Consider the following 53,983-nt stretch of genomic DNA (forward strand, 5'->3'; position numbering starts at 1 on the left):
CGGATACATGGCCGCACCAACCAGCAAAGGCAAAGCTCAAAGAATCCCTTGCCAACGGAGAGCCGTCCATACACGGCGCCTAGCTGAAATCCGGTTCGTGCGCCGCGTGATCTGTCGGGATGAGCCGTGACGTGACGTCAAATCACCTAACATTTCGCAATTACAATCCTCGCTCGCTTTCCGGCCCCCTGTGGAACGCGGGTATTGCCACAACAATCCCGTTTGGACCGGCAGTCCTTTCCCTCATTCTCCGAAACGCGGCGGGCATCCAAATGGAGATGAGCAGATGCATGGCAATCTTGGTCCTATACGCCGCGCGCGGATCATTCGCCGCGACGACACCTGGACTTTTGCGGAAACCGAAATTCTGCGGAGGCATTGGCCGGATATCGCATTGCTAAGAAAGGTGCTGCCTCATCGAACGGCAGGCGCGATGCGTTTCATGGCCAAGAAATGCGGCCTCGTTCCCGACAAGATACAAAACGTTTGGACTGGCGCCCAAGACAAGAAGCTCCGCCAGATGGCCGCAGCCGGTGACACTCGGAAGCAGATTGCGGCCGAGCTTGGTCTCACCGTCGCTCAGATCGACAACCGGCTATTGTATCGAAAGATCAACATCGCGAAGCGCCCGCCCAAGGAAAGTGGCAATCCCCTCTTTGATGAGGTTCGCCGAAGGGCCTTCAACTTGAACATGACTGGAGCGGACCTCGATCGGTCCCTTGGAAACCAACGCATCTTTCGAAGTCATGGGAAGGGCCAAAGGGTCAGCACAGATGCCATTCACCGTGCTGTCAAGGCGCTCGGGGGCGTTCTCAAAATCGAGTGGATCGACGAATGAGTGCGTTCTTTCGAAGGCGCATCGAGTCCACGATAGAGCACCTGATCGGCGTTCTGAACGAACTGGACGGCGACGCTGACCTGGAGCCAGAGACGGTCGAAGAGCAACACGATCTACCTGTCGCGGATCGAGCTTCCGTCAATTTTGTGCTGGCTGAAGCAGCGCGACAATATCGTGCGGTTAAGCGCTGAGTGTTGAAGCGAAGGGTGAGAAGTAGGCAGACGACCGGACAACCGAGCGGGGGGCGTTGAAGCGGCCCGGTCGTCTGTTTCACCAGAGAGGGTGCACGACCACGCTATGCCTATTGCTGGCACTCACAACGGCATTGCCGGCGCATGGTGAATGAGCGGTTACAATCCACAGGATGGTTCATATCAGAAATGTGGTGCGAAGGGGCCAAAGGGAGCTACTGTTTGAACCGGTTCCGGTCGGTAGGTTCCGCCACACAAACGGCACAGAACGGGCACAGAAATGCCGCCCTATGGATCCCAACAAAACGACGCTCGAACGCGCTTTCGAATTAGCCCGATCAGGCAAGTGCAACAATTTGCCCAGTCTTCGTCAGTTGCTAAAATCGGAGGGCTATGACCTTCGGCAATTAGAAGGCAAAGCGCTCTTGAACCAGTTGCAGGCGCTCATTACAGCTGCTGCGCCGCCAGCGTAAGCTGGCTCAGACCTCAGGGAGATTCCAGGCACTCCGCGCTTCTCCATGCCGCTTAGTGTTGATGTTGACGCCGCGCTTCGCAATTGAGCGACGGCCTTTTATCTTTCATTTACTATATTAGGCCACGCTTAAAAGCGGACATGGTAGGTGTTGCGTCCATGGCTAGGCCCCGGGAACCGACCCAGTTCCGGGGCTTTTCCTTTGCGGCTATGCCTGGCTATCGTCCGGCGCACGGGTGACCTGGCTAACCGTCAGTTTCGAAAATCTGTCGACCGCAAGCTGTTGAATGAACCATTGGGCATGTTCGCCCCATTCGGCAGGCGAGACATTGTTTTCGCGGACAGACTGCATGAACGCCTCGCGAAGCGCGTCGAGATCGAAGATGGAAATGTCCCTACCAACCATATACGGAATATGACGGCCAAAGTCGGGGCTTCAAGGGAGCGATTGCAAAAGCAGTTAATGCCGGGGCGACGCCGTTCATTCGATGGAACTGGATAGGCCCGGTGAAGGGCTTATGTCCGGGTGATCGTATGCAATCCTAGCCGTATCCGCTGGCCTTCAGCATACGACAGGGCGTATTTTTCCAGTTCAAATGCTCGGGTAAGTTCTTGGTCGTGTTCCGTGACGCGGACTAACCATTCGCCACAAGCTTCCGCCAACTCGACACGGGCCACAACATTGCGGAACGGAACCACGTTATCCATCGCATGCCTCCCCAGAGAGCAAGGGTAACGTCCGTTTTTATAAGGCCACCGAAATCACCAGATCAAGTGAGAATCAGAGTCCGATTTCGTACCAATCGGGAGTGCCGGCTTATCAGGACCAGCCGGCCGGGTCTGGGCCGCAGTTGGTGTTCACGTCCGGCCCGCGAAGCCCGAGCGGGCGCTTGTGCTCGATGATCCACGGATCGGGGGTGGCCTCGCGTTACACACGAAACGCATCTTACACCTGTTTGAGGCGCACGCCTCGACCTTCGGTCGATGACTGGCCGTCCTCAAGAAGCTCTACCCCGGCGACTTTGAACGCTTCCCGTATCGCCTCCATAGTATCGAGCCGGCCGCGAACGATTTCTTTTCCCCATCCCTCGAAATTTCGGATCGTGTTTATCCCGACGCCAGCGGCATCGGCCAAGCCCTTTTGATCCATTCCGGCCAGCGCGCGAGCTGCCTTTATTTGGTTTCCTGTGACTGGCATGTGGGTTCCTCATCTGTCTAGATGTGTTTTATAACCAAATATGTGTTGACGGCAAGGGGTAAGCGCGCCTATGGTTAAATTACCCTGCAAATAGGGTATTAGAACCAACTAGGAGCAAATGCAATGCCGAACACCTCTGTTCGGGCAGCCGCCGAAGGTTTGCCCACACTTAACCGCCGCCGTCTGCTGCTCGGCCTCGCCGCTGCATCGACCGCCGCTGCCGCTGTCACGGTAGCGCCTCATGCACATTCGGCCGCTATCCAAGAAAACCCGGAACTGGTCCGGCTCGGGAATGCCTTCCCGGCGATTGCCGAAGAGTACCGGGTCGCGAAGAATGCCCGCTCGAAAATCGTCAAGAAGTGGTCGAAGCTCTGGCCTTCTGCGCCGGATGAAATCCTCACCGGTCGCTCGCACGGTCGCGTCACTGAGCGCGATATCACGGGGCACGGCATCTACCGCAATGACAAGCTTGTCGGCATCGACTCCTGTGATGATCTGGATTGGTATATCGACCAGGCCGAGCGTATTTTGAAGGGCAAGTCGATCGACAAGCGCAAGATCCACGGGCGGGACCGGGAGGGGTGGGAAGCGCACCTTGACGAGCTAGTTGCGGAGTACACCGTCGCCGCCAAGTACGAAGCGGAACAGGCGCGCATCCTGAAAGCGTCTGGCTATAAGGCGGCGGATGAACGCAAGAGCATGGCGACAAAAGCCCTGGTCGCGGCTATCGACGCTATCATGGCGCTGCCCGAAACCACGATGGCCGGGGTCATGATAAAGGCGCAAGCGCTGCAAGCCTGGGGCCACGCAGACCGCTGGGAGCGTCTTCTTACGCCCGAGGCGGCGGCATGGGCGCCAAGCCTCGCCGCTACCGTGTTGCGGCTGGCAGGGGAGGCGCAATCGTGAGCCGCCTCATCACTCAAGGCGATGTGTCCGCCCGCCGGAGAAGCATCGATGGAATGCTTGATGATCTGCCTCCCGAGGCGGCTGACCGCCTTCTGACGCAGATCAAGCAGCGTTTGGACCATGTTTTGTCGATGCGAAGCGAGGGCGCGACCTCGGACGAGATCAGGGATTGGCTCGCCAGAACGCGGGAAGCTTGGATCGCCGGAGAGGACGTGATGTCATGAATGCGCGCGCGAACCCTTCCGATTTCCTGCCGCTGTCCCCAGCTCGGCGCCAGCGCATCGAGCGCACGGTTGAAATGCTGATTGCTATGCTGGACGCCCTGGATGGTGACCCGGATCTGGAGTCGACCGGGGACGAGGAGGCATACCTCACCGGCTGGTCAGGAACCAATGATGATCGGGAAGGGGATGACGAGCGCGAACCGCAACCGGATGGTGAAACGGTCTGCTGGTCGAACGATACCGATATCCCGCAAGAAGGGCCTGCATGGCACCGCAACGGCTGGTGAAAAGTCAAACGCGTTTGACAAATAGCCCGCTACCTCACGGTGGCGGGCCTCTCAGCCTTTGTCGTATTGCTTCAGAAGCTCCTCAAGCTCCACCTTTTGACGCTTATTCTCGGCAAGAAATGACTGGGTCATCTCGACCTCTGGTCCGTCATGGTGCCTCGAATAATACCGGGCCTTTTTTTCTTCGATAATCCGAATTTGGTCTGTCAGGCTAGCTACCTGCCTCTTCATCCAGGCAATGTGGTTTTCCAGCATTGTTCCCATATTAGCCCCTCGTGTGCCCAAGTCTACTCGACCGTCGCACACCCCCGTAGGATTTGCCAGATGATCCCGGAGGGGAAGGATTTCCCAATTTGATGGACATATCTGCCGTTAGGGCAGAGAGGGGAACAATAGACGAACAGCTTGCTACGCTTTTTGCAACGCAATGCAACGGCATCCAACGGTACGGCGCGGTACAATGGAGGCTGACGTACTGGCAAAGCCTTGACGGGCAAGGCCTTCAAGGGACGAACCGGGACGCTCAACAACGCCAGCGAGCGAATTTCAAGACCGGTGCCTTAAACCGCTCGGCCATCCCTCCAGTGACTGTGCATCACAGGCGACTGCTCTAGTGTGCCTGACAAAGACCTGTCAACCGGCTTCCATGACGCGCGCGCCGTGTGGCTGGCGAAGTGGCGGCAAGCAGCGTCACAATCTTGCCCGCTTCCGGCCACAATCGGTTAATATCGTGATAAACAATTCCTGCGCACAAAGGATCGGGGTTCTAGTCGCCTTTGGTATTGTCGAGTGAGTGCTTTGGCTCCTCTGATGTCAAACGACGGCGTCTTTGATTGAGACTGTAGGGGATTTCAGGAAAATGCAGGCTGCGACGCGCCCGCGTCTTCGTCGTGCTTCCACGATTGCGCTGTTTGCCGTGTCGGCTGCCTTGCTGGCGGCCTGTGCGTCGCCGCAGCCGAAGGCGATGGTCAATCCCGAGCATCGATCCAAGGAATATTTCGCCGAAACCGAATATGGCGTGAAAGCCAGCCCGCGCGTTGCCTTCATGCGGCGTGGCGGCGGCCGTGATCAGCTCGGCAAGCCCTACCAGGTTCGCGGCAAGTGGTACTATCCGAAGGAAGAAAAGCGCTACGCCAAGGTCGGTCTGGCCTCCTGGTATGGCGATGCCTTCCACGGCCGGCTGACCGCCAACGGCGAAGTCTACGACATGGCGCACCTGACGGCGGCGCACCCGACCATGCCGCTGCCGAGCTATGCCCGCGTCACCAATCTCAAGACCGGCAGCTCGGTCATCGTGCGCGTCAATGATCGCGGACCTTACCACGAAGGCCGCATCATCGACGTGTCGCAGCGTGCCGCGGAGATGCTCGACTATGCCAATATCGGCACCGCCGAGGTGAAGGTGGAATATGTCGGGCGCGCGCCGCTCGACGGCGATGACGATCAGTACCTGATGGCCTCCTACCACCCCGGCAACAGGCGCCCGGACCCGTCGGACGGCCTGCCGAGTGGCGTCATGGTCGCCATGAACGGACCGTCGCCGAGTCTGCCGGTGGGTGCTGCCGCCGCGCCGTTCCCGGGCCAGATGACGGATGCCGGCCCGGCCTTCGCTCAGCCGGCTGCCCTGTCGGCGCAGGCGCCGGCTTTCGGCGACGTGGCACTGCCCGATTTCGGTCCGATCGTGCCAGAGCGCCCGGACATCCGCCTGCCGCCGCAATCGCCATTCGCCGTGGCCTCGCTGTCCTATGCGGATGAACGCGTGCGGCGTGCAGATGTTTTTGCCGCATTGGACGACAGCGGCATGTCACCGGCCGACATCTTGCGGTCGTGGAAGAAATCCAATCCGAAGGCGTCAGCGTCCACCTCCGACTATGTCGCCGCCGGTACCTTCGACAATGCCGCTGAAGCCAAGCGCGTGGCCGCCGCACTCGAACCCTTTGGCAGAATAGAGATCCAGCGCTCCGATCTCGACGGCAATGACTGGTATGCGGTCAATCTTTATCCGGATGGCCATGGCGGGGTGGACGAATTGCTGCAGGCGGCGTGGACGCATGGCGCGCCCGATGCACTGGTTGTGCGCGACTGATAAGCGACACGGATTTCCGCTGAACAGTTGATCCCTCCTGGAAAAAGCCCGATAGTTTCGCTGGCTTGCCGGAGGGACCGGCCAACGGGTCGAATTTCATGCAGTTTCGCTTGCTTCAGTCTTTTGCCGGGGTTCTTCTTCTCGGTCTCCTGCTTTCTCTGACCCCAGCCCGCGCACAGCTTTTCGAGACCAAGGCCGCACAGGCCTTCATGATCGATGCCGATACCGGCACGGTGCTGTTCTCAAAAGATGCCGACAAGCCGATCCCGCCGGCCTCGATGGCCAAGCTGATGACCATGGAAGTGGTTTTCAACGCCCTCAAGTCCGGGCGCCTCAAGCTCGACGATACGTTCGTGGTAAGTGAAAACGCCTGGCGCAAGGGCGGCGCGCCGTCGGGAACGTCGACGATGTTTGCCAAGCTCAAATCGGCGATCCGCCTCGAGGACCTGATCCTGGGCGTGACCGTGCAGGCTGCCAATGATGGCTGCATCGTCATCGCCGAAGGCATGGCCGGATCCGAGGACAATTTTGCCGCGCAGATGACCGAACGCGCCCGCCAGATCGGCCTCAAGACATCGACTTTCGTCAATTCGACCGGTCTGCCGGCGGACGGCCAGCAGACGACCGTGCGCGAACTGGCGCAGCTTGCCCTGCATTTGTGGCGCGATTACCCGGATTATTATCGCTACTATGGGCTGAAGGATTTCACCTGGAACAAGATCACCCAGAAAAACCGTAACCCGCTGCTGGTCATGGACATCGGCGCCGATGGCCTGGTTGTCGGTGCCAGCGAGGCGGCCGGCTTCGGTATCGTCGCTTCGGCCAGCCACAACGGCAGCCGGGTGATCGCGGTGATGAGCGGGCTGGCCAGTGACAAGGAACGCGCCGAAGAGGCGCGCAAGCTGCTCGACTGGGGCGCCCGGTCCTTCGAGAAAACCGAGATTTTCGCCAGCGATGAGGTGATCGGCGAGGCCCAGGTTTTCGGCGGCGCGAAATCCGGCGTGACGCTGAAGGCAAAAGGGCCGATCGACATCTTCCTGCCGATCACCAACCGCGACAAGCTGACGGCCCGGATCGTCTACACCGGCCCGGTCGCTGCTCCCGTGGAGGCAGGGCAGCCGGTAGGCGCGCTGCGCGTCTGGATCGGTGATACGCTGAGCCAGGAGACGCCACTCTTCGCCGCCGAGTCGATCAGTGTCGGCACCTTGCCGCAACGCGCACTCGATGCCGTCAAGGAATTGGCGATCGGCTGGCTGCGATAGCACCGACGGCATGGACGTTTCCCCGAACGCGGACTATCTAGAGCGCAACAATCCACTCCAACATGGATAAGGCCTTTCGATTGGCGCGCGGATTTTTCATCACCTTCGAAGGCGGCGAGGGCGCAGGCAAGTCGACGCAGATCGAGCGGCTGGCGAGAAAGATGCGCGCCAAGAAGTATGATGTCCTGCTCACGCGCGAACCGGGTGGCTCGCTAGGCGCCGAAGCGGTCAGGCATGTGCTGCTTTCAGGCGCCGCCGAGCCATTCGGGCCGAAGATGGAAGCGCTGCTCTTTGCCGCCGCGCGCTCCGACCATGTCGAGCAGGTCATCCGACCCGCGGTCGAGCGCGGCACCATCGTGTTGTGCGACCGCTTCCTGGATTCCTCGCGCGTCTATCAGGGTGTCACCGGTGGGATCGACCCGGCGTTCATGGAAGCGCTGGAGCAGGTCGCCATCAACGGCATGATGCCGGACATGACGCTGATCTTCGATATCGATCCGGCCGAGGGTCTCAGGCGCGCGACGCTGCGGCGCGGCAGTGACGCGGGCGCCGACCGCTTCGAAAAGGAGACGCTCGCCATCCATCAGACCCGGCGCGATGCCTTCCTGGCCATCGCCGCGGCCGAGCCGGAACGATGCATCGTCGTCGACGCGTCGGCCGATCCTAACACGGTGGAGGACGTCGTCACCGCGGCCGTGTTCGCGGCGCTGGAGGCAAGGGCACCAGCGCGCAACAGGCAGGCCGCACCGGTATGATCTTCGAACGCATCGCGCCGGAACAGCACGATACGCTGGACGGCGTGCCCGAGCCTGCCGAAACCCCCCGTCTCGTCGGACACGGGCAGGCGGCCGGCATGCTCGCCGCCGCCTATCGGTCGGGAAAGCTGCCGCATGCGCTGATCTTCGCCGGACCGGTCGGCATCGGCAAGGCGACGCTGGCCTTCCATCTTGCGCATCATCTGTTGAAATACCCGGCCTTCGATCAGGCTCCGGAAAGGCTTGCCGTGCCCGATCCGGCGTCGCCGCTGTTTCGCCAGATCGCAACCGGCGCACATCCCGGCGTGCTGCATTTGACCCGTCCGCTGAACGACAAGACCAAGAGCTTCAAGACCGTCGTCACCGTGGATGAGATACGCAAGGTCAGCCGCTTCCTGTCGCTGACCTCGCATGACGGCAGCTACAGGGTGGTGATCGTCGATCCCGCTGACGACATGAATGCCAATGCCGCCAACGCCTTGCTGAAAAACCTCGAGGAGCCGCCGGCAAGAACGCTGTTCATTCTCATCGTCCATGCGCCGGGCAGCCTGCTGCCGACGATCCGCTCGCGCTGCCAGGTGGTGCGCCTGACGCCGCTCGACGCCGACGACTTGCTGGCGGTGCTGAAGACCGCCGAACCGCCGCCTCCGGACGATCCCGCAGCACAGGCGGCACTGGTCGAACGGGCAGGGGGCAGCGTCCGCAACGCCATCCTGCTGACGCAGTATGGCGGGCTGGAGATCGCCCAGACGCTCGATGCCCTTGTGGCGACGAGAAAGAGCGACGTCGGTGCAAACTACCGCCTTGCCGAGGCCGTCGCTGGACGCGATCAGGCGATCCAGTTCGACATCTTCAATCGCCGTGCGCTCGATCTTTTATCGGACGCGGCAAGCCGGGCTGCCCTGGACGGGGACCTTGCGCGTGCCAAAGCGCTGTCGGACACTTGGCACGAGGCGCTGGACGCTATATCTGAAACCGACACCTACAATCTCGACAAGAAGCAGCACGCTCTTACCATGATCGACCGCCTGAATTCTGCGATGCGAATGTGACGGCCTTATTGATGCATGCCGTTGGTCCAAACCCGGGGCCACTTTTGGCGGCATGCATTGGTCTCGGGATGGCAATCGCCATTCCGATGCGATATCCACCGCCACGGCTCCCATTCAGACATTCATGACGGTTCATTCATGTCACGCGACACATTCTACATCACGACCGCGATCTCCTATCCGAACGGCAAGCCGCATATCGGCCATGCCTACGAGCTGATCGCCACCGACGCGCTCGCCCGTTTCCAGCGGCTCGACGGTAAGCAAGTCTTCTTCCTGACGGGCACCGACGAGCACGGCATCAAGATGCTGCAGACGGCGAAGCGCGAAGGCATTTCGGCACGCGAACTGGCCGATCGCAATTCAGCCGATTTCAAGCGCATGGCGGCCGCGCTCAACGCCTCCAACGACGATTTCATCCGCACCACGGAAGAACGGCATTACGCGTCTTCGCAGGCGATCTGGAAGGCGATGGACGCCAATGGCGATATCTACAAGGGCGGCTATGCCGGCTGGTACTCAGTGCGTGACGAAGCCTATTACGGCGAGGAGGAGACGGAGGTCCATCCCGACGATGTCCGCTATGGACCACAGGGAACGCCTGTCGAATGGGTGGAGGAGGAGAGCTATTTCTTCCGCCTCTCGGCCTACCAGGACAAGCTCATTGCCCTCTATGAAGGCCAGCCCGACTTCGTCGGCCCGGCCGAGCGTCGCAATGAGGTGATGAGCTTCGTCAAATCGGGGCTGAAGGACCTGTCGATCTCGCGCACGACCTTTGATTGGGGCGTGCCGGTGCCTGGTGACGACAAGCACGTGATGTATGTGTGGGTCGATGCGTTGACCAATTACATTACCGGTGTCGGCTATCCAGATGAAAAGGCTGAGAATTGGCGTTTCTGGCCGGCCGATGCACATATCATCGGCAAGGATATTGTGCGCTTCCATGCGGTCTATTGGCCAGCCTTCCTGATGTCGGCCGGCATCCCGCTGCCGAAGCGCGTTTTCGGCCACGGCTTCCTGTTCAACCGCGGCGAGAAGATGTCGAAATCGGTCGGCAACGTCATCGACCCGTTCACCATGATCGAGCATTACGGTCTCGACCAGGTACGCTATTTCTTCCTGCGCGAAGTGCCGTTCGGCCAGGACGGCAGCTACAGCCATGAAGCGATCGTCAACCGCACCAACGCCGATCTCGCCAACGGCCTCGGCAATCTGGCGCAGCGCTCGCTGTCGATGATCGCCAAGAATTGCGGCGGCGTCGTGCCGAAGCGCGGCGACCTGACGGATGCCGACAGCGCGATCCTGGATCAGGCGGTGGCCGCTCTCGCCGCCGCGCGCAAGGCGATGGCCGAACAGGGCATTCATCTGGCGCTGGCGGCGATCTTCGGCGTCGTGGCGGAAGCCGATCGGTACTTCGCCGGGCAGGAGCCATGGGCGCTGAGAAAGACCAGCCCGGAGCGCATGGAAACGGTGCTGTGGACGACAGCCGAAGTGGTCCGGCGCGTGGCGGTGCTTTGCCAGCCCTACATTCCGGGATCGGCCTCGAAGTTGCTCGACCTGCTGGCTGTGCCGGCGGACAGGCGCGACTTCGTGCACGTCCACGCCGACCATGCGCTTGTTCCGGGTTCCGCCTTGCCCGTGCCGGAAGGTGTGTTTCCGCGTTACGTCGACCAGCCGGACGCGAACGCCTGATGCTCGTCGACAGCCACTGCCATCTGGATTTTCCAGATTTCGCCGAGGAGCGGGCGGCCATTGTCGCCCGCGCCGTGGCGGCCGGCATCGGCCGCATGGTGACGATATCGACCCGTGTGAAGCGATTTCAGCAAATTCTTGAAATCGCGCAGACTTTCGACGAGGTGTATTGCTCGGTCGGCACCCATCCGCACAATGCCGCAGAAGAGCTCGACGTCACTGCCGCCGACCTTGTCCGTCTATCGGCTCACTCCAAGGTGGTGGCGATCGGCGAGGCCGGGCTTGATTATTTCTACGACAAGGCGCCGCGTGATGCGCAAGCGCGGGGCTTTCGCGCGCACATCGCCGCCGCTCGCGAAACCGGACTGCCTCTGGTCATCCATTCGCGCGACGCCGATGAGGATATGGCCGATATTCTCGAGGAGGAAACGGGGAAGGGTGCCTTTCCTTTCATCCTGCACTGTTTCTCTTCGGGTCGCCGGCTGGCCGAGGTGGGCGTTTCGCTTGGCGGCTATGTGTCGTTCTCAGGCATACTGACATTCAAGAATTCTGCCGAATTGCGCGCCATCGCCGCCGATGTGCCGCATGACCGGCTGCTCGTCGAGACCGACGCGCCATACCTGGCGCCAGTACCATTCCGCGGCAAGCGGAACGAGCCGGCCTATGTCGCGCAAACCGCCAAGGTGCTGGCCGAGACGATTGGCGTCAGTGAGGCTGAAATCGCTGCGTTGACGACGAACAACTTCTTTCGGCTGTTTGGAAAAATGCCGCGCCCGGATCAGCGGGCGTCCAACGCATGAGCGACAGCCTGCGCGTCACCATTCTCGGCTGCGGCTCGTCGCCAGGTACGCCACGCATCACCGGCGACTGGGGCAAATGCGACCCGGACAATCCAAGGAACCGGCGCATGCGCACGGCAGCGCTGGTCGAGCGGATCGCCGCGAACGGCAATCGCACGACCGTCGTCATCGACACCGGACCGGATTTCCGCCAGCAGATGTTGATGGCCTCTGTCAGGCGCATTGACGCGGCCGTCTACACCCATCCGCACGCGGACCACATCCACGGCATCGACGATCTACGCGGCTTCGTCCTCGATCAGCGCCAGCGGATCGATATCCACGCCGACCAGCCAACGATGCTGCGGCTGCGCCAGGCGTTCGGCTATTGCTTCGAGACGCCAGCAGGCAGTTCCTATCCGCCGATCGTCGAAGCCCATATCATCGACCACGCCAGGCCGGTGGTGATCGAGGGAGAGGGGGGTGCCCTCACCCTCGAGCCTTTGCCACAGGTTCACGGCGACATCATATCGCTCGGCTTTCGCGTCGGGACGCTGGCCTACTGCCCTGATGTCAGCGACTTTCCCGATGCCACCGTCGAAAGGTTGCGCGACCTTGAAGTTCTGATCATCGACGCATTGCAATACAGGACGCATCCGAGCCACCTGTCGCTTGGCCAGGCGCTTGAATGGATCGAAAAGCTGGCCCCGAAACACGCCGTGCTGACGCACATGCACGTGCCGCTCGACTATGCCACGGTCAAGGGCGAAGTGCCGGCCAATGTCACCCCGGCCCATGACGGCATGGTGATCGAAATTCCTTATGAAACAACGTGATACGAACGACGTCTTATGAGGATGTTCGGCTCCTTGGGCCAAATATCAGCAGCGTTCCAATCCGCTCATAGCCCATGCCGGGATAAAGCAGCGCTCCGGCGTGCGTCGCCATGAGCACCGAGCACCGCGACCCTGGTCGTCGTGCAGCATTTTAGCCATCAGCGCCTGGCCGATGCCGCGACGCCGTTGCGAAGGCTCGACATACATGTCCGCGCACCAGCTTGCGCCGACAGCGTCCACGCTGCGCACGCGTCCAAACCCATGAAAATCAGCGGCAATTCCCAACCGTAGGCTAATCTTTAAGTTCCATAATCTATCTTATGCGACTTTCGGACGTGGCTGTGGAGGAGCGGCAGCGGGTGATCTTGCGCCGGCCGGCGCCTTGCGCCCTGAACGGCTTGGCGTAGGATTTCGGCGGCATCCCGGAAGCAGCATTGATTGCCCTGCCCGGCGTCAGCCATTTCGCTCCGCTGCAACGACCCATACAGTTCAACGGAGTGCTGTTGGCCTTCCTCGAACGGGTTGTGATCCCGTTGGTAGCCGACAGGGGTTCGAATCCCCTGGGTCTCGCAATAGCAGGAGTAGCGCCCTGCCCGACAACGTCACTTCGACAGCTTCGGATGCGGGATAAAGCGGGCGAGCAAGCCGGTCCGTGATCGCGGAAGTTGCAGTTTCGGGTTTTCGGACTATTGTTCGCGCCGGGATGGGGCGATGAGTTACCAAGATCCGGCAATCCACAGATATGGACAGGTCATCGGCCTGACGATTGCAGCCTTTGTTGCTGCGGACCTTCTATGGCTGCCGTTCAGCAACATCACGGTCGACAGTTCCAATGGCGTTGCAGTCATCATCGCCGGCCTGATTGCCGGGGGATATTGGCTTGCGGGCGCAGTCTGCTCCCGGATGGCTCGGCGCTCTCGGCTTTCCAAGGTGTGGGGCGCAATCGCGGCCGCCTTCGAAAACATCGCCATCTTCTTGCTGGCTTTCATCCCGATGTCGGTCGCAAGCTGCCTGTTCATGTACCTGGCGTCGTCGACGGCAAGGCCGCGTCTGGATGCCTATCTGGTCGACGCAGACAAGGCGCTCGGCTTCGACTGGCCCAGCGCGCTCGCCTATGCGAATTCGTTCCCGATGGCAGCCGCAGTCCTCGTGTTCTGCTATGCCGCCCTGACCTGGCAGATCCCAATCGTGGTGCTTTGGCACGCCTGCGTGAACGGAAGGCGCAGGCTGCTCGAATTCTGCGCCGTGCTGTTCGCCTCGTCGGTTCTCACCGCAATCACCATGGCAGCGGTGCCTGTGGATGGTCCCTATCTGTACTTCAAGCCGGCAGCGTCGCTTTACGACCACTTCACGAACGCCGGGCTCTCTCATGCCACGACGGTCGAGGCGCTGCGCTCCGGGCCGTTCATTTTCCTGATCTCCAAGACGGTCGGGATCACTTGTTTCCCGTCGTTCCACACCACACTCGGGATCGTCATCACATATGCGCTGCGTCGCACGCCGTTCTTTTTCCCGGTGGCCATCGTCAATGCACTGATGATCGTCTCGACCGTGCCCGAAGGCGGGCACTATCTGGTTGACGTTATCGCTGGCGGGCTCGTGGCAGTCGCCGCCATCGTCGGTGTCAGGAGGTTGGCCGACCACGGCAGACGGATTAGAACGGCGCTGCTGCCATCAGAGTAGCGTTGGGCGAGGCGCTGGAGAACGTCGAGGTCAGCGATTGACCGCCGGCAGATTCCTTGGAGCCGTGAATGCCCCGCTGGCCACCGGCCGAGACCGAGAAATTATAGTCTTCGGTCACGTTCGATATCGATCCGGCGGCATTCTGGATGTTGCAGCAGACAACGAGAGCCATGCCGGCAGCGCCGATCGTGACTGAGGCGCTGGTCGTTCCGGTCCCCGTTGTTCCGGCCGTGCTTGAATAGCCGTCGCCACGATAGACTGCCGTCGTCATTCTGACATCGCGAACGAGCGTCATGACGATGTTGGCGGTCGTATTCGCAGCGATGCCCGATCCGGTTCCTGCTGGGCATGACCAGATTTCAGCATTGTTGAAGTTGCTGCCGTTGAATGCTCGGACGGCACGTGTTGCGGTGTCACCGCCAACCGTCATTGCTGAGATGGATGAGCCGCTGAACGTGGGCTCGTACCATGACACAGTGATGTAGATGACGCGTGCGGCGGCGGCTGCTCCAATGATTGCCGCCGTGATGGTGTAGCTCGTGGTGGCGCTTAGTGTCTGGATATTGTCGGTCTTCGCCAACGGTAGCGATGGCGTGCCCGAGGATAGGACAAACGGGTTGATGAGCATCGAGGCAAGGGATGGATCCTTGCCGTAGCGGGCCATTTCGCCCGCCGTTGCCTTGACCAGCTCAGGCTTGCCGCCGACCACCTTGCGCATCTCGGCAAGCACCGAGCGGCGAACATCGCGCGACAGGCCGAGCCCCTGCATCTTGCGGTCGAGGTCGCCCAGAGACCGCCTTCGATTGGCCGAATGATCGCTGGCTAGCCCGGCAAGACCAGCGGCGGCGGCAGTTCGATCATGAGCGGGTGCCCCGGATGATGACCTTGAGGCCCTTGGCGCCAGTGCCGGCGGCGTCGATGTCGATGGTCATCTTGTCCGCCTTGGCCCACGTTGTGGTCCCAAGGATGCCGGCGGTGCCGCCGCCCGCCAGGTTGGTGTCGGTGTTCGCAGCCGCCGATGGATTGGTCGAAAACATGGTGGAGCCGTTTTTGTTGAGGTCGATCGTCACCGCGCCAGAAGAGCTTTGGGCCGAAAGACCGAAGAACACTTCCGTGATGGTTGCGTCCATCGGCGCATACCATGTGATTTTCGCGGTGCCGGTCGCGATGGCGGTGCTTTCGTCGGAGACGGCCACCTTGATTTCGAAGGGCGTGGATTTTTGATGAACAGCGAATAGCCGCTGCCGCTCTCGTCCTTGACGATCTTCCAGAAGTGGGGCGAGGTTGCGAGGATCATCAATCCCGCCCGCAGCAGCGGCTTCCAGAATAGCCGCGTCATCGGCTTTCAACATGCCGCGATCGGCTGCTATGTTGTACCGCTTGTCGTATGTGCCGGGAGCAACCCCGAGCAACCGGGCCGCTGCGGCTTTATTCCCGGCTGCCTTGAAAGCATCGGCAGCCTGTTGCGCCAGTTCGTCCGAAAGGGGCGCTTGCGCCATGTGCCGTCACTCCTTGCGTTGGTTGCGTTGGGGTGGCGTTGGGTTTGAACCAAGACTGGAGGGCCTTGTCGACCTGTCTCTGCTTTTGGACTACCCGCCCCTATGGGATAGAGATTGCCGGCCGCTCTGCTGTCTTGGGAGGATCGCCGGCCACTGGCGGATCGGGAAAGATCGACGGCGGTCAAATGCCCTTGTCGGAGGGAGTTTGTTCCTGTTCCAATTTGTTGGACGCTTCGAGAAAGGCTACGATGAAAGCCACGTCCAACTTTGTCGCCCCGAGGAACTGACCGTCCGCGGTGAATGCCATCACGGTTTGCTGGTTGCCCTCGACGGCTTTGACGCGAAAAGATTCATTCTTGAGCATCCGATGGTGCGCTCCGGAAGGCTTTTGGCGTCGAATCGGCTAAGCCTTGAGACATGAACGAGACCTCACTCTACGCGCCGGTGAAGCGGTTCCTCGAAAGTCTCGACTTCGTCGTGAAGGGGGAAATTGGCGGCTGCGACATCGTCGCGCTGCGCGAGGGTGAGCCGGCGATCGTCGTCATCTGCGAATTGAAGCTGCAATTCAATCTCGAACTGGTGCTGCAAGGCGTCGACCGCGCGACAGCTTGCGACGAAGTGTGGCTGGCGGCGCGCATGTCGGCGCGGGGCAAGGGCCGCGAAAGCGACGCCAGGTTTCGCAACCTCTGCCGCCGGCTCGGCTTCGGTTTGCTTGGTGTAACCGCGACTGACCGCATCGAGGTGCTTCTCAGTCCGGTCGCGCCTGCGCCGCGCAAGAACGCGCGACGCCGCTCCCGTCTTGTCGACGAGCATCAGCGCCGCCGCGGCGATCCTGTCGCGGGCGGAGGGTCGCGCAATCCGATCATGACCGCCTACCGCCAAAGCGCCCTCGCCTGCGCGGCCGCAATGGCCGATGGTCCCAAACGGCCGCGCGATCTGAAGGCCCTGACGCCGATCGCGCCGAAAATCCTGCAGCACAATGTCTATGGCTGGTTCGCGCGCGTGGACCGGGGCCTCTACGATCTCACGGATGCCGGCCGCGCCTCGCTGGTCCGTTGGCCCCAGGTCTCGTATGACGAAGCCCGACACGAGATTTTGATTGCGACGACCCCCTGAATGCGGGGACTTGCCGGGCATGAAGTACCCCTCTTGGTTGATTTTTCAGACAAAATATGCTGCTTGTCCCGCCCATGAAGACACTCTGCATGATGGCCGTGGCGTCCCTGATACTGGCCTTCCCGGCCAGCGCAATGGACAATGCTTTGCGTGCCGGGCTGATGAAACTTGATCCGCAAACACGCCTCGAGCAGCGGTGCGATGCCGAAGTTCTGGATCGGATCTCCCACGATGATCGCAAGTTCAAAGCCGATCGCGTCGTCGCCTACGCCTTCTCGACGCCCGAGATGAGCGCCGATGCGATCAGGAGCCCGGGTGCGGCGTTTCGCAGCAAAGGACAGTGGTATCGGCTGAAATTCAAGTGCCAGACGGGACCAGACCATATGCAAGTTCTCCAGCTCCGCTATCGAATCGGCGATGAGATCCCGGAAGCCGACTGGGCAAAGTACAATCTCTACGATTAGTTTTCGCGAATTTGGGTTCGCTTTGGCTCGCGAGCCGGCGGCGGCTGAACATCCCCTGTAATGCCACGGCCACGAAAATGGTTTTCCAGTGCTGTCCAGTGCTGTGTCTTGACGGCAGCGGACCATCCCTTTAGGCCCGTTTTGACAATCGACGACGAACACTCGGCGAAGGGCTTCCAGGTCGATGGAAATATTTACCGCCGCGGGCCTGTCGGCCCTCCTTCAGGTCATTGCCATCGACCTTGCCCTTGCGGGCGATAACGCCATTGTCATCGGCCTCGCCGCGGCCGGCTTGCCGGTCAGCCAGCGCAAGCGGGCGATCCTCGTCGGCATTGCGGCGGCCACCATTCTTCGCATTTTCTTCGCTCTGATCACGCAATGGCTGCTCACCATTGGCCCCATGCTGCTGATCGGGGGCGGCCTGCTTTTGCTGTGGGTCTGCTGGAAGATGTGGCGCGAATTGCGTGTCAGTCACGAGCAGGAGCGTGACGCGACCGAAGCGCTGTCGAATGGCGACTTCGACAAGGATGGCGTCGTAGGCGGCAAGGGGCCAAGTAAAACCTTCTCGCAGGCCGCGTGGCAGATTGTCATTGCCGACGTTTCGATGTCTCTCGACAATGTTCTGGCCGTGGCTGGCGCAGCCATGAACCATCCGACGGTGCTGATTGTCGGGCTGGCCCTGTCGATCGCCTTGATGGGCTTTGCCGCATCCTTCGTCGCGCGCCTGCTGCACAAGTACCGCTGGATTGCCTATATCGGCCTGGCGATCATTCTCTACGTCGCGGTCAAGATGCTGCTTGACGGCGCGGTCCAGCAATTCCCCGAGCATTTCACCTTCCTGGCACCCTGGTTCGGATCAAGCGGACATTGAGCCGCAATCAACGGCCGGCCGGCATGTTTGCCTGATCGCCGAACTCGTGTTATTGCGCCACGCGAATTGAGCTCATGCCAGAGCCACGCAAACCGCTATATGTTGGAACTTCGGACCGGATCAGCGTTTCCGGCTCGCGTCCATTGGAAATCTGCCCATGTCCGCCCCGCGCGTCAGCTTTGTCAGTCTCGGATGTCCCAAAGCCCTTGTCGATTCCGAGCGCATCATCACGCGTCTTCGAGCCGAGGGCTACGAGATCGCCCGCAAGCATGATGGCGCCGATCTCGTTGTGGTCAACACTTGCGGTTTCCTCGATTCCGCCCGCGACGAGTCGCTGAATGCCATCGGTTCCGCGCTTTCGGAAAACGGCAGGGTCATCGTCACCGGTTGCCTGGGTGCGGAGCCGGAGGTGATCCGCGAGAGGCATCCCAACGTGCTGGCGATCACCGGGCCGCAGGCCTATGAGAGCGTGATGGCCGCCGTGCACGAGGCAGCCCCGCCTTCGCATGATCCCTATATCGACCTCCTGCCGCCGCAGGGCGTCAAGCTGACCCCGCGCCACTATGCCTATCTCAAGATTTCGGAAGGCTGCAACAATCGCTGCACCTTCTGCATCATCCCGGCGCTGCGCGGCGATCTCGTCTCCCGGCCGGCCGCCGACGTTCTGCGCGAAGCCGAGAAACTGGCCAAGGCCGGCGTCAAGGAACTCCTCGTCATCTCGCAGGACACCAGCGCCTACGGCATCGACATCAAGTACCAGACGTCCATGTTCGGCGACCGCGAGGTGCGGGCGAAATTCCTCGATCTGTCAGAGGAACTGGGCAAGCTCGGCATCTGGGTGCGCATGCACTATGTCTACCCCTATCCGCATGTCGCCGATGTCATCCCGCTGATGGCTGAAGGAAAAATCCTTCCCTATCTGGACATTCCGTTCCAGCACGCCTCGCCGCAGGTGCTGAAGAACATGCGCCGGCCCGCGCATGGCGAAAAGACGCTCGAGCGCATTCGCGGCTGGCGCGACATGTGCCCGGATCTCGCCATCCGCTCTACCTTCATCGTCGGATTCCCTGGCGAAACGGACGATGATTTCGAGATGCTGCTCGATTGGCTGGACGAAGCCAAGATCGATCGCGCCGGCTGCTTCAAATACGAGCCGGTCAAGGGCGCCCGCTCCAATGTCCTCGGCCTCGAGCAGGTTCCGCAGGAGATCAAGGAAGCGCGCTGGCACCGCTTCATGCAGCGCCAGCAGAAGATTTCGGCGGCGCAGCTGGCCAGGAAGGTCGGCAAGCGCCTGCCGGTGCTGATTGACGAGGCGCACGGCACCTCGGCCAAGGGCCGCACCAAATACGATGCGCCCGAGATCGACGGCTCCGTCCACATCCAGTCGCGCCGCCCGTTGCGCGCCGGTGATATCGTCACCGTCAAGGTCGAGCGTGCCGACGCCTATGATCTCTATGGTTCGGCTGTCTGATCAGTCGGCTCGCGCCATTCCGATGCTAAAACCGCGTAGATATATTCGTCGCCCCAGACGCCATCGAACTGATCATTCTGTCTGAGGTGGGCTTCCCTACGGAGCCGCAGCCGCTCGACAACGCCGATAGATCCCTTGTTTGCGGCATCGAGCCGAGCAAAAATCCTGTGAAATCGAAACGCAGAGAAGCCGACGTTAATTATCTTGGCAACGGCTTCTGTCGCATAGCCTTTTCCGGCAAAGGCCGGGTTAAAGATATATCCCACCTCTCCCTGTCTGGCCGCCTTGCTGGCGAGTTTTAGAGTGACCTGCCCGGCAAGCGTTTCATCTTCACGGGTAACGACAGCAAGACGAAAGACATCGCCATCATTCTTGAAGGGTGCTTCGAGCATACCTTTGAATTTTTCTTCAAGCGCTTTTCGCGTCGGCACAGCGGAATAAAGGTATCGGTACAACTCCGGAAGCGAATGATATGCGGCGTATGACTCAAAATCACCTTCGGCAAATGGACGAAGCTGGAGACGTTCGGTCGTAAGCGGGAGGCTGAGTTCTGGCATATCCATCGCATATTGCTCCATGAAGAAGGTCCGCAGGCGGCACGACGACGCTGGTTGGTTTCGACCAATCCAGGCTTGCACGCAACGTTACGCAGAAAGGCCACGCCCTCCATCGGGCATACCCATAAACAAGAAGGGCGCCGCGCGGCGCCCTTCCCTTTTGCTAATTCCGTGCGTCTTATTGCGGCAGCTTGTCGTCGACGCCCTTGACGTAGAAATTCATGCCGAGCAGCGTGCCGTCGTCGGCGACCTCGCCGTCCTTCAGCCAGGGCGTGCCGTCCTGCTTGGCGATCGGCCCGGTAAAGGGGTTCCAGCCGCCGGCAATCTTCTTCTCGGTCGCCTCGGCCATCGCCTTCACGTCGTCAGGCATGTTGGTGTAGGGCGCGAGCTTGACCGCGCCGTCCTTGATGCCGAGCCAGACATTGTCCGGCTTCCAGGTGCCGTCCATGGCCGCCTTCACCCGGCTGATGTAGTACGGACCCCATTCGTCGGTCAGCGAGGTCAGTTGAGCGTTCGGCGCGAACTTGATCATGTCGGATGACTGGCCAAAGCCGTGCAGCTTGCGCTCCTCGGCCACCTGCAGCGCCGCGGTCGAATCGGTGTGCTGGACGATGATATCGGCGCCCTGGTCGAACAACGCCTTGGCCGCGTCGGCTTCCTTGCCCGGATCGAACCAGGAATTGACCCAGACGATCTTGGCCTTGAAGTTCGGGTTGATCGACTGCGCGCCGAGCATGAAGGAGTTGATGCCCATGACCACTTCCGGGATCGGGAAGGAAACGATGTAGCCGGCCACGCCGGACTTCGATTCCTTGGCGGCGATCTGGCCGAGCACGTAGCGGCCTTCATAGAAACGCGCATTGTAGATGCCGAGGTTGTCACCGGTCTTGTAACCGGTGGCGTGCTCGAACATCACCTTCGGAAACTTCTTGGCGACCTTCACTTCGGCGTCCATGAAGCCGAACGACGTGCCGAAGATGATCTTGCAGCCTTCGCGCGCCAGGCGCTCGAAGGCACGGTCGGCATCGGGGCCCTCGGAGACGTTCTCCAGATAGGCGGTTTCGACCTTGTCGCCGAGCGCCTTCTCGACCTCGAGCCGGCCCTGGTCGTGCTGGTAGGAATAGCCGAAATCGCCGATCGGGCCAGTGTAGACCCAGCAGGCCTTGAACTTGTCGGCAGCCTCTGCGGACACAGCCAGCGAAAGTGCCGCTGTCGTGGTCATCAGGGCAATAAGCAGTTTTTTCATCGTGTTACCTCTCTGAGTTTAAGCCTTGGAGCTTCCCGTCTTTTTATTGTTGTCAACGATCCGGAACGAATGGCTGCCCCAGGGATGCCGGCGTGTTCATCATCGTCAGACGCTTGTTGCGCGAGATTAGAACGAGAACCACGACGGTTGCCAGATAGGGCAGAGAAGAAAGCATCTGCGAGGGCACAGGAATGCCAAAAGCCTGTGCATGAAGCTGGCCGATCCACACCGCGCCGAAGATGTAGGCGCCGGCCAGCACCCGCCATGGCCGCCATGACGCGAACACCACCAGCGCCAGCGCGATCCAGCCACGGCCCGCGGACATGTTCTCGACCCACTGCGGCGTATAGACCAGTGACAGATGGCCGCCGGCAAGGCCGGCGCAGGCGCCGCCAAAGATGACCGAGAGATAGCGGTAGCGGATGACCTTGATGCCGAGCGCGTGCGCCGAGGCATGACTGTCGCCGATCGAGCGCAGCGTGAGCCCGGTGCGCGTCTTGAACAGGAACCACATCACCGCCGCCGTCAGCGCGATCGAAATGTAGAACACCGGATCCTGGCCGAACAGCAGCTTGCCCACGACCGGGATCGAGCTCAGCCCGGGAATGTCGAGATTGGGCAGCCTGACCCCGGGCTGGCCGACGAAGCTCGTTCCGATCATGCCGGAGAGGCCGAGGCCGAGCAGGGTCAGCGACAGACCGGTCGCGACCTGATTGGTGGCGAGCGACAGCGTCATGACCGCGAACAGCAGCGAGAACACGGCTCCCATGGCGATGGCGGCCAGAAGGCCGATCCAGGGCGAGCCGGTCAGATAACCGGCTCCGAAGCCGGCCACCGCGCCCATGATCATCATGCCTTCGACGCCGAGATTGAGCACGCCGGAGCGTTCGACCACCAGTTCGCCGATCGCCGCGATGAGAAGCGGCGTCGCGGCGGTGGCGATGGTCAGGAGGATGTTGACGGTGATGTCCATCAGCGGGCTTCCTTCAGCTTCGGCGCGGCTTCCAGCTTCGCCGCACCATCCGGTTTCGTCAGCGCCAGGCCGATCAGCCGGATGCGGTAGTGAATGAGCGTGTCGCAGCCGAGCACGAAGAACAAAAGCATGCCCTGAAACACTCTCGCCACCTTGTCGGAAATGCCAAGCGCGCTTTGCACCGCCTCGCCGCCGAGATAGGTTAGCGCGAGCACCAGGCCGGCTGCGATGATGCCGAGCGGATTGAGGCGGCCGAGGAACGCCACGATAATGGCGGTGAAGCCATAGCCGGGCGAGATCACCGGCTGCAATTGCCCGATGGCGCCGGAGACTTCCGAAATGCCGGCAAGACCGGCCAGCGCTCCTGACAGCAGGAAGGCGAAGAACACCATCCGGCTGAGGCCGAAGCCGGCGAAGCGCCCTGCCCTTGGGCTGGAACCCAGCACGCGGACCTCGAAGCCCTTGAGCATGCGGCCCATCAGGATCCAGATCAGCACCGCGGCAAGGAGTGCGAAGACAAAGCCCCAATTGGCCCGCCCGGCATCCGGCATCAGCTGCGGCAAGGTGGCCGCATCGCCGAATTGGATCGTCTGCGGGAAGCCGTGGCCTTGCGGATCGCGCCATGGACCGCGCACCAGCCAGTCGAGGAAGAGCTGGGCGACGTAGACCAGCATCAGACTGGTCAGGATCTCGTTGGTATTGAACCGGGTCTTCAGCAAGGCCGGGATCGCCGCATAGGCCGCGCCACCGACCATGCCGAGCAGAAGCATCAGCGGCAGCACCAGCGGGCCTTCGAATTGTGGAAACAGCACCGGAATGATGGAGCCGAATATAGCGCCGAAAATGAACTGGCCTTCGGCGCCGATGTTCCAGATGTTGGCCTTGTAGCAGACAGACAGGCCGACCGCGATCAGGATGAGTGGCGCCGCCTTGATCGCCAGTTCATGCAACTGCCAGACCTGGCTGACCGGTTCGATGAAGTATATCCGGAACGCGGTCAGCGGATTGACGCCGAGCAGCGCGAACATGATGGCGCCGGCGATGATCGTCAGCGCGAAGGCGATGAACGGTGACAGCATCGAGAACAGCGCCGAGCGCTGCGGGCGTTTGACGAGTTCGAGGCGCATCATGCCGTCTCCAGCGTATGTTCGGCGTGGCCGGGCTCGGCGCCACCCATCAGCAGACCGACCTTCTCGAAGGTTGCTTCGGCGATCGGCATCGGCTTGGAAAGCTCGCCATTGTGCATGACCGCGATCGCGTCGGATATTTCGAACAGTTCGTCGAGATCCTGGCTGATCACCAGCACCGCCGATCCGCTGCGCGACAGTTCGATCAATGCCTGCCGGATATGGGCGGCGGCACCGGCGTCGACGCCCCAAGTGGGCTGGTTCACCACCATCACGCTTGGCCGTCGGTCGAGTTCGCGGCCGACGATGAATTTCTGCAGATTGCCGCCCGAAAGCGCTGCAGCTTCGGGATCCGGCGCGCTCTTGCGCACATCCATTGCCTCGATGATGCGTTGGGAGGCGGCGTAGACAGCCCCGCTCTTCACCATCCCACCGGCGCCGACGAAGGCCCTGCCGTCGGTCGCATGCCGCGACAGCAGCAGGTTTTCCGAGAGTTTCATGCGTGGTGCCGCGCCATGGCCGAGACGCTCCTCAGGCACGAAGGCGGCACCCAGCAGGCGGCGCCCGGTGATGGTGAGGCCACCGGCATCCTTGCCCCGGATGCGCACCGAAGCGGCATCCTGCTGCAAGACTTCGCCTGAGACGGATTCAAAGAATTCGCCCTGGCCGTTGCCGGCGACACCAGCGATGCCGATCACCTCGCCAGCACGGACGTTGAGGCTGATGGTCTTGAGCGGAATGGAGAATGGCGTTGCCGGCTTGCGGCTGAGGCTGCGGATTTCGAGCAGCGGCTGCGCGGTTTCGATCCCCTCTACCGGCGCACGCACCACGGCCTGCACCTCGTTGCCGACCATCATGCGGGCGAGCGAAGCGGCAGTCTCTTCGCGTGGATTGCAGTGACCGACCACCTTGCCATGCCGCAACACGGTGGCGCGGTCGCAGATGCGTTTGACCTCTTCGAGCCGGTGCGAAATGTAGAGGATCGATTTGCCTTCCGAGCGCAGCCGCTCCAGTGTCTCGAACAGCTTGTCCGCTTCCTGCGGCGTCAGTACCGATGTCGGCTCGTCCAGGATGATGAGTTGCGGCGTCTGCAGCAGGCAGCGGATGATCTCGATGCGCTGGCGCTCACCGACCGACAGGTCGCCGACCAGCGATTCCGGATCGAGCGGCAGGCCATAGCTGTAGGAAAGCGCCCTTGCCTTCGCGGCGATGCTGCTGATCGGCGAACCGTCGTCCAGGGACAGCGCGATGTTTTCGGCCGCGGTCAGCGCCTCGAACAGCGAAAAATGCTGGAACACCATGCCGATGCCGAGCTTCTTCGCCGCACCCGGGCTGGTGATCCGCACAGCCTGGCCATTCCAGAAAATCTCGCCGGAATTCGGCTCCAGCGAGCCGAACAGCATCTTGACTAGCGTCGATTTGCCGGCGCCGTTCTCCCCGAGCAGCGCGTGGATTTCACCTTTGGCGATGTTGAGGTCGATATGATCGCACGCGGTCAGCGTGCCGAATATCTTGGTCAGGCCACGAACCTCAAGCAGGTTCGCCCCATCATGATTTGCACTCACAGTGCCTCCCATCCGGATTGCCGGACATGTTCTGTGTTCCCGCAAGCATCGTATGCGTGGCCAGCGCTTGTGCGAAAGCAGCACTCGACTTGAAAGAGCTTCAAGAATTTCAGCGGAAACTCAAGGGTAAAGATCAGCCTTCCTTGCCTCAGCATGCAGCAGGCCGGGTTTTCGTGCAAACGGTGCCCGCGACCGCGGCAATACGGCGAAAACCAAGGCAGACTCCCCTCACGGAACCAGGATGGTCGTGCCTGTCGTGCGGCGGCCTTCAAGATCCGAATGCGCCTTGCCCGCGTCTTTCAGCGCATAGCGCTGGTTGATCTTGATCTGGACGGCGCCGCTGAGCACCACCTCGAACAGCGCGGCAGCCGAGGCGTCGAGGTCCTCGCGTTTTGCGTTGTAGACGAAAAGCGTTGGCCTGGTGGCGAACAAGGAGCCTTTCTGCGCCAGCAACGACATCGAGAACGGCGGGATCGGCCCCGAGGACTGGCCGAAGCTGACGAACATGCCGAGCGGCTTCAGACAGTCGAGCGAGGCCGGAAATGTGTCGTTGCCCACCGAATCGTAGACGACATCGCATTTCCTGCCGCCGGTGATGGCCGCGACGCCGGCGACGAAATCCTGCTCCTTGTAGTTGATGACATGGTCGAAGCCGTGCGCCTTGGCGAGTTCAATCTTGTCGCTCGAGCTTGCCGTGCCGATGACGGTCGCGCCCAGATGTTTCGCCCATTGGCCGAGGATAAGCCCGACGCCGCCGGCAGCGGCATGAAACAGGATGGTGTCGCCGGCCTTGACCTTGAAGGTCCGCCGCAGGAGATACTCGGCGGTCATGCCTTTCAGCATCATCGCGGCCGCCTGTTCGTCGCTGATGCCGTCCGGAACCTTGACGACCCGGCTGGCGTCGATGACGCGTTCTTGCGCGTAGGCGCCCGTCGTCACGGCGTAGGCGATCCGGTCCCCCGGCTTCAGCCAGTCGACGTCCTGCCCGACCTCCAGCACCACGCCGGCGGCCTCGCTGCCCGGAATGAGCGGAAACCCGCCGGGCGGCGGGTAAAGGCCCGAGCGATGATAGACGTCGATGAAGTTGAGGCCGATTGCCGTATGCCTGACCAGGATCTGCCCCGATCCCGGCCGGCCGGGATCGGCGTCCTCATAGGTCAGAACCTCCGGGCCGCCATTGGCGTGGATGCGGATCGCTTTGGACATGGATTGAGCTTCCTCTGGGAGCGGCGGATCAGGTCTTCTTGGCACCGAGATTTGGAAAGAACTGCATGATGCCACCGATGCAGGCCAGATAAAGCCCGGTAACGGTGATGCCGATCTTGGTGAAAGTGCTGACCTGTTCGCCGAGCACTCCGATCTGGTCGTAGAAGGCTGCGAGAGCCGCCTGTGCAAGGGCAAGCGCGCCGAAGGCGCACCACAAAAGGGTGATCGTGAGATTGATGCGGCGCAGCCGCACCACCCGCACCGGATGAATGAAATTGATCGGGATGAACGTCAGAATACCTGCCACCACCACCACGGCGAACGAAACCCATTGTCCCGGCTCGATGACGAAGAGCGTGAACACCACCATGTTCCAGACGACGGGGAATCCCTTGAAGAAATTCTCCTTCGTCTTCATGCCGGTGTCGGCATAGTAGATCGCACTGGAGACGACGATGATCGCAGCCGACAGGAACGACAGGCCCTCGCCCATGAAGCCGCGCTGGTAGAGCGCGAAGGCCGGGATCAGCACGTAGGTCACGTAGTCGATGATGTTGTCGAGGAGTTCGCCCGACCATGTCGGCAGGATTTCCTTGACCTCGAGTTTTCGGGCGATCGGCCCGTCGATACCGTCGACGAACAGAGCCAGACCAAGCCACCAGAACATTGCCGTCCAGCGCTCCTCGCTCGCCGCCACCAGCGACAGGAAGGCAAGGAACGAGCCTGATGCCGTGAGCAGATGGACGGAGAACGCCCTTGCCTGGGGCCAGGTGACTTTCTTCTTAGGTCGCGGAATCCGGTCCGTGATCTTCTTGGCGGCTTTCCTGGCCGTTGTGTTCTTGCTCACGGGCCCCGCCAATCCAGCTTGCAGATTTCGGCCGAGCGGCCTGCAAAATTCCAATTGCGGCCAAAGGCCCGCATCTTGCTCTTGTCGGACCTGGCCACGATGATTTCCGGCGCAATCCAGTATTCCGAATTGCTGATCACTGTATCCTTCTCGCGGTCCTTGCCTGTGATTGGCGTGACCGCCCCGTCTATGATCTTCGGTATTTGGAAGATACGCGTCTTGTCCCGCGTCTCATAGGTGATCGGCACCTGTTCGACACCCAGGAATTTCCCGACGAGGATCGACAGCAGCGATGTGGTCCCGCCCGCCTTGCCGGTGAAGATCTTCGTCAATGCCTTGACCGCGTAGATCGAGGCGCGTTTGTCGATGAACAGGCCGGCGGTCCAGTTGCCGCGGCTCATGTAACCGGGAATTTCCATGATCAGTCCAAGATTAAGGCTGGAAAGATCGACCTCGCCGAAATGTCCGGAATCGATGCGGAAACCAGCCCAGGTCTGGCAATAGCCCTCGGTCGGAGGGTGACTCCCAAGCGACAGCACGCAAGGGCAGAAAACCGTGCAATTGCAGGAGAGTACGAGCTCTCCTTTCATCGCCCAGCCCTGATCTGTCATCGAATTTCCCCCAGTCACAGCGAGATTACTAGCAGCGCGGCTGCCCAGACAAGCAGTATCGCACCGGCCAGCCGGGTTGGAAGACTGCCCGTCGTCTGTTTTTCAATCAGGGTGAACAGGCCGATCAGCGCCATCCAGAAGACGTTCATGACGCCCACGGCGAACATCACCAGCATCAGCGCCCAGCAGCAGCCGAGGCACCAAGCCCCTTGGACGAGGCCGAGCCTGAAGACGCGGCCCGCTTTGGCACTCCAGTTCGAAAACAGGATCGAGAACGGGTTGCGGCATTGCTTCAGGCAGGCCTCCTTGAAGCCGCTGAACTGGTAGAGGCCAGCAATCATCAATGCGAGTGCGCCGGCAACGCCAAGGAGCGGATCGAGCATGTCGCCGGATGCGGCGAATGTGTGCACAGCAAGCGTGAGCGCCGCGAACAGCATCGAGGCGGCGAACCAGACGCTGAGATAACCGGCAACCAGCGCCAGCGGATGAACAACTGGCTCGCCCTTGATCCGGGCTGTATCGGCAATCTCGCAATAGGTGCGGATCATCGGCGCCGCGGACGGCAGCATCGCGGCGATCGCCATCAGGAACCACATGAGAATGAGTGCCACGGCACGCGGACCGATGCTTCCATCCAGCGGCGCCGGCGACAGGCAGAGCGCGAAGAACCGTTCAAGAAAATCGGGCAATGGCAGTTGCGGCAGGCCGCGCAGGAGAGCGTCGCCGGGCGCGCCGCCCCGGGCATCGGCGCCGCGGATCGCCATCGCGGCCAGCGACAGCCAGGCGAGCAGAATGCTTGCGCCGACAACGACGTTGACCGTCGGGCGCGGGTTGCGCGCGACATTTGCCATGGCGCGGCCGGCGCGGTCGAGATGGCTGAAATCGTGCTGGTGGCCGGTCATGACAACCGAATGGGCCGAATCGCCGCGTTGATCAAGCCGCATGATCTGACCTATATGCTGCTCCACTGGCAGGTCTGGTTGGGCCGCCTCGCACAGCAAGCCGGAAAGCCGATCGTGGAGCATCAGGAAACAGCGCGCATACTGATTGCCGGCACCGGGCCGGCAGGGCTGATCGCGGCGCTCGCTTTCGCCGATTCCGGTTTCCCGGTGACGCTTGTCGGGCCAGAGGCTTCAGCCCCCGATGGCCGCACCACGGCGCTGATGACCCCTGCCCTGAAGGTGCTGGAGCGGCTTGATGTCCTCGAAGCGATCAAGTCCAAAGCCGCACCCTTGAAAGTGATGCGCATCGTCGATGCGACCAGCCGGCTGATCCGCAGCCCCGTTGTCACCTTCCGCGCCAGCGAGATCGACGAAGAGCAGTTCGGCCTGAACCTGCCCAACAGCATCTTTGCTCCGGCGCTTGCCGGCAAGGTGGCCGGCCATTCCGGGATCGAATGGCTGAGGTCCGTGGTCAAGGCCTGGCATCTCGGTGCGGACAGGGCCGATGCTGAACTCGCCGATGGCAGCGCGGTTGGTGCATCGCTGGCGGTCGCGGCCGATGGACGCCTGTCGCCTGCTCGCGAGGCGGCGGGCATTTCGACCGCCGCGCGCTCCTATCCGCAGGCGGCGCTGGTGCTCAATTTCAGCCATGGCCGCGACCATGCCTTCACTTCGACGGAGTTCCATACCGAGACCGGTCCATTCACGCAGGTTCCGTTGCCCGGCAATCGCTCAAGCCTCGTCTGGGTGGTGAAGCCCGAGACCGCCAAGGAACTTGCCGCATTGGATGATGTAGCGCTCTCCTTGCGGGTCGAGCAGCGGATGCAGTCGATGCTGGGTCGGGTCACGGTGGAGCCGGGCCGGCAGATTTATCCGCTTTCAACCGTGACCCCTCTGCGTTTCGCGCGACAGCGTGTGGCGCTTGTCGGCGAGGCCGCCCACGTATTCCCGCCGATCGGTGCGCAAGGTCTCAACCTTGGCATCAGGGATATCGACGATCTCGTTGGAATTGCGAACGAAAATCGCGAAGATCCCGGCGCGGCCAGGGCCCTTGCCGCCTACGATTTCAAACGCCGCCCCGATGTTCTGGCACGCAGCAGCGCTGTCAATCTGCTCAACATGTCACTGCTCTCCGACATGCTGCCGGCGCAGATGGCACGTGGCGCCGGTCTCGGCGTGCTTGGCGGGTTTGCGCCGCTCCGCGCGTTCTTCATGCGCGAAGGACTTCGTCCCGGCAGCGGCTTTGCGGCGCTTGCGGGCGGCCTGCGAAAGCCAATGCGGCAGCAGTAGCGATCTTGCGGACATTCCTGCGATCCACGACGCCGGAGGACGTCGGATATTGATCACGTCGATCAAAACCTTTGCTCCGCGTTCTACCTAACTTGAGCACGCTCAAGCGCTCCGGGATTGAATTGGGTCGGAGTCCGCGCCAAATAAAATCAAGGAATTCAGTGGTGAGTACGATGAAAACGGCCAAATTCGCGATCGGACAGGTGGTTCGCCACCGCCTGTTTCCGTTTCGAGGCATCATTTTCGACGTCGACCCGCAATTCGCCAACACCGACGAATGGTACGAGGCGATCCCCGCCGATGTGCGGCCGCGCAAGGACCAACCATTCTATCACCTGCTCGCCGAGAATTCGGAAACCGAATACATCGCCTATGTATCCGAGCAGAACCTGCTCGAGGATCAGTCCGGCGAGCCGGTCCGCCACCCGCAGATCAAGGAGATGTTCGACAAGAAGCCCGACGGGCGATACGAGCCGAAACGCCAGTCGCGGCACTGATACGCCGGGAATCCAGGTAAGACCGGGAACGAAAAAAGCGGGGCATGACCCCGCTTTTTTCTTTAACCCAGGGAATGACCCAATGCCGGTGATCAGTTGGCGGTCTTCGCCTTGTCCTGCTCGTCCTTGAGCTTCTTGGCGAAGTCCTGGTTGTTCTTGGCCACGAAGTCCTGCAGCTTCTTCTGCCGGTCCTCGATGTCGGACTGCTGCAGCGGGGGGCCGTCATAGGCGCCGCTGAAGCCCTGTAGCGCGATCTTGATCGGGTTAGGCTGGTTCTGGAAATTGACGGAGGTGAGCGTAATCGCCTGGCCCTTCTTGAAGGCTCCGACGAGTTGGTCAGTCAGCGGCACTTCCGCCACGCAACGATCCGGGAAGCAGATGACATAGTCGAGCTTCTGCGCCTTGCCGGTGTCGATCTGCAGGCCGATGCCGGGAGGCACCAGACGGCCGGTCGGGACCGTCACCTGAAACACCTTACGATTCACTTTGCCCTTCAGCTCGATCAAGCTCACACCAGTGACGAGCTGGCCATTGCCGGCGGTGACGATGTTCTGGACGTTGCAGATGTCGACGTCCTCCTGCTTGGTGCAGGCCTTGAACCAGCCCTGTGGGATTTGCGGCTGCTGCTGTGCGGAAGCAGAGGGAAGTCCTGCGCCCAGAAAGCCGGCCACGCCCGCGGCCATGACCGAAAGGCGGTACGCATTGCTGTTCAGGCTCGTCATGTCGTGCACTTCCTCTCAAATGATCCCGGGACCGGCTTCTTCGTGCCGCGTGGTCCAGCTACCTGTTGCCGAAATGAGGCAACAGAATGACTTCGGACGGCGTGTTACACTGCAAGCGGTGCTGAATCCAGCCCGCCCACTTGTAATTCTTGGTGACGCCATTGGCCGGCACACACTTGCCTCATGCTAGGGTGCGCACCGAATCATCGAGCCGACCTGTTAAGGAGACGGTCATGAGCCGCGTTCTCGTTTGGCTGATCACCGCGACATCATTTATCGCCCTGTCACTGGCGCCGGCGCAGTCGGAGCCGAAATATGCGATTGCGATGCAGGGCGAGCCGGCCCTGCCGCCGGACTACACGCATTTCAGCTACGTCAATCCTGACGCGCCGAAGGGCGGCAGCATCACCTATTGCGTCGTCGGCAGCTTCGACAATCTCAACCCTTTCATCCTGAAAAGCCTGCGCACGACGGCGCGGGGCATGATGGACACGATCTTCGGCAATCTGGTCTTCGAACCGTTGATGCAGCGCAACTATGACGAGCCTTTCAGCCTCTATGGCCTGCTCGCCGACAGTGCCGACATGGATTCCGAACGCAAGAGCATCGAGTTTCATCTCAACCCCAGTGCAAAATGGTCGGATGGCGAGCCGGTGACCCCGGAGGATGTGCTGTTCACCTACGACGTCTTAACCGCCAAGGGCCGTCCGCCCTACAGCGCCCGCATGAGCATGATTGCCAAGCTGGAGAAGACCGGCGATCACAGTGTGCGCTTCACCTTCAATGACAAAGCCAATCGCGAATTCCCGCTGATCATAGCGCTGACGCCGATCATCCCGAAACATGCCTTCGCCAAGGAGACGTTCGACAAGACCACGCTGAAACCTTTGATCGGCAGCGGACCCTATACGGTCGACAAGGTACAGCCCGGCCAGCGCATCGTCTTCAAGCGCAACCCGGATTATTGGGGCAAGGACCTCCCCTCGAAGCGCGGCTTTGACAATTACGATCAGATCACGATCGAGTACTTCCTCAACGCCAATGCCAAGACGGAAGCTTTCAAGAAGGGCATCTGCGCCATTGACGATGAAACAGATCCGGTCAAGCGCGAGCGCGACATCGATTTTCCGGCCTTCCGCAAAGGCGATGTGAAGGCAGAGAATTTCGACACCGGCATTCCACCTGTCGTGACCGGTTTCCTGTTCAATACAAGACTGCCGAAGTTCTCCAACCCCGTCGTGCGGAGGGCGCTTGGCATGCTCTATGACTTCGAGTGGGCCAACAAGAACCTGTTCGACGGCAAATACACACGCACGATGAGCTATTGGCAGAATTCCGAGCTTTCCGCGCTCGGTCATCCAGCCAGCGACCGGGAGAAGGCGCTTCTGGCCCCCTACCCCGGCCGCGTGCCGGCCGATGTGATGGACGGCACTTACCAGCCGCCGGTCACCGATGGATCAGGCAATGACCGCAAGGTGTTGAGAGCTGCCTTCGATCTGCTGAAGAGCATTGGATATCATGTGCAGGACGGGACAATGCTCGATCCCCAGGGAAAGCCTTTCGGTTTCGAGATAATTGCCGCGTCACAGGACGAAGAGCGCCTTGCCACGATCTATCAGCGCACGCTGCAGAAGATCGGCATCAACGTCACCATCCGCAGCCTCGATGGCGACCAAATCCAATCGCGAAAGCAGCGGTTGGATTTCGAAATGCTGTTCGGGTCGAGCGGCTTCAACAATTCGCTGTCGCCAGGCAGTGAGCAGGTCGGACGCTGGAGTTCCTCGGAGGCCATGAGAGAAGGGACTTTCAACCTCGCTGGTGTCGCCGACCCGGCGATTGATGCCGCGATCGATGCGATGCTGAACGCACGCACCAAGGAGGATTATGTGGCCGCTGTCCGGGTTCTCGACCGGCTGCTGATCTCCGGCAACTACATCGTGCCGATGCAGTACAACACACAGCAGTGGCTTGCTTACTGGAATTATCTGGAACATCCGCGGAAGACGCCCATATTCGGTTATCAACTGCCAAGCTGGTGGCGCAAACCGAACTGAAAAGCCGGAGATCGAGATGAGCGAAGCGAACGCCATAACCGTCGATGTGGTCTCCGACGTCGTCTGCCCCTGGTGCTTCATCGGCCAGAAGCGGCTGGACAAGGCGGTCGCCGCGGCTGGCGATGTGGACGTGCATATACGCTGGCGGCCATTCCAGCTCGATCCGACCATTCCGCCGCAAGGCAAGGACCGCCGGGAGTATATGCTGGCCAAATTCGGCAGCGACGAGCGCATTCGCGAGATTCATGGCCGTATCGAACCGCTCGGCGAAGCAGAAGGCATTTCCTTTGCTTTCGATGCCATCAAGGTGGCGCCAAACACATTGGATGCGCACCGCCTGATCCGCTGGGCTGGCGCTGCCGGCGCAGCGGTACAGAACAGGCTGGTGCGTCGCCTCTTCCAGTTGAATTTCGAGGAAGGCGTCAACATCGGCGACCATGCCGTGTTGGTCGAAGCCGCCCGCGAGGCCGGCATGGACGCGTCCGTGGTGGCTACACTCTTGCCGACCGATGCCGATGCCGAAGCTGTGCGCGCCGAGATCGCCACAGCCTCGCGCATGGGCATAACGGGCGTGCCCTGTTTCCTGCTCGAAGGCAAATATGCCGTTATGGGCGCACAGGACGTCGACACCCTGGCTGATGCCATTCGCCAGGTCGCGGCCGCCAAGGCGCGCGGCGAGTTGGACGCAGTCGGCTGACGCCGTCCGGGCAGGCTTTGATTCTCAACGGGGGACGGCCCTCAGGGTTTGGACAGCAGGCAATGCCTCGCACGGCGGGTTGGCGACTTGGTGAGTCCTCGGCATCTACCCGTTCGGCGACGGATTTCCGGCCAATGGCGGCAACTTCAACATTCTCGACTCCGGCGCCATGGTCAGGGATGTGGTTCAAGGAGGGAAGGTGATCCACAAGCGTGACGTCTCCGCCAAGACGCTCGCGGGCCATTTCTCGGCTGCCGGCAGGGATGATGACGGCAAGGAACCAGCCACCAAGGTCGGCGGTGCTTCGGGAATTCTGGTTGGCGCGCAATAAAAAATCAGCCGGCCGGGCAAACCAATGCGTCACGAATTCGTGTGAATGCCTTCCCTAAGGGAAAGTAGGCGCGCCCTGCCCTGTCGTTTCACAACTACCTGACATCCTTATATTATATAGCCTTTTTCTCAGCTTCGGAGCGACATTTGGAAGGGCAGTGCTGTTGCCTTGGCGACACGCCCGGAACTTCAATTCCGCTGTCCCTCTACAAAAATTAATAGAAAATGATCAATTGGTGTTACCATCCGTAACAAAACAAAAAAGGTTTGGGCGGGATCGTGATTCGGATCGGAAGACGATCGCAAGAGTCAGTACCGGATGGACTACGCAGCGACGCCGCGGGGCAGTCGCATTTGACGCCGGTATCCTCGATGCGCAGTTTCTGGGGGCTCATGCGAGCCTACTGGATTTCGGACCGGTGGAAGGAAGCCTGGACGCTGACGCTGGTGATAGCGCTGCTCACGGCTCTGTCCAGCAAGGCGGGGGTATGGTTCGCCGAAGCCTCCGGTGAACTGGTCAACTCGATCGCCTTCTTCCACGATGCCGCAAACACCACGCCGCTGCGGACGCTCTTGATCAACGCCGGCATTCTTGCCTTGCTGGTTGTGCTCAAGGATGCCGGCTTTACCGGGATCCGCAATCTTGTCTCGGTCACGCTGCACCGCAAATGGCGCGGTTGGCTCGACAGCCGCTTCAACGAGGCCCTGCTGGATGGCAACCACACCCATTTCCATGCCCAGCATGCTTCGCCAGGCGGCGGCACGCCCGCTCCCGACAATATCGACCAGCGCATCCAGGAATCGATCAAGGACATGACAGGCGGCGCCATCGGCCTCGCCATGGGCGTGCTCGGTGTCGCGACCTCACTCTATTTCGTCGGCCAGAAGCTGCTCGAAACCTCCGTCGAGGTGAAGGGGCTGGGGTTCCTAGGCAGTTATGGCAGCGCCGTCCTGGCCTTCCTGGCGGTCGCCACCTATGTGCCGCTGAACACATGGATCGCGGTCAAGCTCGGCGGCCTGCTCGAGCGCCTCAACGTCCGAATGCAGCAGGCCGAGGGCAGCTACCGCGGCGAACTGACCACCTTCCTGCGCCGCAGTTTCCACGTCGCGGCTTCCAATGGCGAAGGCGTGCAGAAGACCATGCATCGCCGGCTTTATGCCGATATCGACGGGACCTGGTCGCGGCTGAACGTCGTCAACACCGTCTATATGTCGTTCGAGCTGATCTACAATTTCATCGCGGCCCGCATTGTTGCCTATGGGCCTGGCCTCGTGCCGTTCATCCACAATGGTCTCGATCTCAAGGGCTACATAACCGGCTCCGAACTGGTCAATTCGCTGATCGGCCAATGTTCCTGGTTCATCCATGTCATGCCGGCCATCGCCACGCTGCGCGCCAACAGCCAACGTGTTACGGAACTCGCCAATGCGATCGAGAATGTTCAGTACCCGCAGGAGTTCTACAGCCAGACCGGCTGTTCCGACTTCCACTATGCCTCCCAGAATCCGGTCTTCGGTTTGACCATCCAGAAACTCGAACTGGCGCATCAGGGTGAGGACGCGACCCCGTTCCTCAGTGCTGCCAACCTGCGCTTCCGTCGCGGCGAGTGGACGTTCCTGAAAGGCGAATCCGGTTGCGGCAAGACCTCGCTGATCAAGGCGATTAATGGCCTGTGGCCCTATGGTCGCGGCACCATCGTTTTCCCCGAAGGGGTGAAGAGCTTCTATGCCGCCCAGGAGGTCAAGCTGCAGCAGGTCTCGCTGAAACAGCTCGTTTGCCTGCCTGGCTCCGAACACGATCATGGCGATGCGCAAGTGGCCGCGGCGCTGCACAAGGCTGGCCTTGGCGACTTCATCGAGCATATGGCCGATGAAAGCCGTGAGGGCAAAAGCTGGGATCAGGTGCTGTCGGGCGGCCAGAAGCAGAAACTGGTGGTGGCCCGCATCATACTGCAACAGCCCGGACTGCTGTTCCTCGATGAAGCGACCGGTGCGCTCGACCCGGATGGCAAGATTGCCTTCCACCAGGCTATCAAGGACAATTGTCCCGACGTGACTGTGATCAGCGTCATGCACGAAGCCGTGGCGCCGAGATCTGTCGCCGGCACCGAGTTCTACCACAGCATGGTGGTGATCGCCGACGGCGTCGCCAACAAGAAGCCCCTGGCTCCGACGCTGCCGGTCGAACTCACCACAATTCTGGTTCAGCCACAGCCGGTCGAGGACAAATGGCTGCGCTTCTCGCGTCGGCTCAAGCAGAAATAACGATGATTTTACCGCGACTTGCCGGGCAATACGGCAGTCGGCGATCACAGTCTCGCGATCGGGGCCGTCAGGCACCGTTTTCCTTCCTCAGTGCGATTGACTCGGCGAGGCGCGCTCCTATGTTGCGCCGGCTTGCTGATAGTCAAATCCGAACCCGCAAGCGGAAAGGTCACCACGCCATGCCTGGCGACAGTATTAGTCGAACGCAACCGCCGTCCGCCTAGGCGTGACCTGAATGGTTCATGTCCTGCCGGACGGCAAGGAGTGAGCCATGAACGATTTTTCTCCCGTAGCGGACGACGAGGCCGTCGCCATCGCCCGCATCCTTGCAAACGACCACGTCGCCGACGTCGTCGAGGCGCTCAACCATGAACCGCGCGAAACGGCGACGGATCTGCTTTGCGCCGTGCCTTTCGAGCGGCTGGTCGAGATATTCGATCAGCCTGAGCTCGAAGGCGCGCCCGAACTCGTGGAGGCCCTGCCCCGCCCCAAGGCAAGCAAGCTGCTCACCGCCATGTCGGTCGACCGGGCAGCCGACATCCTGCGCGAGCTCGACGAACCGGCTCGCTCCGAGCTGCTCGGTGCGCTGGCGCCGCCACTGCGCGCGACCCTTCTTTCCATTTTGGGCTATCCCGAAGGCAGCGCCGCATCGATCATGACGACCGAATTCGTCAGCGTTCCGTCCGATTGGACCGTTGGGCGCACGCTCGATTACATCCGCAAGGTCGAGCGGACGCGCGAGACCGTCTACGCGATCTACATCGTCGATCCGGAAACGCATCTCCTGGTGCGATCGACCGGTTTGCGCCGGCTCATCACCGGGGAGCCGGACGACTCCATCATGTCCGTGGCGCCGGACCGCGTACCGGTGACGGTCACCCCGCTGACCGATCGTGAAAATCTGGCGCAGACGATCTCGAAATACGATTTGCTCGCGGTCCCCGTCGTCGATCACGGCAAGATCCTCGGCATCGTCACGATCGACGACATCATCGACACGATGATCGAAGAGACGACGGAGGACGTGCATCGCTTCGGCGGCATGGAAGCGCTTGACGAGCCCTACATGAAGATGAGCTTCCTCGCGATGATCCAGAAGCGCGGCGGCTGGCTCTGCGCCTTGTTCATCAGCGAGATGCTGACGGCCAACGCCATGCAAAGCTACGAGGGAGAGCTGGAAAAGGCGATCGTGCTGACGCTGTTCATTCCGCTGATCATGAGCTCCGGCGGCAATTCCGGCTCGCAGGCGACCTCGCTGGTCATCCGCGCGCTGGCGCTGCGTGAGATCGGGCTGCGCGACTGGTGGCGCGTTGCCTTGCGCGAACTGCCGACCGGACTGGTGCTCGGCTCGATGCTGGGTGTGGTCGGCATCTGCCGTATCGCACTCTGGCAGTATATGGGTTTTTACGATTACGGCCCGCATTGGCCGCTGATTGCGGCGACGGTCGGGGCGGCACTGGTCGGTATCGTCACCTTTGGCTCCCTGTCCGGGTCGATGCTGCCGTTCGCCCTGAAGAGGATCGGCTTCGACCCCGCCAGCGCATCGGCCCCGTTCGTCGCCACGCTGGTCGATGTCACCGGGCTGGTGATCTATTTCTCGGTGGCGCTGGTCATCTTGCGCGGCACGCTGCTGTAGCACGACAACTGTCTCCGCCGCCGGCAAAGGCTGGCGGCGCGGCTGAAGAGAACTTCGCCCCGTCGAGCGAAAAGGAGGCGCGCCAACGATGCGCTCCTCCTCGACGGCCTGGTCGACGACCAGATCGATGCGTCCGCCAAAGTCACGAGCAAGCGGTGCTGAGCTGAGCGGGGCGACGGACATTGATTGCTCCCCTTTGACGGCAAGCCGCTGGCAGTGGACGACAGATCAGACGCGCTGGCCGTCTTTCACCCGGTATGTCGGCTTGTACATGGTGACGAGTTCTTCCGCGGCGGTCGGGTGTACCGCCATGGTCCGGTCGAAATCATCCTTGGTCAGTCCTGCCTTCAGCGGAATGCCGAGCAGTTGCGCCATCTCTCCCCCATCCGGCCCCAATATGTGGGCGCCGAGCACTTTGCGCGAGGCGCCATCGACCACCAGCTTGATCAGCATCTTCTCGTCACGGCCCGATAGCGTGTGCCGCATCGGTCGGAAACTGGCGCGATAGATCTCGATATTGGCGAAACGCTTGACGGCTTCGTCTTCCGACAGGCCCACGGTGCCAATCTCCGGCTGCGAGAAGACGGCGGTGGCAATCGTCTGGTGATCGGGCGCGGTCGGGTTGTCCTTGAATGCCGTCTCCACGAAGCACATCGCCTCATGGATCGCCACCGGGGTCAGCTGCACGCGGTTGGTGACATCGCCGATCGCCCAGATGTTGTCGATATTGGTGCGGGAATAGTCATCGACCTTGATCGCGCCCACCGCGGTCATCTCGAGGCCGATGCCTTCGAGGCCCATATTCTCGGTGTTGGGGACGCGCCCGATGGCCAGCATGACCTGGTCGACCGTTAGCACCTTGCCGCTGGTGAGAAGGGCGTCGAGCCGGCCGTCCGGCCGCTTGCGCACCCACTCTGTCACTGAATGGCACAGTATCCTTATCCCCTTTTTTTCCATCGTCTCGTGCAGCATGCGCCGCAGGTCCATGTCGAAGCGGCTGAGAATCTCCTTGCCGCGATAGACCAGCGTGGTGTCGACGCCGAGGCCGTGGAAGATGTTGGCGAACTCGACCGCGATATAGCCGCCGCCTTCGATCATGATCGCCTTTGGCAGCGCCGTGAGGTCGAAAGCCTCGTTGGAGAAGATGCAGTGCTCGTGGCCTGGCAGCGCCGGATGCGCCGCCGGGCGGCCGCCGGTGGCGATCAGAATCTGGTCGGCGGTGACGGTGCGGTCCTCGCCCAGAAGATGCACCACGTGCGGATCGACGATCATGGCCCGTGAATGGAAGGGCTCGCCGCCGGCGCCTTGCACATTCTTCTTGTAGATCGCTTCCAGCCGGCTGATCTCGCGATCCTTGTTGGCGACCAGCGTCTGCCAGTCGAAACTGGCTTCCGGCACTGTCCAGCCATAGCCGGCTGCGTCGGCAAAATGCTCCGGGAATTGCGAAGCATAGACATAGAGTTTCTTCGGCACACAGCCGCGAATGACGCAGGTGCCGCCGAAACGGTATTCCTCGGCGATGCCGACGCGCTTGCCAAGTGCCGCGGCGATGCGCGCCGCACGCACCCCGCCCGAGCCGCCGCCGATAACGAAGAGATCGTAGTCATAACCGGCCATAAGCGGCTCCTTGGACGTCGGAAAACGTCAGTGACAGGTAGGCCGCAAACGGCCAAAAGAAAAGCCCGGACAAGCCGGGCTTCACAGACGGCGGCCAAGGCCGCATTTGAAGATGCAAGGTCAGTTCTGCGTATCGTCGGCAGGAGCCGAACCGTCGGCGGGTGCCGTACCATCTGCCGGGGCTGCATTGTCGGCAGGTGCGGCTCCTTTTGCAGGCGCGGGCGCGGCTGGTGCCGCGGCCTTGGCAGCCGCTGCCAGGGTCTCGCCGACCTGCTGGGCGAGATCGCGGGCGAGGCCGTTTTGCCAGATGTCGGCAGCCTTGACCAAATCACGCGTCACGGTCGGGCCGCTGTCGAGCAGCTTCTTGCCGGACTCGGAACTGTAGAAGGCCGCGATATCATTGAGTTCCTTTTCGGAAAACACCTTCGCATAGGCAAGAGCCGCTTCCTTCTCGAGATCGGCGCGGCGCGAGGCCAGTGCCATCGCCTTCTCGTTGACCGTCTTGCCGATCAGTTCCTGCATATCCGGATTCTTCTGGATGAGCTGCGATTCGAGGGCGGCCGCCGCCTGCGGCAGGATGTTGTCGAAGGAGTCGGTCGCATGGATCGCCGCGACCGCTGCCCGGGCAGCCTTCAGGTGCGATTCCGTGACATCCTGCGAAAACGCCGGCGAGGAGAAGGCCAAGACGGCCGAAGCCGCCAGAACGGCGCAAAGGCCGCGAACCCGGTTATGCAACATCATGGTCGGTAGAACTCCCTGGTTTTCGGGCGGCATGGACGGTTTGGATGCCGTCGCCGCCGGCGATGATGGCCGCTGACGCCAGCCCGATGAAAAGACCATGCTCGACCACGCCCGGAATGGCGTGGAGAGCATTCGAAAGCGCTCTTGTATCCGGAATGCGGCCAAAAGATGCATCGAGGATAAAATGGCCGCCGTCTGTAACAAAAGGCTGGCCTCCCGTCATCCTCAATGTAACCGGACCGGAAAGGCCGAGATTTCCAGCCGCGGCGGCCACCGCGATCTCGGTGGCGCGCAGGCCGAACTGGTTGACTTCGATTGGCAGGGGAAACCGGCCGAGGGTCTCGACCATTTTCGATTGGTCGGCAATGACGATCATGCGCCGCGAGGCCGCGGCCACGATTTTCTCACGCAACAGCGCGCCGCCACCGCCCTTGATCAGGGTCAGTTCCGGGTCGACCTCGTCGGCGCCGTCGACGGTGAGATCGAGCTCGGGCGTTTCCTCGAGGGTGGACAATGGCACGCCAAGCTCGCGGCACAGCAAAGCGGTGCGCTCCGAAGTCGGCACACCTGTTATCCTCATGCCGGTGGCGACCTTGTCGGCAAGCAGCCTTACGAACTCCTCGGCGGTGGTGCCGGTGCCTATGCCGAGCCGCATGCCGTCCGTGACATGGGCAAGGGCCGCCCGCGCGGCCTCGACCTTCAATTGCCTCGCATCCATGCCGCTTTGCTGCCCCGGAACCCTGACCCATGCCGCCCAAAAGTGATCTCGATCTTGGGAAAACGACATGCATAGAACAAAGAACCAAAGCCCGCCGTATGGTCCGTTTCGACGCGACGCGCTTTGGTGTTTTGGGCTCGTAGCATTTTTGCAGGCTCGGTCAAAGCCCTTGGCGGCTATCCACCGGTCTGCTTGCCTTGGCGCGTCGCAGCCGCTATCGCCTGCCGATGTACAACCTTGCGCAGGATGGATCATGAGTCGCCCGATCATCGTGTTCGATCTCGACGGAACGCTGATTGACACGGCGCCGGACCTGCTCGACAGCCTCAACCACAGCCTGGCCGCCAGCGAACTCGCGGCCGTCGATGAGGCCGGCTTCAGACGCTTTGTTGGCCATGGCGGCCGCGTCATGATAGAGCGGGCGCACGCCGCGCAGCAGCGATCGCTTGATGTCGCGGAGCATGACCGGCTCCTGAAACTGTTCCTCGATCACTACACCGACAACATTCCCGGCAAATCCCGTCCCTACCCCGGTGTCATCGATGCGATCGCTCGCTTCGAGAACGCAGGCTATCTGCTGGCCATCTGCACCAACAAATACGAAGCCAACTCGCGGGCATTGATCGAGGCGCTCGGCTTGACCAGACATTTCGCGGCAATCGCCGGACAGGATACGTTCGCGTTCCGCAAACCCGACCCGCGCCATCTGACCGAAACCATCCGACTGGCGGGCGGCGATCCACACCGCGCCCTGATGGTCGGCGATTCGCAAACCGATATCGACACCGCCAAGGCCGCCGGCATTCCCGTCGTCGCCGTCGATTTCGGCTATACCGACCGTCATGTGCGCGAATTCGAACCCTCGGCGGTAATCTCGCATTTCGACGCGCTGACGCTCGATCTGTCGCAAAGGCTGATCGCTGCAGGGCACTGAGCGGATAGGTCTCGGCACTAACCAGGACTGACCCGAAAGAGCGAAAAAACCGATCCCTGTGAGAACACCAGACACCGCCTTGACTTAACCGGCTGCCCTCCCTTATATCGCGGCTCGCTTGGCCTTCGGGCAACGAGCGGGCGATTAGCTCAGCGGGAGAGCACACCCTTCACACGGGTGGGGTCGCAGGTTCAATCCCTGCATCGCCCACCATTTTTCCCAAATGGTTATCCGGCTCTATCTTCGCGCCGAAGCTGGACAAATTGCAGCCTGCGCTGCCATAGCCAGGCGCGCACCGCATCCGTCTGGAACCAACCACAACCCCAGCGAGTTTCCTTCCGTCGAAACTTGAGGGAAAACCATGTCCAGATTTCTACTGGCGACCAGCGTCGCCGTTCTTCTCGCTGCCGCTCCGGCTCTGGCCGCGGATGAAAAGCCGCTGCCGCCGGCCAATGCCAAGAAACTGTCGGAGATCATCGCCAAGGTCGAGCAGCGCGATGGGTTTCGCTACGTGAAGGAAGTCGACTGGGACAGTGGCGCCTACACCGTCACCTATTATACCTCGGACAAGGCCAAGGTCGAAATCACCTACGATCCGGTGACGGCCGAGCCCAAATAGGGCCGCCTGCAGATATCCTCGGATTGGATGGATATGCCCGGTTCTCGGGGCGCCCGTGGAGGATCCCCGGACGCGCCGCGAAATGCTCATCCTTGGACTATGATGCCGCCCTTTCCGCCGGCCGAGACGCCGGCTTCCGGCGCCCGCTGTCGGAGCGATAGCGCATGTCGCCCAAAAGTGCGCAACGGTTTTGGGACAACGACATGCACAAAAACAAGAACTCAAAGCGCAATACGCTTTGATCAGCTCGAGGGCGAGCGCACCGCCTCGGTCGCGTCCAGGGCCTGCTTCAGCCGGGAATCGCGGTCGTAGACATCGTTGAAATACTCGACCTTGCCGGACATGTCGGGCCAGGCGGTGAAGTAGGCGACATAGACCGGAATCTTGCGCGTCACATCCTCGGTCGAGTGCCCATGCTTCAGCTTCTCGGCGACATAGTCGACCGAGGTGCCGAGCACCGCCGCCGCCATGCCGCGCGGATCCTGCAGGCGCACGCAGCCATGGCTGAGCGCGCGCATATCCTGCTTGAAGAACGATTTCTGCGGCGTGTCGTGCATGTAGATCGCATGCTTGTTGGGGAACAGGATCTTCAGTTCACCCAGCGCATTGGCCTCGCTTGGCTGCTGGCGCACATTGTAGGGAATGTTCGCACCATAAGCGCCCCAGTCGACCGCCGAGGACGGAATGTGCTTGCCGCGCGCATCGGTCACCTCATACCCGGCGCGGTCGAGATAGCCGGGATCGCTGCGCAACCTGGGCAGCATTTCGTTGACGATGATCGACTGCGGCACACCCCAATAGGGATGGAAGTCGACCTGCTTGATCTGGTCGTAGAAGAATGCCGTCTGGTTGGTGACCCGGCCGACGACGGCACGTGTCTTCAGCTTCTCTTCGCCATTGTCGACGTAGCTGGCGGTGAACGCTGGCTGGTTGATGAAGACGCGCGGGCTGCCGAGATCGGACGGCAGCCAGCGCAGTTCTTCCAGCGCCACCTGCACCTTGAGCAATCTGTCGGCCTTCGACGTGCCAGCCAGCAGGGCGACCGTACGCGGACCGATGACGCCGTCGCCCTTCATGCCCTTCTTCTGCTGCACCGCCTTGATCAGCGGCACCAGTTCGGGAACGTAGATCTCGCTGGTCGCCAGTCGCGACAGCAGCTCTCCATAGGTGCCGCCCATCTCGTCATCGAGATTGCGCGCGATCAGCGACAGCAGCTTCGGCAGTTCGGGGCTGGTTTCGCCGGGCTTCAGCAGCAGCTTTGGATCGACGACGATCTCGTTTTCCTCGCTCGCCTGCAGGGACTCCAGTTCGACACGCAGCGCCTGATATTCGGCATTCTGCGGATGCCGCGATTCCAGATACGTGCGAACTTCCTGCGTATGCGCCAGCGTCTTCAGCACGCCGACCATGTCGAGCGGCTTGGCCGGGAAATCATAGTAGCCGGTCATCCGGTTGGGTTCGACACGGCCGCTCTGGGCGTCATGCGCGTAGCGCAACACGCGCGCCGACAGCGCCATCTCGAAGCGGAGGAGTTCCTTCAACTTGGCCGCGTCATCCGCCGAGGACGAACTCGCGGCAGGCACGTCGACAGTATAGTCGGCGGGCGTGAGGCCGTAGCTTGCAGCCTCGCCGAGCACCCGCACCGCATCCTGGGCGCGGTTGTTGGGGCCGGTTCCACTCACCCAGATGAAGTCCGGGTTGGCCGAATAGTACGCGATCAGCGCCTTGGCGACGTCGGGTTCGGCATAGAGTTCGTAGTCGCCGAGACCGGCAATGGCGTCGTGAAAAGCGGCCCCCGTGGTGGATGGAACGAACGCGGCGTCCTGGGGTGTCGCGGGCTGTGGCGCTGAGGACAGTTTAGAGAAGTCGACGCGCACCAGCTTGTCGGCCTTGTATGTGTAGTAGGACGGGCTGCTGATTTTTACCCCGCCATCGCCGCTCCCCGGCGCTTTCGGCTTGTGCTTCGGTGGCGGCGGAAACTCGCCCTGCGGCTGGTGTCTGACGCCGCCGCCGAACAGCATGTCGAAGAGCCCTTGCGCGCCTGCCTGAGGCGCGCCGAAAGCAAGCGTCGCCGTCATCGCCATCAGCGGCAGCACGGTTGCTTTGTTACCAACGAATTTCATGGATCACCCGCTCCGGTCGCAACCGGTTCCCGTTCCGCACGCTAGACCGTCTCGCTCACCGCATGGCGGATGTAAGGCGCGACTATACCGATTCATACCGATTTGGTTAAGCTTCCATAAATTTCGGCGGGGCTGTTGCAGAACGGTTTCACAACGTCGTGACGGCTGGAGCGGAGGTATTTCCGCCCCAGTCGCGGGGATCCAGGCGCCTTCAGGCGTTGGCGCCGCCATCGATGGTCGGTGCGGTGCCGGGGACGAAACGGCCTTCCGGACCGGCGAGCCACGCCACCATGCCGGCGATCTCCTCGGCCTTGCCGAATCGCGGAGTCGCCATCTCCTGGCGCTGGTGTTCGGCATGGGGCCGTCCGCCGGGTTCATTTCGGTATCGGTCGAGTCCGGATGGATGACATTGGCGGTGATGCCGCGCGCACCGAGGTCTCGCGCCAGAGCCTTGGTCAGGCCGACCAGCGCCGCCCTGCTAGCGAACCGCAGCCGGGGCGATGGCCGCATGGAAGACGATGGTTGGCACCAACGCAGCGTGACAAACGCAGGCTCTTGTGCTCGAAATTCGAACCAGCCAGCAAGAGAGGGACGACCGTGAAAAAAGGGTATCGCGAACTGCTCGACGAGGCGAACGCCGAGATCGAAGTGGTTTCGCCGGAGGAAGCGGCAGGATTGCTCGAGGACGAAGGCACCGTCTTCGTCGACCTGCGCGACCCTCGCGAGATCGAACGCGACGGCAGGATCCCCGGCGCCAAGCATGTCACCCGTGGCATGCTGGAATTCTGGATCGATCCGGAAAGTCCCTACCACAAGCCGTTCTTCGCTTCGGGGAAAAGCTTTGTCTTCTTCTGCGCCGGCGGCTGGCGCTCCGCACTAGCCACCAAGACCGCACAGGACATGGGGCTCACGCCGGTCAAGCATATTCTTGGCGGTTACACCGCCTGGAAGGCGGCTGGACTGCCTGTAGAGCCTGGCGAAAAGAAAAAATAATCCGAGGCTGCTCAGTGGAGCCGCGACGGCTCCCGGGCCACGAAGGCGACGGCGTGTTCAACCACGCCCCTGTCCGCAAGAATGCGGCGATGGCCGAGCCCTTCGGCCCACTGGAGCCGCACATGGCGGCCGGCACCGGCATAACGTCTTGCATGTTCGGCCGGCACCTCGCGGTCGTCAGGCGCGTGGATGACCAAGGTCGGCACGGGCGCCTGGGCGAGCTGGCGGTCACCGGTGAATTCATGCAGCGGCCGGCCGGAAAGGTGTTCGACGCGGTCCGCCATGGCAACCTGCGAGCGGGGGCCGACATTGAGCATGCGGCTGAAGTCGGCGAAGATCGCCGGCAAGGAGCTTGGTGCCGCGATCAGCACAAGACGTCCGGCCGCCAGCGGCTGGATGTTCTTGACGGACCCAGCAATGGCATTGGCGGCGACGGCACCGCCGAAGGAATGACCGACTGCCGCGGCAAAGGGGCCAAACCACTCGCCGGCAACCCGCACCGCGTCCACCGCGTTGACCATGTTCAGTCTGCGGCCCTGCGACTGGCCGTGGCCAGGCAGGTCAAGCGAAACCACCCTGTAGCCGGCCGCGCGATAGCCCTCGATCAATGCGCGCATATATTCGGTGCGCGATCGCCAGCCGTGGACGACAAGCACCGTGCCTGCGGCAGCCCTGCCCGGCTCCGACCGGAATTCATGCACCATCACGCAACCGGTCGCGGTCTTCAGCCGATGATGGCGCGCTTCGGCCATGAACCCGGCAGCCCGGTCGATGGCGCGGCGCTCGCCGTCGGTGAGCGCCCTGGTGCTTGGCGTACGGCAGAACAGTTCGAAAGCCGCGCGCCCGGTGATACGCGGCGCGATATGTTCGGCCGCACCAAACACACCTCGGATGACCTTCAGCCCGAATGATGCCATAGTGAGAATCCATCCATACGTTCAAGCATGAACATAATAGTTCAAAGATGAACAATAGACAAGAGCTACCCTGGGACAACCCGCGTTTTCGCAACTGGGTCGCGGTGGCGCGCGCCTGCCATGTGCTGGAGCGCACGCTGGCGGTGAAACTTGCGCCGCTCGACCTGAAGCCGGCGCAACTCGACGTGCTGATGAACCTCTACCGCCATCCCGGCATGTCGCAGCACGACCTTGCCCGCAAGCTGCTCGTCGGCCGCTCCAACATCACCATGCTGTTGCCGCAGCTGGAAACGCGTGGCCTGCTGCGCCGCGAAGGCGACGAGAAGGACAAGCGAATCCTGCGCCTCGCCCTGACCAAAGCCGGCGAAGCGCTGCTGATGCAGGCGCTGAAAGTGCATATGGCGCTGATCGAAAAGGCGATGAGCCAGTCGACGCCGGAACAATGCGACATGATCGGCGAGCAGATGCGCAAGATCACCGAGGTGCTGAAGGAAGCCTGACCGTCTCTTGGCCAGGCATCCACTTACCACATCGATTTTTTCGCCCGCTCCGGCCATTCCTTGTCATAGGTTTCGCCGTCGATGTTCCTGCGGCTGGTGATTTCCAGGATCTGTCCGGGCGTCGGCAGCGACTTCGGGTCGACATGCCTGGCCGGGTTCCACAATTGCGACCGCACGATTGCGCGGGCGCACTGGAAGTAGACCGTATCGACATCGATGACGGTCACCGAGCGCGCCGGCTTGCCGTCCACGGTGAATGACGCGCAAAGTGCTGCATCGGTGGTGATATGCGCCCGGCCGTTGATGCGTAGCGTCGTGCCGGAGCCCGGCACCAGGAACAGCAGGCCAACGCGCGGATCCCTGATGATGTTCCTCAGCGAATCCGCGCGGTTGTTGCCGCGCCGGTCCGGCATCATCAGCGTTTTCGTATCAACGATACGCACGAAGCCGGCGAGATCGCCGCGTGGCGAGCAGTCCAGCCCCTCCGGCCCACTGGTCGAGAGAGCAACGAACGGCGAGGCGTTGATGAAGGCGGCATATTCCGGGATGACATGGTCGAGTTCCTTGACCAGCGAGGCTTCGCCGGGCAGTCCGTAGAGCGTCTCCAACTGCTCGACCGACGTAATGACCGACATCTTCTTCCCTCCCGCGAACCTTTGCCGGCGCTACGCCACGTCCATGACGATTTGACGACAGCCGGTCGCCGAAGTTGATTTCGGCGCTGAGGTCAGCGGTCCCGGCTCAAGCCCTTTTCCGCAAGTTCGGTGAGGTATGCACTCCAGCGCTCATCTTTCTCGTGCCCGAGCGTGTGCAGGTAGTTCCAGGTGAAGATGCCCGTTTCATGGAAATCGTCGAAAGTGATGCGCACCGCATAGTTGCCGACCGGCTCGATCTTCAGGATGGCCACATTGCGCTTGCCGGGAACCGTCACCCGCTGATCCGGTGAATGGCCCTGCACCTCCGCCGACGGCGACGCCACGCGCAGGAGTTCCGCCGGCAGCTCGAACGGCTGATGGCCGGGAAACGTTACGGTGAGCAGCTTGCGGTCCTTGGAGACCCTCAGTTCTTTTGGCGCCGTCATGATCGGTCCTGCTTGAAATCGCCCCTTCCCTACGCTGCTTCCTGCCGTGCGAAAAGGCTTGGAGGGTGCCGACGCGCGATGTCGGTCGGGGAATGTTACCAAAGATCAAGGCCGGCTATCTTGAATGGCGGGTTGGATCGTATCACATAGCCGTATATAACGACGCCGGTAATGGCCACGGAACGTTCGAACATGGACATGATCGACCCCTTCGGTCGCACGATCAGTTATCTCAGAGTGTCGGTCACCGACCGCTGCGATTTTCGTTGCACCTATTGCATGGCCGAGGACATGGCCTTCCTGCCGAAGAAGGACCTGCTGTCGCTGGAAGAGCTGGACCGGCTCTGCTCCGTCTTCATCGAAAAGGGTGTCAGAAGGCTGCGCCTCACTGGCGGTGAACCGCTGGTGCGCAAGAACATCATGCACCTGGTGCGCCATTTGTCGCGCCATCTTGCCAGCGGGGCGCTGGAAGAGCTGACGCTGACCACCAACGGCTCGCAACTGTCGCGCTTCGCCGCTGAGCTTGCCGATTGTGGCGTCAGACGCATTAACGTCTCGCTCGACACGCTCGACGCCGACAAGTTCCACCAGATCACCCGCTGGGGTCATCTCGGCAAGGTCATGGAGGGGATCGACGCCGCTCAGGCGGCCGGACTGAAGGTCAAGCTCAACGCGGTTGCGCTGAAGGATTTCAACGACGCCGAATTGCCCGGGATGATGCGCTGGGCGCATGGCCGCGGCATGGACCTGACCGTCATCGAGACCATGCCGATGGGCGAGATCGACGCCGATCGCACCGACCAGTACCTGCCGCTCTCGCTGCTGCGCGCTTCTCTGGAGCGCGAGTTCACCCTGACCGACATTCCCTTCAAGACCGGCGGCCCGGCCCGCTACGTCCACGTCGCCGAGACCGGCGGAAAACTCGGCTTCATCACGCCGATGACGCATAATTTCTGCGAGAGCTGCAACCGGGTCAGGCTGACCTGCACGGGCACGCTCTATATGTGCCTCGGCCAGGAGGATGCGGCCGATTTGCGCGCGCCGTTGCGCGCGTCCGAGGGCAACGAACTTGTCGCCGACGCAATCGACGAAGCCATCGGCCGCAAGCCGAAAGGCCATGATTTCATCATCGACCGCCGCACCAGCCGCCCATCGGTGTCACGGCATATGAGCGTGACGGGCGGCTGACCCAGCCGCCGATTTGTGCAAGGATCGCCTGTCGGTCATCGGCTTTGGGGCAATGCATGCGGCGGCTTTCCTCAATCATGGCGGCTTTCGCGGCAATTGCAGCAAGCAGCGCAACTGCCGCCCCCTTCACCTATGTGAACGAGCGCTTCGGCACGGTCTGCACCTTTCCCGACGAAATATTCACCGATCGTCAGCCCGAGCCGGAAAATGGCGACGGGCAGGTATGGCTGAGCGCTGACGGCGCCAGCCTAACCTGCTCCGGCATTCTCAACATCGACGAGGACACGCCGAAAGGGTTCGTTGCGGCCGAGAAAGCCAGCAAGGGGCAAGACTACAAGATAACCTACAGCAAGACCGGCAAGGACTGGGCTGTGCTGTCGGGCCGGAAGGATGGTAAGATCTTTTATGAGCGGCGGCTGTTCGGCCGCGATGGCGTCATCCGCACAGTCTGGATCGACTATCCGCCGGCCCTGAAGTCGAAATATGACCCGATGGCCGGTGCCATCGCCGGCCGTCTCAAGGGACCATGAGCGCTGCTGGGACCAAGAGCATTTTAGCCACACCGCAAACAAATCTCTGTTCGCGAATGTCCATCTGATTTACCGGCGGTGTTTTCCCGCCTAGCGTCGCCCTTGTAGCGGTTATCGCTCTTGGGGGATCACATTTATGCGCCAACTTCTTGTTTCGTTCGCAATACTCGGCCTCGCCGCCCTGCCGGCGACTGCCCAGTCGATCGGTGGAACCTACACCGTCGCCGGCACCAATTTCGACGGCTCGTCCTATGGCGGCGAAGCCACCATCACGCTCACCAGCGGGACCACCTGCACCATCCATTGGGAGACCGGCGGTTCTTCTTCCGACGGCATCTGCATGCGCAACGACAATGCATTCTCCGCCGGGTACGTCATGGACAAGGATATCGGCCTCGTCGTCTACAAGGTCGAGGAGGACGGCTCGCTGCATGGCCTGTGGACGATCGCCGGCAAGGAAGGCAATGGCACCGAGGTGCTGACGCCGAAGAAATAGCATCGTCATGGCCGGACAGGTTGCGGGAGGCGAAGCCGCCTCCCGACTGCGGCCAATCCAGAACATGCTTCCATGCCGACGAGCGTGGACGCCCCTGTCCTGGTACAGTCCTTTGCCGTTGCTCTTTCCTGGCAGGCTGTTACAGGCTTGGCGCCAAAGCAACCGGTAGATGTCTTGCCTCTTTCTCCCAATCTTCGCGGCGCGTTGTTCATGATGGTGGCGATGGTTGGCTTCACGCTCAACGACGCCATCACCAAATACTCTTCGCAATCGATGAACATGGCGCAAGTCATGCTCATCAGAGGGGCGTTTGCTTCGCTTTTCGTCGGTCTGTTGGCCTGGCGACGTGGCGCGCTCTTCCAGCCGCGCCTGATGCTGCAGCCGCTGGTGGCAATCCGCGTCCTCGGCGAAGCAGGTGGCACCGTGTCGTTTCTCGTTGCGCTTGCCCATTTGCCGATTGGCAGTGTCTCGGCCGTTCTGCAGGCGCTGCCGCTGGCGGTGACAATGGGCGCCGCGCTATTCTTCGGCGAAGCCGTCGGCTGGCGACGCTGGCTGGCGATCGCCATCGGTTTTGCCGGCGTGCTGGTCATCGTGCGGCCGGGCTTCGATGGCTTCAGCGTCTATTCCCTTGTGGCGCTGGCCAGCGTCGCATGCTGCACCGTGCGCGATCTCGCCACCAAGCGCATTCCTCAAGCCGTACCGACGATGCTGGTCTCGACCGCCACCGCACTCGCAATGACCGTCGTCGGCGCGGTGCTGCTGTCGCCGATGGGCGGCTGGACGCCGATGACGGGCAAAAGCACGGCGCTGCTGGCGCTGGCGGCCGTTCTTGTGCTCATCGGCTACCAATTCATCATCATGGCGATGCGCTCGGGTGAGATCTCCTTCATCGCGCCATTCCGCTATACGGCGCTCCTCTGGTCCATCCTGCTGGGCCTGATCGTCTTCGGCGACATACCGGACATGCCGATGACCGCCGGCGCTACCATCGTCGTCGGCTCGGGCCTCTATGCGCTTTATCGCGAGCGGGTGGTCGGCCGGCGAAGGATCGTCGCTGAAAGCACGGGACCGGCCATGGCGCCGGATGGAATCTAGCCCTCGAAGTTGCTTGCGATTTCCGCCGGCTGGCATACAGGCTGGGGGCATGAAGCGAGATGTCGCGGGGATCATTCTGGCTGGCGGCCAATCGAGGCGGATGGGAGGCGGCGACAAGAGCCTGTTGCCGCTTGGCAGCGGCTGCGTGCTTGATCAGGTCCTGTCGCGCTTTGGTCCGCAGATGGAAAGCCTGGCGCTGAGCGCCAATGGCGACCCGGCGCGCTTTGCCCGGTTCGGACTGCCGGTGCTTGCCGACACGGTCGAAGGCTTTGCCGGACCGCTTGCCGGAATCCTGGCTGGCCTTGAATGGGCCGTTGCCAGCACGCCTTGCAAGGCGATCGTCACCGCGGCCGGCGATACGCCTTTCCTGCCGCTTGATCTCGTCGACCGCCTGGCGGCAGCAGCCGGTAAGTATCCCGGGAAGATCGCCGTCGCCTCTTCGGCCGGCCGGCGACACCCGACCTTCGCGCTGTGGCCGACCGGATGCCGCGACGCCTTGCGGCATTTCCTGGTCGATGAGGACAACAGGCGGGTTTCGGCTTTTATCGAGCGGCACGGCCACGTCGAGGTGGACTTTCCGGTCCTGCAATCCGCCGGCCAGCCGCTCGACCCCTTTTTCAACATCAATGTACCGGACGACCTTGCCCACGCCGTGCGTCTGTTGCAGAGCTTGACGTCATGAACATGCGCGTCTTCGGCATCACCGGCTGGAAAAACTCCGGCAAGACCACACTGACCGAAAAGCTGGTCGCCGAGCTTGTGCGGCGCGGCTGGAAGGTCTCGACGGTCAAGCATGCCCATCATGATTTCGACATAGACAAGCCCGGCGCGGACAGCTTCCGCCATCGGCAGGCCGGCGCCACCGAGGTAGCGATCGTATCCGGCAATCGCTGGGCGCTGATGCACGAATTGCGTGGCGAGAATGAACCTTCCTTGACCGATATTCTGGCACGGCTTGCCCCATGCGACATCGTGCTGGTCGAGGGCTATAAGCGCGAATCCCACCGCAAGATCGAAACGAGGCGTCTGGAAGCGAAGGACCGGACGCCGCTTTCGGCGGGTGATCCCAATATTATCGCGGTCGCCGCGGATTTCGCCGTTGCGGACAAGCGCCTGCCGGTATTCGACCTCGATGACGTAAAATCGATAGTCGACTTCATCGAACGCACGACCAGTCTCGTTGCTTCAGATGTAACCTAACGGCAGAACGGCATTACCGATTTTGGTGGTTTTGCAGTTGCTTTTTTCTTGGAAAGAGTGGGAGTATCGCCTCAGCGGGCGGTCAAAAGCACCGCCCCACAGAGCCGTTTCGGAACGACGGCCGGGACCATAAAGAGAGGACTATCATGCGTATTGCACTGCGTATCGCGCTCGCCGCATCGGCTGCGCTGCTGACGCTCGGCGTAGCCCAGGCCCAGGAAAAGACCCTGAGGATCGGCACCGAAGGCGCCTACCCTCCATTCAACAACCTCACCGCTGATGGCCAACTCGTCGGCTTCGACATCGACATCGCCAAAGCGCTTTGCGATGAAATGAAGGTCAAGTGCACCTTCGTCGCCCAGGATTGGGACGGCATCATCCCGGCGCTTCAGGCCGGCAAGTTCGATGCCATCGTCGCCTCGATGTCGATCACGCCGGAGCGCCAGCAGAAGGTCGACTTCTCGCACAAATATTACAACACGCCATCGGCCCTCGCAGTGCCGAAGGACAGCACGTTGAAAGGCGTGACCAAGGAAGACCTCGCCGGCAAGACGATCGGTGTCGCCACCACGACCACGCACTTCAACTATGCCTCGAAGACCTACACCGACAGCACCGTCAAGGGTTATCCAAGCAGCCCCGAGGAGCAGGCCGATCTCGCCAACGGACGCCTTGACGCTATCGAGGACGATATCGTGGTTCTGCAGCAATGGCTGGATTCGCCTGACGGCGCCTGCTGCAAGATCCTCGGTCAACCGAAGCCGCAACCGGTCGAGATTTTTGGACCTGGCGCCGGCATTGCGGTACGCAAGGGCGAGACCGACCTGGTCAACAAGCTCAATGCCGCCATCGACGCCATCCGCGCCAATGGAAAATACAAGGAAATCAACGACAAGTACTTCAAGTTCGACGTTTACGGCGCCGAGTCCTGATAATTGCGCTAAGGGCGGTGAGGAATTCCTCGCCGCCCTTCACTCATCCCGGG

The 53,983-nt window shown here is 61.5% G+C and carries 59 protein-coding genes, 1 tRNA gene and 2 pseudogenes; 37 read left to right on the forward strand and 25 right to left on the reverse strand.

All coding sequences use genetic code 11. The annotated features are described in order from the left end of the window. Positions 1–286: 286 nt before the first annotated feature. Entirely contained in the window at positions 287–838 is a 552-nt protein-coding gene (locus FJ930_RS18330) for a hypothetical protein (RefSeq protein WP_141839588.1), read from the forward strand. After that, positions 835–1,029 (forward strand): hypothetical protein, encoded by a 195-nt coding sequence (locus tag FJ930_RS18335; protein ID WP_141839589.1) that lies wholly within the window; start codon positions 835–837, stop codon positions 1,027–1,029. The genes FJ930_RS18330 and FJ930_RS18335 overlap by 4 nt, the downstream gene beginning before the upstream one ends. A gap of 988 nt (positions 1,030–2,017) precedes the next feature. On the opposite strand, the gene FJ930_RS18345 is transcribed toward FJ930_RS18335, so the two are convergent. Together FJ930_RS18345 and FJ930_RS18350 are read right to left on the reverse strand one after the other, a co-directional pair. Further along, complete coding sequence (locus FJ930_RS18345) at positions 2,018–2,209, reverse strand: hypothetical protein (RefSeq protein ID WP_141839591.1); 192 nt, start codon at positions 2,207–2,209, stop codon at positions 2,018–2,020. Positions 2,210–2,447: 238 nt separating this feature from the next. Then, positions 2,448–2,699, reverse strand: coding sequence for a helix-turn-helix transcriptional regulator (locus FJ930_RS18350; protein ID WP_141839592.1), 252 nt, complete (start codon positions 2,697–2,699; stop codon positions 2,448–2,450). A 123-nt stretch (positions 2,700–2,822) separates the two neighbouring features. On the opposite strand from FJ930_RS18350, the gene FJ930_RS18355 reads away from it, so the two are divergent. The 3 genes from FJ930_RS18355 to FJ930_RS18365 are packed head-to-tail and all read left to right on the forward strand — an operon-like array spanning position 2,823 to position 4,116. Further along, the gene (locus tag FJ930_RS18355; protein ID WP_141839593.1) at positions 2,823–3,605 is read left to right on the forward strand and encodes a hypothetical protein; all 783 of its coding nucleotides are present in this window, start codon (positions 2,823–2,825) and stop codon (positions 3,603–3,605) included. Next, entirely contained in the window at positions 3,602–3,829 is a 228-nt protein-coding gene (locus FJ930_RS18360) for a hypothetical protein (RefSeq protein ID WP_141839594.1), read from the forward strand. Before FJ930_RS18355 ends, FJ930_RS18360 begins: the two co-directional genes overlap by 4 nt. Continuing rightward, positions 3,826–4,116, forward strand: a complete 291-nt coding sequence (locus tag FJ930_RS18365) for a hypothetical protein (protein ID WP_141839595.1) — start codon at positions 3,826–3,828, stop codon at positions 4,114–4,116. Before FJ930_RS18360 ends, FJ930_RS18365 begins: the two co-directional genes overlap by 4 nt. Positions 4,117–4,167: 51 nt before the next feature. Here the strand turns inward: FJ930_RS18365 and FJ930_RS18370 are convergent, their stop codons facing one another. After that, positions 4,168–4,380, reverse strand: coding sequence for a hypothetical protein (locus FJ930_RS18370; RefSeq protein ID WP_141839596.1), 213 nt, complete (start codon positions 4,378–4,380; stop codon positions 4,168–4,170). 595 nt (positions 4,381–4,975) lie between these two features. Here FJ930_RS18370 and FJ930_RS18375 point away from each other — a divergent pair. The 7 genes from FJ930_RS18375 to FJ930_RS18405 all read left to right on the forward strand — a co-directional run bounded on the left by FJ930_RS18375 (position 4,976) and on the right by FJ930_RS18405 (position 12,578). Continuing rightward, positions 4,976–6,202, forward strand: a complete 1,227-nt coding sequence (locus FJ930_RS18375; RefSeq protein WP_141839597.1) for a septal ring lytic transglycosylase RlpA family protein — start codon at positions 4,976–4,978, stop codon at positions 6,200–6,202. Positions 6,203–6,300: 98 nt separating this feature from the next. Next, entirely contained in the window at positions 6,301–7,464 is a 1,164-nt protein-coding gene (locus FJ930_RS18380; protein ID WP_141839598.1) for a D-alanyl-D-alanine carboxypeptidase family protein, read from the forward strand. 80 nt (positions 7,465–7,544) lie between these two features. Beyond that, the gene (gene tmk, locus FJ930_RS18385; RefSeq protein WP_181763417.1) at positions 7,545–8,219 is read left to right on the forward strand and encodes a dTMP kinase; all 675 of its coding nucleotides are present in this window, start codon (positions 7,545–7,547) and stop codon (positions 8,217–8,219) included. Next, complete coding sequence (locus FJ930_RS18390; protein ID WP_141839600.1) at positions 8,216–9,271, forward strand: DNA polymerase III subunit delta'; 1,056 nt, start codon at positions 8,216–8,218, stop codon at positions 9,269–9,271. The genes tmk and FJ930_RS18390 overlap by 4 nt, the downstream gene beginning before the upstream one ends. A 138-nt stretch (positions 9,272–9,409) precedes the next feature. After that, on the forward strand, positions 9,410–10,963 hold the full coding sequence (gene metG, locus FJ930_RS18395; RefSeq protein ID WP_141839601.1) for a methionine--tRNA ligase: 1,554 nt from the start codon (positions 9,410–9,412) through the stop codon (positions 10,961–10,963). Then, positions 10,963–11,763 carry a TatD family hydrolase gene (locus FJ930_RS18400; RefSeq protein ID WP_140739418.1) on the forward strand — a complete coding sequence of 267 codons (801 nt, stop codon included), beginning with the start codon at positions 10,963–10,965 and terminating at the stop codon, positions 11,761–11,763. The genes metG and FJ930_RS18400 overlap by 1 nt, the downstream gene beginning before the upstream one ends. Further along, on the forward strand, positions 11,760–12,578 hold the full coding sequence (locus FJ930_RS18405; RefSeq protein ID WP_141839602.1) for an MBL fold metallo-hydrolase: 819 nt from the start codon (positions 11,760–11,762) through the stop codon (positions 12,576–12,578). Before FJ930_RS18400 ends, FJ930_RS18405 begins: the two co-directional genes overlap by 4 nt. Positions 12,579–12,623: 45 nt before the next feature. On the opposite strand, the gene FJ930_RS18410 is transcribed toward FJ930_RS18405, so the two are convergent. Beyond that, a complete protein-coding gene (locus FJ930_RS18410) occupies positions 12,624–12,785 on the reverse strand; it encodes a GNAT family N-acetyltransferase (RefSeq protein WP_246676951.1) in 162 nt (53 codons plus the stop codon). A 212-nt stretch (positions 12,786–12,997) separates the two neighbouring features. Here FJ930_RS18410 and FJ930_RS30530 point away from each other — a divergent pair. Then, a pseudogene (locus tag FJ930_RS30530) lies at positions 12,998–13,102 on the forward strand (alpha/beta hydrolase); the annotation flags it as partial. 187 nt (positions 13,103–13,289) lie between these two features. Further along, complete coding sequence (locus FJ930_RS18420) at positions 13,290–14,261, forward strand: phosphatase PAP2 family protein (protein ID WP_141839603.1); 972 nt, start codon at positions 13,290–13,292, stop codon at positions 14,259–14,261. On the opposite strand, the gene FJ930_RS18425 is transcribed toward FJ930_RS18420, so the two are convergent. The 3 genes from FJ930_RS18425 to FJ930_RS18435 all read right to left on the reverse strand — a co-directional run bounded on the left by FJ930_RS18425 (position 14,233) and on the right by FJ930_RS18435 (position 16,124). Then, positions 14,233–15,030, reverse strand: coding sequence for a hypothetical protein (locus FJ930_RS18425; protein ID WP_140739427.1), 798 nt, complete (start codon positions 15,028–15,030; stop codon positions 14,233–14,235). The two genes, FJ930_RS18420 and FJ930_RS18425, sit on opposite strands and share 29 nt — an antisense overlap. A gap of 88 nt (positions 15,031–15,118) precedes the next feature. Next, the gene (locus FJ930_RS18430; RefSeq protein ID WP_141839604.1) at positions 15,119–15,760 is read right to left on the reverse strand and encodes a hypothetical protein; all 642 of its coding nucleotides are present in this window, start codon (positions 15,758–15,760) and stop codon (positions 15,119–15,121) included. Positions 15,761–15,941: 181 nt separating this feature from the next. Continuing rightward, complete coding sequence (locus FJ930_RS18435; RefSeq protein ID WP_140739432.1) at positions 15,942–16,124, reverse strand: hypothetical protein; 183 nt, start codon at positions 16,122–16,124, stop codon at positions 15,942–15,944. Positions 16,125–16,177: 53 nt separating this feature from the next. On the opposite strand from FJ930_RS18435, the gene FJ930_RS18440 reads away from it, so the two are divergent. From FJ930_RS18440 to rimO, 4 genes are all read left to right on the forward strand, one after another. Beyond that, positions 16,178–16,876, forward strand: coding sequence for a DUF2161 domain-containing phosphodiesterase (locus FJ930_RS18440; RefSeq protein ID WP_141839605.1), 699 nt, complete (start codon positions 16,178–16,180; stop codon positions 16,874–16,876). A 56-nt stretch (positions 16,877–16,932) separates the two neighbouring features. After that, positions 16,933–17,340, forward strand: a complete 408-nt coding sequence (locus FJ930_RS18445) for a DUF930 domain-containing protein (RefSeq protein ID WP_181763418.1) — start codon at positions 16,933–16,935, stop codon at positions 17,338–17,340. Between the two features lie 184 nt (positions 17,341–17,524). Further along, the gene (locus FJ930_RS18450; protein ID WP_140739441.1) at positions 17,525–18,211 is read left to right on the forward strand and encodes a TerC family protein; all 687 of its coding nucleotides are present in this window, start codon (positions 17,525–17,527) and stop codon (positions 18,209–18,211) included. A gap of 157 nt (positions 18,212–18,368) precedes the next feature. Next, positions 18,369–19,682, forward strand: coding sequence for a 30S ribosomal protein S12 methylthiotransferase RimO (gene rimO / locus FJ930_RS18455; protein ID WP_140739444.1), 1,314 nt, complete (start codon positions 18,369–18,371; stop codon positions 19,680–19,682). On the opposite strand, the gene FJ930_RS18460 is transcribed toward rimO, so the two are convergent. From FJ930_RS18460 to FJ930_RS18500, 9 genes are all read right to left on the reverse strand, one after another. Then, on the reverse strand, positions 19,664–20,260 hold the full coding sequence (locus FJ930_RS18460) for a GNAT family N-acetyltransferase (protein WP_246676952.1): 597 nt from the start codon (positions 20,258–20,260) through the stop codon (positions 19,664–19,666). The two genes, rimO and FJ930_RS18460, sit on opposite strands and share 19 nt — an antisense overlap. Positions 20,261–20,417: 157 nt before the next feature. Next, positions 20,418–21,485 (reverse strand): BMP family ABC transporter substrate-binding protein, encoded by a 1,068-nt coding sequence (locus FJ930_RS18465; protein WP_140739447.1) that lies wholly within the window; start codon positions 21,483–21,485, stop codon positions 20,418–20,420. Between the two features lie 52 nt (positions 21,486–21,537). Next, positions 21,538–22,458 (reverse strand): ABC transporter permease, encoded by a 921-nt coding sequence (locus FJ930_RS18470; RefSeq protein WP_140739450.1) that lies wholly within the window; start codon positions 22,456–22,458, stop codon positions 21,538–21,540. Continuing rightward, complete coding sequence (locus tag FJ930_RS18475) at positions 22,458–23,588, reverse strand: ABC transporter permease (protein ID WP_140739452.1); 1,131 nt, start codon at positions 23,586–23,588, stop codon at positions 22,458–22,460. The genes FJ930_RS18470 and FJ930_RS18475 overlap by 1 nt, the downstream gene beginning before the upstream one ends. After that, a complete protein-coding gene (locus FJ930_RS18480) occupies positions 23,585–25,162 on the reverse strand; it encodes an ABC transporter ATP-binding protein (protein WP_181763419.1) in 1,578 nt (525 codons plus the stop codon). The genes FJ930_RS18475 and FJ930_RS18480 overlap by 4 nt, the downstream gene beginning before the upstream one ends. Before the next feature lie 216 nt (positions 25,163–25,378). Further along, positions 25,379–26,356: a quinone oxidoreductase gene (locus FJ930_RS18485; RefSeq protein ID WP_141839608.1), complete on the reverse strand. Its 978-nt coding sequence runs from the start codon at positions 26,354–26,356 to the stop codon at positions 25,379–25,381. A gap of 28 nt (positions 26,357–26,384) precedes the next feature. Further along, positions 26,385–27,203, reverse strand: a complete 819-nt coding sequence (pcsA, locus tag FJ930_RS18490; protein WP_140739461.1) for a phosphatidylcholine synthase — start codon at positions 27,201–27,203, stop codon at positions 26,385–26,387. Next, positions 27,200–27,814, reverse strand: a complete 615-nt coding sequence (locus tag FJ930_RS18495; protein ID WP_140739464.1) for a DUF1326 domain-containing protein — start codon at positions 27,812–27,814, stop codon at positions 27,200–27,202. Before FJ930_RS18495 ends, pcsA begins: the two co-directional genes overlap by 4 nt. A gap of 14 nt (positions 27,815–27,828) precedes the next feature. Beyond that, positions 27,829–28,758: a DUF2182 domain-containing protein gene (locus tag FJ930_RS18500; RefSeq protein WP_140739467.1), complete on the reverse strand. Its 930-nt coding sequence runs from the start codon at positions 28,756–28,758 to the stop codon at positions 27,829–27,831. Between the two features lie 72 nt (positions 28,759–28,830). Here FJ930_RS18500 and FJ930_RS18505 point away from each other — a divergent pair, with 72 nt between their 5' ends. Both FJ930_RS18505 and hspQ read left to right on the forward strand, forming a co-directional pair. Beyond that, positions 28,831–30,045 carry a UbiH/UbiF family hydroxylase gene (locus tag FJ930_RS18505; protein WP_141839694.1) on the forward strand — a complete coding sequence of 405 codons (1,215 nt, stop codon included), beginning with the start codon at positions 28,831–28,833 and terminating at the stop codon, positions 30,043–30,045. A gap of 173 nt (positions 30,046–30,218) precedes the next feature. Next, entirely contained in the window at positions 30,219–30,542 is a 324-nt protein-coding gene (gene hspQ / locus FJ930_RS18510; protein WP_027027770.1) for a heat shock protein HspQ, read from the forward strand. A 92-nt stretch (positions 30,543–30,634) separates the two neighbouring features. Here hspQ and FJ930_RS18515 read toward each other — a convergent pair whose 3' ends face one another. Beyond that, positions 30,635–31,264 carry an invasion associated locus B family protein gene (locus tag FJ930_RS18515; RefSeq protein WP_140606916.1) on the reverse strand — a complete coding sequence of 210 codons (630 nt, stop codon included), beginning with the start codon at positions 31,262–31,264 and terminating at the stop codon, positions 30,635–30,637. Positions 31,265–31,497: 233 nt separating this feature from the next. Between FJ930_RS18515 and FJ930_RS18520 the strand changes: the two genes are divergently transcribed. The 5 genes from FJ930_RS18520 (at position 31,498) to mgtE (ending at position 38,246) form a co-directional block, all read left to right on the forward strand. Beyond that, positions 31,498–33,318 (forward strand): extracellular solute-binding protein, encoded by a 1,821-nt coding sequence (locus FJ930_RS18520; RefSeq protein ID WP_141839609.1) that lies wholly within the window; start codon positions 31,498–31,500, stop codon positions 33,316–33,318. A 16-nt stretch (positions 33,319–33,334) separates the two neighbouring features. Continuing rightward, complete coding sequence (locus tag FJ930_RS18525) at positions 33,335–34,015, forward strand: DsbA family protein (RefSeq protein ID WP_141839610.1); 681 nt, start codon at positions 33,335–33,337, stop codon at positions 34,013–34,015. Between the two features lie 199 nt (positions 34,016–34,214). Continuing rightward, positions 34,215–34,346, forward strand: coding sequence for a hypothetical protein (locus FJ930_RS30750; RefSeq protein WP_281408913.1), 132 nt, complete (start codon positions 34,215–34,217; stop codon positions 34,344–34,346). A 371-nt stretch (positions 34,347–34,717) separates the two neighbouring features. Next, on the forward strand, positions 34,718–36,610 hold the full coding sequence (locus FJ930_RS18530) for an ABC transporter ATP-binding protein/permease (protein WP_181763420.1): 1,893 nt from the start codon (positions 34,718–34,720) through the stop codon (positions 36,608–36,610). A 271-nt stretch (positions 36,611–36,881) separates the two neighbouring features. Then, entirely contained in the window at positions 36,882–38,246 is a 1,365-nt protein-coding gene (gene mgtE, locus FJ930_RS18535) for a magnesium transporter (protein WP_140777508.1), read from the forward strand. A 228-nt stretch (positions 38,247–38,474) separates the two neighbouring features. On the opposite strand, the gene gor is transcribed toward mgtE, so the two are convergent. The 3 genes from gor to rpiA all read right to left on the reverse strand — a co-directional run bounded on the left by gor (position 38,475) and on the right by rpiA (position 41,322). Further along, on the reverse strand, positions 38,475–39,863 hold the full coding sequence (gene gor, locus FJ930_RS18540) for a glutathione-disulfide reductase (protein ID WP_141839612.1): 1,389 nt from the start codon (positions 39,861–39,863) through the stop codon (positions 38,475–38,477). A 120-nt stretch (positions 39,864–39,983) separates the two neighbouring features. Beyond that, on the reverse strand, positions 39,984–40,604 hold the full coding sequence (locus FJ930_RS18545; RefSeq protein ID WP_141839613.1) for a DUF2059 domain-containing protein: 621 nt from the start codon (positions 40,602–40,604) through the stop codon (positions 39,984–39,986). After that, positions 40,591–41,322, reverse strand: a complete 732-nt coding sequence (rpiA, locus tag FJ930_RS18550; protein WP_141839614.1) for a ribose-5-phosphate isomerase RpiA — start codon at positions 41,320–41,322, stop codon at positions 40,591–40,593. The genes FJ930_RS18545 and rpiA overlap by 14 nt, the downstream gene beginning before the upstream one ends. 253 nt (positions 41,323–41,575) lie before the next feature. Here rpiA and FJ930_RS18555 point away from each other — a divergent pair, with 253 nt between their 5' ends. From FJ930_RS18555 to FJ930_RS18565, 3 genes are all read left to right on the forward strand, one after another. Next, entirely contained in the window at positions 41,576–42,256 is a 681-nt protein-coding gene (locus tag FJ930_RS18555; protein ID WP_141839615.1) for a phosphoglycolate phosphatase, read from the forward strand. 138 nt (positions 42,257–42,394) lie between these two features. Further along, positions 42,395–42,469, forward strand: a tRNA-Val gene (locus FJ930_RS18560). 148 nt (positions 42,470–42,617) lie between these two features. Beyond that, complete coding sequence (locus tag FJ930_RS18565; RefSeq protein ID WP_140606924.1) at positions 42,618–42,875, forward strand: PepSY domain-containing protein; 258 nt, start codon at positions 42,618–42,620, stop codon at positions 42,873–42,875. A 242-nt stretch (positions 42,876–43,117) separates the two neighbouring features. Here the strand turns inward: FJ930_RS18565 and FJ930_RS18570 are convergent, their stop codons facing one another. Next, positions 43,118–44,998, reverse strand: coding sequence for a murein L,D-transpeptidase (locus tag FJ930_RS18570; RefSeq protein ID WP_141839616.1), 1,881 nt, complete (start codon positions 44,996–44,998; stop codon positions 43,118–43,120). A gap of 211 nt (positions 44,999–45,209) precedes the next feature. Further along, positions 45,210–45,481: pseudogene (locus FJ930_RS18575) on the reverse strand (SDR family oxidoreductase); the annotation flags it as partial. A gap of 114 nt (positions 45,482–45,595) precedes the next feature. Between FJ930_RS18575 and FJ930_RS18580 the strand changes: the two are divergent. Then, the gene (locus FJ930_RS18580; RefSeq protein WP_140739503.1) at positions 45,596–45,991 is read left to right on the forward strand and encodes a rhodanese-like domain-containing protein; all 396 of its coding nucleotides are present in this window, start codon (positions 45,596–45,598) and stop codon (positions 45,989–45,991) included. Positions 45,992–46,002: 11 nt separating this feature from the next. Here the strand turns inward: FJ930_RS18580 and FJ930_RS18585 are convergent, their stop codons facing one another. Further along, positions 46,003–46,908: an alpha/beta fold hydrolase gene (locus FJ930_RS18585; protein WP_141839617.1), complete on the reverse strand. Its 906-nt coding sequence runs from the start codon at positions 46,906–46,908 to the stop codon at positions 46,003–46,005. A 47-nt stretch (positions 46,909–46,955) separates the two neighbouring features. Between FJ930_RS18585 and FJ930_RS18590 the strand changes: the two genes are divergently transcribed. After that, complete coding sequence (locus tag FJ930_RS18590) at positions 46,956–47,408, forward strand: MarR family transcriptional regulator (RefSeq protein ID WP_141839618.1); 453 nt, start codon at positions 46,956–46,958, stop codon at positions 47,406–47,408. Positions 47,409–47,431: 23 nt separating this feature from the next. Here the strand turns inward: FJ930_RS18590 and FJ930_RS18595 are convergent, their stop codons facing one another. Continuing rightward, complete coding sequence (locus FJ930_RS18595) at positions 47,432–48,043, reverse strand: pyridoxamine 5'-phosphate oxidase family protein (protein ID WP_141839619.1); 612 nt, start codon at positions 48,041–48,043, stop codon at positions 47,432–47,434. 92 nt (positions 48,044–48,135) lie between these two features. After that, positions 48,136–48,489 (reverse strand): DUF971 domain-containing protein, encoded by a 354-nt coding sequence (locus FJ930_RS18600; protein WP_141839620.1) that lies wholly within the window; start codon positions 48,487–48,489, stop codon positions 48,136–48,138. A 192-nt stretch (positions 48,490–48,681) separates the two neighbouring features. Here FJ930_RS18600 and moaA point away from each other — a divergent pair, with 192 nt between their 5' ends. The 7 genes from moaA to FJ930_RS18635 all read left to right on the forward strand — a co-directional run bounded on the left by moaA (position 48,682) and on the right by FJ930_RS18635 (position 53,930). Further along, complete coding sequence (gene moaA, locus FJ930_RS18605) at positions 48,682–49,677, forward strand: GTP 3',8-cyclase MoaA (protein ID WP_141839695.1); 996 nt, start codon at positions 48,682–48,684, stop codon at positions 49,675–49,677. Positions 49,678–49,733: 56 nt separating this feature from the next. Beyond that, the gene (locus FJ930_RS18610; protein ID WP_141839621.1) at positions 49,734–50,207 is read left to right on the forward strand and encodes a hypothetical protein; all 474 of its coding nucleotides are present in this window, start codon (positions 49,734–49,736) and stop codon (positions 50,205–50,207) included. A gap of 136 nt (positions 50,208–50,343) precedes the next feature. Then, on the forward strand, positions 50,344–50,703 hold the full coding sequence (locus FJ930_RS18615) for a hypothetical protein (protein ID WP_140739521.1): 360 nt from the start codon (positions 50,344–50,346) through the stop codon (positions 50,701–50,703). A 174-nt stretch (positions 50,704–50,877) separates the two neighbouring features. After that, entirely contained in the window at positions 50,878–51,798 is a 921-nt protein-coding gene (locus FJ930_RS18620) for a DMT family transporter (protein ID WP_141839622.1), read from the forward strand. Between the two features lie 49 nt (positions 51,799–51,847). Then, on the forward strand, positions 51,848–52,480 hold the full coding sequence (gene mobA, locus FJ930_RS18625) for a molybdenum cofactor guanylyltransferase MobA (RefSeq protein ID WP_141839623.1): 633 nt from the start codon (positions 51,848–51,850) through the stop codon (positions 52,478–52,480). Beyond that, positions 52,477–52,998, forward strand: a complete 522-nt coding sequence (gene mobB, locus FJ930_RS18630) for a molybdopterin-guanine dinucleotide biosynthesis protein B (RefSeq protein WP_141839624.1) — start codon at positions 52,477–52,479, stop codon at positions 52,996–52,998. Before mobA ends, mobB begins: the two co-directional genes overlap by 4 nt. A gap of 146 nt (positions 52,999–53,144) precedes the next feature. After that, positions 53,145–53,930: an ABC transporter substrate-binding protein gene (locus FJ930_RS18635; protein ID WP_140606937.1), complete on the forward strand. Its 786-nt coding sequence runs from the start codon at positions 53,145–53,147 to the stop codon at positions 53,928–53,930. Positions 53,931–53,983 lie beyond the last annotated feature (53 nt).

The organism is Mesorhizobium sp. B2-4-15, assembly GCF_006658505.1.
In the GTDB taxonomy this organism is placed as follows: domain Bacteria; phylum Pseudomonadota; class Alphaproteobacteria; order Rhizobiales; family Rhizobiaceae; genus Mesorhizobium.

What these genes read in the sequence shown, in the direction of transcription:
- FJ930_RS18565 (WP_140606924.1), top strand. Translation starts at nt 42,618, where the DNA reads ATGTCCAGATTTCTACTGGCGACCAGCGTCGCCGTTCTTCTCGCTGCC.
- rpiA (WP_141839614.1), bottom strand. Translation starts at nt 41,322, where the DNA reads ATGGATGCGAGGCAATTGAAGGTCGAGGCCGCGCGGGCGGCCCTTGCC.
- FJ930_RS18585 (WP_141839617.1), bottom strand. Translation starts at nt 46,908, where the DNA reads ATGGCATCATTCGGGCTGAAGGTCATCCGAGGTGTGTTTGGTGCGGCC.
- FJ930_RS18440 (WP_141839605.1), top strand. Translation starts at nt 16,178, where the DNA reads ATGAACGAGACCTCACTCTACGCGCCGGTGAAGCGGTTCCTCGAAAGT.
- FJ930_RS18500 (WP_140739467.1), bottom strand. Translation starts at nt 28,758, where the DNA reads ATGCGGCTTGATCAACGCGGCGATTCGGCCCATTCGGTTGTCATGACC.
- FJ930_RS18435 (WP_140739432.1), bottom strand. Translation starts at nt 16,124, where the DNA reads ATGCTCAAGAATGAATCTTTTCGCGTCAAAGCCGTCGAGGGCAACCAG.
- FJ930_RS18485 (WP_141839608.1), bottom strand. Translation starts at nt 26,356, where the DNA reads ATGTCCAAAGCGATCCGCATCCACGCCAATGGCGGCCCGGAGGTTCTG.
- FJ930_RS18545 (WP_141839613.1), bottom strand. Translation starts at nt 40,604, where the DNA reads ATGATGTTGCATAACCGGGTTCGCGGCCTTTGCGCCGTTCTGGCGGCT.
- FJ930_RS18610 (WP_141839621.1), top strand. Translation starts at nt 49,734, where the DNA reads ATGCGGCGGCTTTCCTCAATCATGGCGGCTTTCGCGGCAATTGCAGCA.
- FJ930_RS18450 (WP_140739441.1), top strand. Translation starts at nt 17,525, where the DNA reads ATGGAAATATTTACCGCCGCGGGCCTGTCGGCCCTCCTTCAGGTCATT.
- FJ930_RS18405 (WP_141839602.1), top strand. Translation starts at nt 11,760, where the DNA reads ATGAGCGACAGCCTGCGCGTCACCATTCTCGGCTGCGGCTCGTCGCCA.
- FJ930_RS18525 (WP_141839610.1), top strand. Translation starts at nt 33,335, where the DNA reads ATGAGCGAAGCGAACGCCATAACCGTCGATGTGGTCTCCGACGTCGTC.
- FJ930_RS18595 (WP_141839619.1), bottom strand. Translation starts at nt 48,043, where the DNA reads ATGTCGGTCATTACGTCGGTCGAGCAGTTGGAGACGCTCTACGGACTG.
- FJ930_RS18515 (WP_140606916.1), bottom strand. Translation starts at nt 31,264, where the DNA reads ATGACGAGCCTGAACAGCAATGCGTACCGCCTTTCGGTCATGGCCGCG.
- FJ930_RS18420 (WP_141839603.1), top strand. Translation starts at nt 13,290, where the DNA reads ATGAGTTACCAAGATCCGGCAATCCACAGATATGGACAGGTCATCGGC.
- FJ930_RS18350 (WP_141839592.1), bottom strand. Translation starts at nt 2,699, where the DNA reads ATGCCAGTCACAGGAAACCAAATAAAGGCAGCTCGCGCGCTGGCCGGA.
- FJ930_RS18365 (WP_141839595.1), top strand. Translation starts at nt 3,826, where the DNA reads ATGAATGCGCGCGCGAACCCTTCCGATTTCCTGCCGCTGTCCCCAGCT.
- FJ930_RS18445 (WP_181763418.1), top strand. Translation starts at nt 16,933, where the DNA reads ATGCTGCTTGTCCCGCCCATGAAGACACTCTGCATGATGGCCGTGGCG.
- FJ930_RS18375 (WP_141839597.1), top strand. Translation starts at nt 4,976, where the DNA reads ATGCAGGCTGCGACGCGCCCGCGTCTTCGTCGTGCTTCCACGATTGCG.
- FJ930_RS18475 (WP_140739452.1), bottom strand. Translation starts at nt 23,588, where the DNA reads ATGATGCGCCTCGAACTCGTCAAACGCCCGCAGCGCTCGGCGCTGTTC.
- FJ930_RS18465 (WP_140739447.1), bottom strand. Translation starts at nt 21,485, where the DNA reads ATGAAAAAACTGCTTATTGCCCTGATGACCACGACAGCGGCACTTTCG.
- FJ930_RS18355 (WP_141839593.1), top strand. Translation starts at nt 2,823, where the DNA reads ATGCCGAACACCTCTGTTCGGGCAGCCGCCGAAGGTTTGCCCACACTT.
- FJ930_RS18555 (WP_141839615.1), top strand. Translation starts at nt 41,576, where the DNA reads ATGAGTCGCCCGATCATCGTGTTCGATCTCGACGGAACGCTGATTGAC.
- FJ930_RS18590 (WP_141839618.1), top strand. Translation starts at nt 46,956, where the DNA reads ATGAACAATAGACAAGAGCTACCCTGGGACAACCCGCGTTTTCGCAAC.
- FJ930_RS18635 (WP_140606937.1), top strand. Translation starts at nt 53,145, where the DNA reads ATGCGTATTGCACTGCGTATCGCGCTCGCCGCATCGGCTGCGCTGCTG.
- FJ930_RS18570 (WP_141839616.1), bottom strand. Translation starts at nt 44,998, where the DNA reads ATGAAATTCGTTGGTAACAAAGCAACCGTGCTGCCGCTGATGGCGATG.
- hspQ (WP_027027770.1), top strand. Translation starts at nt 30,219, where the DNA reads ATGAAAACGGCCAAATTCGCGATCGGACAGGTGGTTCGCCACCGCCTG.
- FJ930_RS18425 (WP_140739427.1), bottom strand. Translation starts at nt 15,030, where the DNA reads ATGCAGGGGCTCGGCCTGTCGCGCGATGTTCGCCGCTCGGTGCTTGCC.
- FJ930_RS18615 (WP_140739521.1), top strand. Translation starts at nt 50,344, where the DNA reads ATGCGCCAACTTCTTGTTTCGTTCGCAATACTCGGCCTCGCCGCCCTG.
- FJ930_RS18600 (WP_141839620.1), bottom strand. Translation starts at nt 48,489, where the DNA reads ATGACGGCGCCAAAAGAACTGAGGGTCTCCAAGGACCGCAAGCTGCTC.
- FJ930_RS18370 (WP_141839596.1), bottom strand. Translation starts at nt 4,380, where the DNA reads ATGGGAACAATGCTGGAAAACCACATTGCCTGGATGAAGAGGCAGGTA.
- FJ930_RS18380 (WP_141839598.1), top strand. Translation starts at nt 6,301, where the DNA reads ATGCAGTTTCGCTTGCTTCAGTCTTTTGCCGGGGTTCTTCTTCTCGGT.
- metG (WP_141839601.1), top strand. Translation starts at nt 9,410, where the DNA reads ATGTCACGCGACACATTCTACATCACGACCGCGATCTCCTATCCGAAC.
- rimO (WP_140739444.1), top strand. Translation starts at nt 18,369, where the DNA reads ATGTCCGCCCCGCGCGTCAGCTTTGTCAGTCTCGGATGTCCCAAAGCC.
- gor (WP_141839612.1), bottom strand. Translation starts at nt 39,863, where the DNA reads ATGGCCGGTTATGACTACGATCTCTTCGTTATCGGCGGCGGCTCGGGC.
- moaA (WP_141839695.1), top strand. Translation starts at nt 48,682, where the DNA reads ATGGACATGATCGACCCCTTCGGTCGCACGATCAGTTATCTCAGAGTG.
- FJ930_RS18480 (WP_181763419.1), bottom strand. Translation starts at nt 25,162, where the DNA reads ATGGGAGGCACTGTGAGTGCAAATCATGATGGGGCGAACCTGCTTGAG.
- FJ930_RS18495 (WP_140739464.1), bottom strand. Translation starts at nt 27,814, where the DNA reads ATGACAGATCAGGGCTGGGCGATGAAAGGAGAGCTCGTACTCTCCTGC.
- mobB (WP_141839624.1), top strand. Translation starts at nt 52,477, where the DNA reads ATGAACATGCGCGTCTTCGGCATCACCGGCTGGAAAAACTCCGGCAAG.
- FJ930_RS18410 (WP_246676951.1), bottom strand. Translation starts at nt 12,785, where the DNA reads ATGTATGTCGAGCCTTCGCAACGGCGTCGCGGCATCGGCCAGGCGCTG.
- FJ930_RS18330 (WP_141839588.1), top strand. Translation starts at nt 287, where the DNA reads ATGCATGGCAATCTTGGTCCTATACGCCGCGCGCGGATCATTCGCCGC.
- FJ930_RS18400 (WP_140739418.1), top strand. Translation starts at nt 10,963, where the DNA reads ATGCTCGTCGACAGCCACTGCCATCTGGATTTTCCAGATTTCGCCGAG.
- FJ930_RS18530 (WP_181763420.1), top strand. Translation starts at nt 34,718, where the DNA reads ATGCGCAGTTTCTGGGGGCTCATGCGAGCCTACTGGATTTCGGACCGG.
- mobA (WP_141839623.1), top strand. Translation starts at nt 51,848, where the DNA reads ATGAAGCGAGATGTCGCGGGGATCATTCTGGCTGGCGGCCAATCGAGG.
- FJ930_RS18470 (WP_140739450.1), bottom strand. Translation starts at nt 22,458, where the DNA reads ATGGACATCACCGTCAACATCCTCCTGACCATCGCCACCGCCGCGACG.
- mgtE (WP_140777508.1), top strand. Translation starts at nt 36,882, where the DNA reads ATGAACGATTTTTCTCCCGTAGCGGACGACGAGGCCGTCGCCATCGCC.
- FJ930_RS18390 (WP_141839600.1), top strand. Translation starts at nt 8,216, where the DNA reads ATGATCTTCGAACGCATCGCGCCGGAACAGCACGATACGCTGGACGGC.
- FJ930_RS18335 (WP_141839589.1), top strand. Translation starts at nt 835, where the DNA reads ATGAGTGCGTTCTTTCGAAGGCGCATCGAGTCCACGATAGAGCACCTG.
- FJ930_RS18520 (WP_141839609.1), top strand. Translation starts at nt 31,498, where the DNA reads ATGAGCCGCGTTCTCGTTTGGCTGATCACCGCGACATCATTTATCGCC.
- FJ930_RS18460 (WP_246676952.1), bottom strand. Translation starts at nt 20,260, where the DNA reads ATGGAGCAATATGCGATGGATATGCCAGAACTCAGCCTCCCGCTTACG.
- FJ930_RS18430 (WP_141839604.1), bottom strand. Translation starts at nt 15,760, where the DNA reads ATGGCGCAAGCGCCCCTTTCGGACGAACTGGCGCAACAGGCTGCCGAT.
- FJ930_RS18345 (WP_141839591.1), bottom strand. Translation starts at nt 2,209, where the DNA reads ATGGATAACGTGGTTCCGTTCCGCAATGTTGTGGCCCGTGTCGAGTTG.